This is a genomic window from uncultured Paenalcaligenes sp. (genome assembly GCF_947630565.1).
In the GTDB taxonomy this organism is placed as follows: domain Bacteria; phylum Pseudomonadota; class Gammaproteobacteria; order Burkholderiales; family Burkholderiaceae_B; genus Paenalcaligenes; species Paenalcaligenes faecalis.
The window spans coordinates 1-57,671 of sequence record NZ_CANRIC010000009.1; the positions used below are offsets into that span (position 1 = coordinate 1).

Consider the following 57,671-nt stretch of genomic DNA (forward strand, 5'->3'; position numbering starts at 1 on the left):
CTGTGCACGTGCCAACCCGTCTGAATTCGGGTCAATACCAACCATTGCACCCATTTCAACGTGCTTGCCATTGCGCAACACTTTGATCATCAAGTCCGTACCAATGTTACCGGACCCAATGATCGCAACCTTTAGTTTCTTATTGCTGCTCATGTTAATTTCCTAGTCTTGCTGGTTAAACTGCTAAAATTATTCCTGTAATAGTGCTATTTACAATTACTGTTTTTATTTGAATGAGTGACTATGCTTAATTCGTCTACACCCTACAAACGCTCTCAAAGCCTTGCTCGGGGCTTAGCGATTTTGCAGGTTTTGAGTACCACCCCTAGTGGTTCTGCGCAAATCAGCGAGTTAAGTCAGCGTACCGGTATTCATCGCACAACAGTAAAACGTCTTTTACATACACTCATAGCAGAAGGCTATGTGAAGCAAAGCCGATCTGACACCAGCTACCGATTGAGCCATTTGGTACGACAGCTCAGTGATGGGGTGAAAGACGATGACTGGGTTACTGAAATCGCAACACCAGCAATTGGTGATTTACTTCAACATACTTTGTGGCCATCGGATCTATGTACCTTAGACGGGGCCGCTGTCGTCATTCGCGAAACTACGCATCGGTTTAGCTCGTTGTCTTTTCACCGAGGTATGGTCCGCCGTCGATTACCCTTATTGACGACGGCTGCAGGGAGAGCTTACTTTTGTTTTTGTCCTAAACAGGAGCAACAGCAACTACTGGCTATTATTCAAGCAGAGAATTCGCCGCAGTCACCACTGGCTCATGATGCTTTGTTTATACGTCAGCTCATTGAAAAAACGCAGCAACAAGGCTACGCGTCCAATGAGGGGGATTGGGGTAAGGAAAATCGAGTAGCCGCAATTGCGGTTCCTATTTTTTATCAAAACCGTGTGCTCGCTACCATCAACTTAGTGTTTTTAAAGCATATCTTAACGCCAGAGGCAGCTGCTACTCGGTATCTGACTCACCTAAATGATGTGGTGAGAGAGATAGAGAAGCAGCTGAATCGGTGTGATATTGATTTAGGTCGTGATCGGATTTAGGGTGTGAAACTGTCCATCCATGTAGACTAAGGCGCCATATTCCTCGTTGCTACGTGTAGCAAGCACTTCGCATAACAGGGCATAGTGGGTACTTTCATCAAAGACCTTAACTACCCTACAGTCAAAATTAGCTTTGGCTTCTGCTAAAACAGGCGCACCAGTGATGAGGGTGTCCCAGTTACCGTGTTGAAAGCGATCTGGGCCAGTAATATCTTTGCGCATGCCTGCAAAAATACAAGCCAGCTCCGATTGATGCCCAGCTAAGGTGTTAATACAAAGTAAACCACTTTGTAGGATTTGATCGGCGGCGTAGGTGTTTTTATTTACAAAGGCAACGACGCGCGGTGGTTCAGCGGTAACGGAGCAAACAGCAGTCGCGGTTAGGCCAGAGGTCTGGCCGTTATTCAACGTGGTGAGAAGGCTAGTAGCTGCCGCCACATGCCTCATACCGGTGCGATGATCTGCCTCTGCTACGACGGGTAAATCCGCCAGTGCATCGTTAGGTATCCAACTCAATAACTGATTGGTTGCAATAGAGCCTAATTCAACGGTCATTTGTCTCTCTCTTATTCGTTGGATTTAGCACCGAATGGATTGGGGACGGGTAGCGGGGCCCCGAGCAGTTGTCCGCCGAAAAGATCACCAATGTTATCTTCGTTTTGGGTGATGTGATTCGAGGCTACCAAAATATCACGCATTTGACGTTGCATTGGGCTACTGAGCCAGACGCCGCGAGTTGAGGTCTTCTTGAACAGCATATGGGCCGCCTCAAAACACTCACCACCCGTAAATTGATTGGTGGCAAAGTGTTTGATTCGCATATCTAAGGGCACAAGTTGACCCGTAGAGGCGTAGCTCCAGGCCTCTTCGGTGTTATGAAGAATACGAGATGCAGCCCCCATAATTTTTGCAGAGGCCGCACCAAGGCGTTGTTTAATGAAGGGGTCATTGACTGCGGCACCCACAGCTTGGTTGAGGTTTTGTCTTGGGGTCATATGCTCGATGTACATGTCTTCCATACCACGCGCCATACCGACAATCACAGAAGATACGGCAGCATAGAACATGTAAAAGAAGGGCATCTTATAGAGGTTATCAACGTGACCATGTGTGGCTTCGCAATAGTCGCCAATCACGTGGCTACGGTAGCTGGGGACAAATACTTTATCAACGATGAGCTTCTTGCTTCCTGTGCCAGCTAAGCCTACCACATGCCAGTCATCCACGATTTTCAGGTAATGGGCCGGAACCCAGAAAGAGCGAAATACCATACCACCATTTTCTTGGACGCGACCTCCTAAAAAGGCGCCGCCAGAGGCATGGTCACAACCACTGGAGGTCAGCCACTCGCCATTTAACTCATAGCCACCGTCGACTGCCGTGACCTTACCAAAAGGGGCGTAGGATGAGGAAATCAGCGCTGTCGGGTCTTCGCCCCACACTTCATCACCAACCTTAGGGTCTAATAAACCAATTTCAAAAGGATGGACGCCTAAAACCATGACATTCCATGCGCTGGATGGACAGCCTCGGCCTAGCTCCATGAGGACTTTATTGAGTACATTTGGGTGCATTTCATAGCCCCCCCAGCGTTTTGGCTGCAAAATTTTAAAGAAACCGGCGTCTTGAAAGTCTTGAATGGTTTCTGTGGGAACCATGCGGTTTTTTTCTGTGTCAGCGGCGCGTTCTCGTAATGTGGGGATAAGAGCGGTAGCGCGTGCGATGATTTCTTCTTCTGTGACGATTGTTGTGGTTTGCATACCTGTGTCCTTGATTGATGGTGTTAACTTGTTTTGCATTTTAGAGATGACAATGTATGCACCTCAAAAAATTAACCCAATGGTGCACATAGTGCACCTAGGACAACAAAAGCAATGATGGAGGTTGTTAGGCTCCTTTTACACAAACCACCTGTTTTAGCGTATGCAGTACCTCTACAAGATCGGTTTGGTTGGCCATAACCTCATCAATGTCTTTGTAGGCTGCAGGCAGCTCATCTAAGACGGCACTGTCTTTGCGGCACTCTACTCCTTCAGTTTGAGCGCGTAGGTCATCAACAGAAAACTGTTTTCTGGCTGCGGTTCGGCTAAATTTTCGGCCTGCACCATGCGCACAAGAGCAGTAGGAATCCAGATTGCCTTTACCACGCACAATGTAGCTGCGTTGGCCCATACTGCCCGGTATAACGCCTAAGTCCCCATCACGAGCGCGGATGGCGCCTTTACGTGTCACCCACAGCTGACGACCAAAATGCGTTTCTTGTTCTACGTAGTTATGATGGCAGTTAATCGCTTCTTGGGTAATCTCAACGGGTTTTTTTATATGGCGGCGTAGCGCCGCTATGGTTTTTTTCATCATCACGCGACGGTTTTCAAAGGCGTAGTCTTGTGCCCATTGGACGGCTTCCACATAGTCTTTAAAGTCATCACTGTCATCAGGTAAATAGGCTAGATCATTGTCGGGTAACTGAATCCCAAACGACTCCATGCGTTTTTTTGCTTTTTCAATGAAATAGCGTCCAATTAAATTACCAATACCGCGAGATCCTGAGTGCAACATCACCCAAACCGCATCATTTTGATCGAGACAGATCTCAATAAAATGGTTGCCTGACCCTAAGGTCCCTATCTGACTTTGCGCATTGTTTTTTTCTAGGCCTGGGTGTTTGGCCATAATGAGCTGTAGGCGCTTGGCTAAGTCAGGGTCAAAGGCGGGGCGGTTTTTATGTTTATGGGAACCTGCAGGCCCCATGCCTAATGGCACATCGCGCTCAATCTGATGTCGGATAGGTGCTAAATTATCGGGTAAGTCTGAGGCGTGAAGAGATAGACGCACGGCATTAATCCCACAACCGATATCGACACCCACAGCGGCAGGAATAACGGCATGATCGGTGGCAATAACACTACCGACCGTCGCCCCAATACCGACGTGTACGTCCGGCATCGCCACTACACCATGTGCGTGAACAAAAGGAAGCGTTGAGACATTTTTAAGTTGTGCTAAAGCAGTTGGGTCAATATCGTCTGTCCAGATTCGGATAGGGCGAGAGTTTGGGGTTTCAATAAGTTGTTTCATGTGTCTTTTCAGTGGGTTATGGCTAAGCGTCAACAGATAGTTCATTCTAGCAAAGACAAAGACGCTAAAACGACTCGATTGTTGGGCTTGAAATTAATGGGGCTAGCCCCATCTGTAATCACATTGATTAACGATTAACTCTTTTGGTGTGTATAAATCATGAGCCAAGTAGAACAACACAACGCTGAAACCCTGGGTTTTCAAACGGAAGTTAAACAGTTATTGCATTTGATGATTCACTCTTTGTATTCCAACAAAGAAATTTTCCTGCGTGAATTGATTTCTAACGCTTCTGACGCCTGCGATAAGCTTCGCTTTGAGTCCATTGATAATCCTGAGCTCCTTGAGGGCGAGGGCGAGATGCGTATTCGAGTCGAATTTGACAAAGAAAACCGCACTGTCACGATCTCTGATAACGGTATAGGGATGACGCGTGATGAGGCCGTACAAAATTTAGGGACGATTGCTCGTTCTGGGACAAAAGAGTTTTTTGGACAACTGACTGGTGACAAACAAAAAGACGCCCAATTGATTGGTCAGTTTGGGGTTGGGTTTTACTCATCCTTTATTGTGGCTGAAAAGGTATCTGTACTAAGCCGTCGTGCCGGTACGGCTGAAACAGAAGGTGTTTTATGGGAATCCGAAGGTCAGGGCGAGTTTAATGTCGCTCCTGCCGAGAAAGCAGATCGAGGTACCTCTATTACCTTGTACTTGCGCGAGGACGAAGCCGAATTTGCGGATGGCTGGCGTTTACGTTCCGTATTACGTCGCTACTCAGATCATATTTCGTTGCCTGTTCAAATGCGCAAAGAAGAGTGGGACGAAGAAAAACAAGAACAGGTCAAGTCCAATGAGTGGGAAACCGTAAACCAGGCTAATGCACTATGGACGCGTTCTCGCAGTGAAATTGAGGATGAGCAATACATTGAGTTCTACAAGCATATTGCCCATGATTTTGAAGATCCTTTAGCGTGGTCTCATAACCGAGTCGAAGGGCGTACGGAATACACGCAGTTACTTTATGTGCCTAAACGCGCCCCCTTTGATATGTGGGACCGTGATGCCAAACGTGGTGTGCAGCTTTATGTAAAACGCGTCTTCATCATGGATGACGCAGAGCAGTTGTTACCGAACTACCTACGCTTTGTGCGCGGTGTGATTGATTCCGCCGATTTACCGTTAAACGTCTCACGTGAAATTTTGCAAGAAAGCCGTGATGTACGTGCGATTCGAGATGGCTCTGCTCGCCGCATCTTATCTCTATTAGAGGACTTAGCCGAAAACCAAGCTGAAAAATATGCTGAGTTCTGGCAAACCTTCGGTCAGGTGCTGAAAGAGGGTGTCGGAGAAGACGCCACGAATAAAGAGCGTATTGCAGGCTTAATGCGTTTTGCCTCTACGCATGCCGACAGTGCAGCGCAGGAGGTGTCCTTTGCTGACTATATCGCGCGCATGAAAGAAGGGCAGGATAAAATCTATTACGTGACGGCAGACTCGTATTCCGCCGCTAAACATAGCCCACATCTAGAGGTTTTCGCTAAAAAAGGCATTGAGGTTTTACTGCTTAGCGAGCGTGTTGATGAGTGGATGCTGTCGTTCCTAACCGAATTTGATGGTAAGCCGTTGGTTTCGGTTGCTAAAGGTGGGCTAGACCTTGCTGAACTCGAAAACGAGGAAGAAAAGCAAAAGCATGAAAAGGTTGCCGAGGAATTCAAACCGCTAGTCGAACGCTTGCAAACCACATTGGGCGAAAAGGTCAAAGAGGTTCGTGTTACAAGCCGATTGGTGGACTCGCCTGCATGTGTAGTGGTCGATGAAAATGAAATGAGCCCTCATTTGCTCCGTATGCTACAGGCTGCAGGCCAACCAGCTCCCGATGTGAAGCCGATTTTGGAAATTAATCCAGAGCACTCTTTGGTTTCACGTATCAGTCAGGCAGGTGACGCTGACTTTGGCGACTGGGCTGCGTTGTTGTTAGATCAGGCGATGTTAGCCGAAGGGGCGGCTCTTGATGAACCCGCTGCTTTTGTTCAGCGCATGAATCGATTGCTATTGCAAAAATAAAAGCAAGTTAATTACGTAGAGTCTAAGGCGATGCATCATGCATCGCCTTTTTTGTTGCGTGGCGGCTACAGGATGGATCTAAATCGAATTGGATTTGCGTTTGCTAATGATAATGATTATCATTTGACAATCTTTTACATCTAACAATTTGTCTTATTTAATCCTCTAGGAGAAGCCCGATGTCTAGTAACCGCCTGCCGGTCAAGTCATTTAGCCAAAAAATGTTGTATTCGGCCATTTGTAGCGCCTTAACCGTGCCAGCCTTTGCGCAAACAGCGGATACCAGCGTGGTGCCTCAGCTGCAAACTATTTCAGTAGAGGGCTCTGCCATAGACGGCTATCAAGCTCATGAGGTGAACTCACCTAAAATGACGGCCCCCTTATTGGATACGCCCCGCACAATTAATGTTATCCCAGAGGAAGTGATTAAAGACCGTGGCGCAACCTCTCTACAGGATGTATTGCGTACGACTCCAGGTATTACGTTGGGTTCGGGTGAGGGGGGAACCCCCACGGGTGATCGTCCTTTTATTCGGGGTTATGAAGCCAGTACAGATATATTTATTGATGGCTTACGTGACTATGCGCGTGGGTCACATGAGACCTTTAACCTTGAGTCTGTAGAGGTGATTAAAGGGCCTAGCTCCGCCTATACAGGACGTGGTGGTACCGGTGGTAGTATCAACCTTGTCACTAAAAGTCCTAGTCTAACGAACTTTGCTGAAGGTTCTGCAGGGATTGGAAATGGGGGGCAGCATCGTTTAACCGTAGATGGTAATTATGTGTTTTCAGAAACAGGTGCAGTTCGTTTAAATATGATGCGCATGGGCGGTGATATGCCTGGGCGTGATTATGTGAAAATGAATCGCTGGGGGGTTGCTCCTTCGGTAGCGTTTGGTCTAGGTACTCCTACACGCGTGATCTTGAGCTATTCGCATATTGAGAACAATGACACCCCAGATATGGGTATTCCTTTTGTGAATGCCTCTAATCCTGATCGAGTTAGCCCTATTAAAGTAGATAGAGAAAACTATTATGGGCGCACCGATGTGGATTTCCGTGAAAACAAATTTGATACGGCAACTGCCCAGCTAGAGCATGACATTACGAGTCAATTGACATTACGTAATACAACGCGGTACAGCACTAGCTTAAATCACTATTTATTTACCCGCCCTTCCTTTGATAATTGTAAGGCGGGAGCAGGTGGCTCTTGCGCGGCAGAGGATGCCGGATTGCAGTTTACTCGTGCTGATCGTATGCGTTGGCGTAAGAGTGAATCGTTGATTAACCAAACAGATCTATTTGGCACATTTACGACGGGCTCGTTAACGCATAGTTTTGCTACAGGCTTGGAGTTCAGCAAAGAGGAGATTTCCTCTAAGGCTATGACAGGAGGTCCAGGCCCGGATACTGATTCTTTCTGGTCACCGAATGCAAATCGAACGTATAACAGTGTGATTGCTTACGGCCCAAAAATTAAGGACGGGGATATCAAAACACAGTCTGCTTATTTCTTTGACACCATGGAAATTAACGAGCAGTGGTCAGTCAATGCGGGCGTGCGCTACGATAAGTTTAAAGTCGCTGATGCTAAATCAGGTGATGCTCGCAGTGATGGATTATGGAACTATCAGGCAGGCGTGGTATTTAAACCGGCTCCGAATGGCTCTGTGTATGTTTCCTATGGCACCTCGTCTAACCCTGCAGGCGAAAACTTTGGTCAAGCCGGTGGTGCTGATGGCCCAGCGGGCGGTGCTAAAATTCATGACCTAAAACCCGAGAAAAGTCGCTCATGGGAATTGGGCACTAAATGGGATCTGATGGAAGATAAGCTGTCCTTAGCTGCTGCTGTGTTCCAAACAGATAAAACAGATGCACGTTCTACTGATCCCTTAACCGGAGATGTGTCGTTGGCAGGTAGTAACCGTGTACGTGGCTTAGAACTAAGCGCAACTGGGGCTATTACACCTAAATGGGATGTGTGGGCCGGTTATACGTACTTAGATCCTAAGGTAAAAAACTATCGTAATGGTTCGAATGTTTTTGATGGCAATCAAATTAAATTTATTGCTAAAAACAGTGCCTCTTTATGGACCACCTATAAAGTACATCCTCAGTGGACGGTAGGCGGTGGCGTGACGTATGTAGGTCAGCGCTATGTGGATGATGCGAATAAGTTAAAACTGCCTTCCCATACCGTTTATGATGCGATGGTACGCTTTGACGTAAACAAACAGTTTGATTTACAGTTAAACGTCAATAACATTGGTAATACGCGTGTTTATGATGCCTCTCACGTTGGTGTTTTTGCTAACGTAGGTCCAGGTCGTTCTTATATGTTAAATGCGACCTACCGCTTTGAGTAAATCTTGAGCTGATGCAGCCGAGTCGCCGCCCCTTCGGGGGCGGTTTGCATTTATGATGGTCTTAAATAGAAAAGTGATTGATTTTAGGAGTCCCCATGCTGATCATCATTCCACAAGTACTCAATGCCGAGCAGGTGCAAGAGTGCCGCGAGGCATTATTTAATGCGCAATGGGAAAATGGAAAAAAAACGGCGGGTTATTTGGCGCAGCATGTAAAAGCCAATTTGCAGTTACCCGTGGATTGCATTGAAGCCAGACAAATAGGTGATTTTTTATTGCACATTTTGCAAAACAACCCCACTTTTGTCGCCGCGGCATTACCAGCTAAAATACTGCCACCTCGATTTAACTGTTACCAAGGGGGAGGCTCCTATGGTAATCATATTGATAACGCTATTTTCCCGATTATAGGTACAGAGCATCGGTTGCGTACAGATGTGTCATCCACGCTTTTTTTTAGTGATCCTGCTGAGTATGAAGGAGGGGAGCTAGTGATTGAGGATACGTATGGATCACAGAGTATTAAGTTAAATGCGGGTGATATGGTGGTGTATCCTGGCACAAGCCTACATCGGGTAAATCCTGTGACTAAAGGCACACGTCTAGCCTCGTTTTTCTGGTCACAGAGTATGGTACGCCAAGCCCATAAACGAAGTATGCTGTGGGAATTAGATCAAAGTATCCAAGCGATTGCGGCTCAAGACAGTACCGACCCTCAATTAGCACGCTTAAGCGGTGTTTACCATAATTTATTACGTGAATGGGCTGAAATCTAATGAGAGAACCATTACCTCCGTTGTCTCAGATACCGGCAGATATTGTCGCTGTTAATGATTATTTACCTTATGCCCAAGCTCGTATGTCAGAGCAGGCATGGGCTTATTTTACAGGTGGCGCTGCCGATGAGCGTTTGCTTGCCCAAAATGAACAAGCCCCTCATTTCTATCAAATTTGGCCCCGAGTTTTACGTGATTTTTCTGGTGCTCATACACAGCTAACGCTGTTTGGGCAGGACTATGCTTTTCCCATTTTTTTAGCGCCTGTGGCCTATCAGAGACTGGCACATCCCGCCGGAGAGCAGGCAACGGCGTTAGCAGCTGCTGCAATGCAAACGCCTTTTGTGGTTAGCATGCAGTCTTCGGTTGACTTAACAACCTTGGCGGCGCAGGCGGCAGGGCCGCGCTGGTTGCAGTGGTATTGGCAAACAGATAAGGCTGCCAGTCAGCGTTTGCTAGATCTTGCGGTGCAGGTAGGGATAGAAGCCATTGTTTTAACGGTAGATGCACCTGTGAGCGGAATCCGTAATCGCGAACAACGTGCTCAGTTTAGATTGCCAGCAGGGGTGGATGCAGTTTTATTACGAGATGTTAATCGACCTGCTGAGCCTGTGGCTCAGGCGGGACAGAGCCCTTTATTTGGTAGTGGCTTTTTGAGCAAAGCACCGACGTGGCCCCAGATTCAGCAGTTTATTCATGATTGCCCTTTACCCGTCATAATTAAAGGTATTTTGCACCCTGAGGATGCAGAAAAAGCCATTGCCTATGGTGCGGCAGGTATTGTGGTATCAAATCACGGAGCGCGGGTCTTAGATGTGGCACCAACCCCTTTTCAGGTGTTGTCCGTCATTGCTAAAACCGTGAATAAACGGATTCCTATTTTATTAGATGGGGGGATTCGACGAGGCAGCGATGTGTTCATCGCTTTAGCCTTGGGAGCCAGTGCGGTATTGATAGGGCGGCCTTATATCTATGGCTTAGCCGCGGCAGGCCCAGCAGGGGTGGCCCATGTATTGCATATGCTACGCACTGAATTTGAGGTGACAATGGCCTTGGCTGGTTGTGCTCGGCTAGATCAAATACAGCCAGACTGTTTGTGGTCATCGAGTCGTTAAGCTAATGGGAATAAACGTAATGGTAGTCTAGTTTGTGTGGCGTAATGCTGCCAATCAAAAGCCGGTCCTGGGTCGGTTTTCCGTACCGGGGCGATGTGCTCATGACCTTGTACAGCACGAATAGGATGACGCTGGCTTAAGCGATCCGTGAGCTGACTGAGGCGTTGGTATTGTGTTTCGGTATAGGGGATGACATCTGCACCCTCAAGCTCAATACCAATCGAAAAATCGTTGCAGTTATCTCGGCCATTAAAGGTGGAAATCCCTGCATGCCAGGCGCGGTCGTACGTAGAGACAAACTGCACAATGACACCATCTCTACGAATAAAGAAATGGGCTGATACTTTTAGGTCTCTAATTTGATTAAACCAAGGATGACTATCAAAATCCAATTGGTTTTGAAAGAACTGCACCACCGCATCGCCCTCAAATTGATTGGGGGGCAAGCTAATATTATGAATGACCAGCAAATAGGGCTGAGTACCGTGCGGGCGGGTATTGTGGTTGGGTGACGGGGCTAGCTGCACCATTGAATTGGGGTGCAGCCAACCATGCCTGTCTAAAAATAACATCAGTGACGAGGACCTAATTTGGCATGATCTAAGCTGCACCAAGTATGGTCGTTACTCATGAGGGCCTCAGAGCGAGGCAAGTAAATACCACAGTGAGCGCAGCGCACCATTTGTTCTGCACCTTTAGGAGCTGCTGCCTTGGGGGCTCTGGGGCGAACAGATTGAGCTTTTTTATGGGTAAGCATGCGTGTAACAAGGAGGGCGGCGATAATCACAACCACCCATAACAACAATTTAGCCAAAGGGACCTCGCTGTAAAATAACATCTAAAACAAAACGACTGCCAGTATATGCCAGCAATAATAAGCAAAAACCCGCTAAGGTCCATTTTAATGCTGTACGCCCACGCCAACCACGTAGACGGCGTCCAATTAATAAAGCACCGAAAGTAAGCCAAGATAACAAGGTAAACAGGGTTTTATGATCAAGAGGAACTAACTGATTATCGACTCGTAATGATACAGCTATGCCAGTTAACACCGTTAGTGTTAGTACAATAAAAGCAAAACGAATGAGTCTAAATAGTAGGGTTTCTTGCACCATTAACGGGGGCATGCTGTCTAAGGCTCTGTACCATGAGTTCTGTTGTCCTATGGCTTGGACAGGGCGGTGTAACTGGCGATCTAGTACTGTGATTAAAATAGCATGCATGGCGGCGACACCAGATAAGCCATAAGCCGCAAGTGCAATGAGCAAATGCACGCGCAGCCAGTCGTTATTAGCATGGTGTACGATGATCCCCTCGGGGAAAAGGGCTGTAATCAGGCTGACTAGAGCGGCGGTAGGTAGTAATATAAGCAATAAACTATCTAACCGTAGATATAGGCTCTCGAACCAAAAGACCACCATACCGAGCCAAAGTCCGGCAGATAGGGCCAAAGCCCAACCAATATGCAAGCCTTGTGGCAATATAATGGCCAATAACAAACCAGTACCATGAATGATTAGAGCAGCTAGTAGCCCAACTCTAAAGGTACGGTCTAAGTGTGGAGAGCGTTGGTATTTTTGTATGGGCAACCACAACGAAAGGGCCAAGATGCCATAGGCAATGGCCGCCAATCCATGAAATACTATACTTGCAGACATATTTATCGACAGGGTAGGTAAGGGTTTTCAGGCACGATGCCATAGTAAACCATATTTAATCTGTCTCCTCTATTCTATAGTTTAAGCGAAACCAGCCTTATGTTTGAAAATCTTACCCAGCGTATGTCGCGTGTTGTAAAAACAATGCGTGGCCAAGCTAGACTGACTGAGTCCAACACCCAAGAGATGTTGCGCGAAGTGCGCATGGCATTGCTTGAGGCCGACGTGGCCTTGCCCGTAGTGCGTGAGTTTATCGCAAAGGTCAAAGAGCAAGCATTAGGTCATGATGTTGCTGACTCTTTAAATCCAGGGCAAGCCCTTGTGGGTATTGTTCACCAAGAGCTTACCCAGCTAATGGGGGCTGATTTAGGCGAACAGGCCTCAGAGCTCTCATTAGCCATGCAACCACCGGCTGTGATTTTAATGGCTGGTTTACAAGGCGCGGGTAAAACAACAACGACCGGTAAGCTCGCTAAATGGCTTGCCGAAGGGGGTCATACCCATAATGACCGTAAAACAGGGAAAAAGAAAGTCTTAGTCGTCAGTGCGGACGTGTACCGTCCTGCTGCGATTGACCAATTAGAGACAGTTGCGGCTCAGGTTGGCGTGGACTTTTTACCATCTAGCCCCACAGAAAAACCCCAAGATATCGCGACCCGAGCCGTCGATCATGCGCGTCGCCATCATTATGATGTATTGATTCTGGATACGGCCGGTCGCCTTGGTATTGACGAAGCCATGATGAAAGAGATTCGTCTGCTCTACGATACCATTACCCCTGTAGAGACCTTGTTTGTTGTGGATGCGATGCAGGGTCAAGACGCAGTCAATGTGGCGAAGGCTTTTGCGGATGCCTTACCGTTAACGGGTGTGGTACTGACAAAGTTAGACGGGGATGCACGTGGGGGTGCGGCCTTATCAGTACGCCATATTACAGGGCGTCCACTTAAATTTGTAGGGGTGTCCGAAAAACTGGATGGCCTAGAGCCTTTCCACCCAGAGCGTATGGCTCAGCGTATTTTAGGCATGGGTGATATTGTTAGTTTGGTTGAGCAGGCTCAACGTAATATTGATATTGCTGAAGCCGAGAAAATGGCTGAGAAAATCAAATCGGGCGATCGTTTTGATTTGAATGATTTTAAAGATCAGCTACAGCAAGTTAAAAAAATGGGCGATATGGGCTCATTGCTGAAAAAACTACCTGCTCAGTTTGCTTCTGCTGCCGAGCAGCTGCAGGGGGGCGAGGCAGATAAGCAGCTGCGTCGCACCGAGGGTATTATCAATGCCATGACACCAGCAGAACGCGCTAAGCCCGAGTTAATAAAGGCGTCTCGTAAACGTCGTATTGCTATTGGCTCTGGTGTGCCCATCCAAGAAGTCAATCAGTTGCTCAAGCAGTTTGATCAAATGCAAGGCGTGATGAAAAAAATGAAAGGTGGTGGCATGGCGAAAATGATGCGTGCGATGGGTGGCATGGGCGGCCTAGGGGGGCTTGCTGGTGGAATGGGTGGCGGAGGAGGCCTGGGTGGCATGATGGGCGGCTTAGGCGGCTTGCTAGGTGGTGGTGGCGCGCGCGGTGGCAAAGGTAAAGGTAAGGGCAAGCGCCGTCGTTAATATATAGATGGCTGTGCATCAAAAAAGCCAGTTGAATCAACTGGCTTTTTTTAAGATTGGTTTTAACCAAGTTCAGGAATACGTAATACCTGACCGGGGTAAATTTTATCTGGATGACTCAACATGGGGGTGTTGGCTTCAAAAATGACGTTGTATTTAGCACCATTGCTTTTGCCGTACATTTCTTCAGCGATTTTCCAGAGCGTATCACCTGATTTAACGGTATACATACGTGCCTCAGTGGCGGGCTGAGCAACATCAAGTTTATTTTCTACGGCGGATACACCCATGGTGTTACCTAAAGCTAAAATGATTTTTTCAGCTTGTTCTGTAGAGGCTGCTGGGCCAGTAACGGTGACCTTATCGCCCTCTACACTGACTTCGATGCCCTCTGCATCCAGATTGTGTTTGGCTAATTCTTTCTTTAGCTCGTCAGAGGTGGCAGCGGTAGTGTCGCTGCTACCCATAATTTTGGCACCAACATTTTTTAAGAAACTAAAAACGCTCATAAGGGACTCCCTTTTATGAATAGAACTCTTAAGTAAAGCAAGAGAAGACTAATAACTACATTATGCAGAGCTAGGCTTACTTTGTAGTAGATATATTGTTAGTTATTGTTAGGAATAGCGGTTAGCCACCACCCACGGCAACGACAATTTCAAGTTGGTCGTCTTGATTTAGTGGTGTGGATTCATGTTGGCTCTTAGGAACAATCTCCCCATTGAGCTCTACAGCAATACGTTTTCCCACATAGCCTAGCTCGGTGATGAGGTCAAAGACGGTTTGTGCTTGGCAATCACGTTGCTCACCATTTAGAACGATTTTCACTTATCTCTCCAATAATAGTTTTTCTGGATTGGGTTGGTCATTACGACTAAAGAGTAAATCCCACACGCCATGACCTAAGTTTAAACCACGTGTCTCGAATTTAGTTTGGGGACGATAGTCTGGGCGTGGAGCAAATTGGTCGTATTGATTACGTAGTAGATCGCAGCCAGATAAAACCTCTAGCATTTGTTCTGCGTAGTTTTCCCAGTCTGTTGCACAGTGTATATAAGCGCCTGGCGCTAAACGAGAGGCCAGAAGCTGAATAAAAGGCGGTTGAATTAAGCGACGCTTATGATGACGTTTTTTAGGCCACGGGTCTGGGAAGTAAATATGCACACCCGCTAAAGTAGCAGGCAAAATCATGTCTCGGACGACTTCTACGGCATCATGTTGAATGATATGGATATTTTCTACCTTGTTGTCTTCGATGCGTTTTAAGAGCGCACCTACCCCAGACGGGAAAACCTCTACCCCTAGAAAATTATCATCAGGTCGTGCTTGTGCAATTTTTAAGGTGGTCTCACCCATGCCAAAGCCGATTTCTAAAATCGTAGGCGCAGAGCGTTGGTAAGTCGCCTGTAAATCTAAGATTTGTGGTTTGTACTGAATGCCCCAAACAGGCATCAGGCGGTCAAACGCATCTTTTTGGCTAGGGGTCATGTGGGCACGATGCGACACAAAACTTTTAATGTGACCGAAGTCTTTTGGATTATTTTCAGAATTCATGATGCAATCAAAGGGCTTTGCGCTATAATAGTTAGCTTAGAGAGTAATAATTGCCTATTTTAACAGGCATCTGTCTAAATGCGGGTGTAGTTCAATGGTAGAACGGCAGCTTCCCAAGCTGCATACGAGGGTTCGATTCCCTTCACCCGCTCCATTTAGGCTGCTACGCCACTTTTTCCTCTCTATACATCTGCACAGGATCAAAGTGCGTCATCATATCTAATACAGGCAGTGCATCCATGACCCGCTTACGGGCCGATTCAGCAATGTCGTGTCCTTCGTGGATAGTCAGCATGCCATCCATCTCTAAGTCCACCTCTACCCAAATCATATCGCCTAATTTACGTGTTTTTAGGTCGTGTAAACCGTGCACGCCTGGGGTTTCTAAAATTAGCTTTTTGATTTTGGCTTCGGTTTCGTCATCGACGGCTTGATCCATCAGGTCATTAAATGCACCGATGGCAAAGCGCCAGCCAGTTCTAAACACCATAGAGCCCACTATCAGCGCTGCCAGCGGATCAGCGATAGGCAGACCCATCACGTTGGCCACAATGGCAACCGCGACCACCAAGGATGAGGCGGCGTCAGAGCGAGCATGCCACGCATTGGCGGCGAGCATGGTGGAGCGTACACGCTTGGCCACTCCGAGCAAATAACGGAAAAGCAGTTCTTTGGAAATCAGCGCCAACACCGCTACGGGTAAGGCGATCAGATGTACCGTTTCTATGAGGTCTGGATTTTGCAGCTTTCTGAAACTGCTCCATAACATACCCGTACCCACTAAGAGCAAAATCACTCCTACGGCCAAGGTGGCGGCCGTTTCAAAACGTCGATGCCCATAGGGGTGGTCGGCATCGGGCTCTTTGGCACTGTGTTTGTTTGCCAACAAGACTATGCCATCAGAGATTAAGTCGGAAAGTGAGTGAATGGCGTCAGCGACTAAGGCCTGTGATTTTGCAAAAATACCAATAAATAATTGCAGCAATGACAACACGAGGTTGACGACGACGCTGACCATGGTGGAGCGAGAAGCAGCGATAGTACGCTCAGTATCTTGGATACGAATTTTTTCCATGGGGCTATCTGAACAATTAAAAATAAAAAAGAGGTAAAACCACAGTTAAAAGAAAAGGCACTAATCGTAATTAGTGCCTTGAATGAGAATCGGTATTAGCTGATTCTCATGCCTGGGGTGGCACCGCTGTGCGGCTCTAAAATGTAGAGACCAGGGTTGTCTTTTTCATTAGCGTGACTGGCCGCTAAGACCATACCTTCTGAGACACCAAAACGCATTTTACGCGGCGCCAAGTTGGCAACTAAGACGGTGAGCTTACCGACTAGGTCTTCAGGTTTGTAGACAGATTTGATGCCAGAAAAGACTTGGCGCAAGCGACCTTCGTCTACATCGAGCATCAGACGCAATAGTTTATCGGAGCCTTCGACCTCGGTACATTCGACAATTTTAGCTATACGCAGGTCGATTTTAGCAAAGTCTTTGACGTCTATCGTATCAGCTATGGCTTCGCCACCGGGAGTGGGGGTTTCTATTTCCTCGACGGGAGGCTCAAGCAGCTCGTCCATTTGTTTGCTGTCTACACGCTGTAGTAGGTGTTTGAAGCGAGCAATGGTGGTGGGGAGCTCTGCCGCGTCAGCCCACACAAAGCTACGGTCTAAGCCAAAGAGCTCTGTGGCCACACGATGGGTGAGGGTTGGGACGATGGGGTTAAGCAAGACGGACAAAGCCTTAAAGCCGGCCAGAGCACGCGAACAGATGTCTTGTAGTTGTGCTTTGGTCTCATCAGAGGCCTCTGCAATGCCTTTGGCTAGAATCCAAGGTTGGGCGCTATCGAAGGCTTGGTTGATTTTGTCAGCCTGGGCCATGATTTGACGCACGGCACGACCGTACTCGCCGGTTTCAAGTAGTAGGCTGGTATTTTTAGCTAACTCTGCAAACTCAGTCTGCATGGCGGTGGTATCACCTACATAGGCTAACTGGCCATCAAAGAATTTACCAATAAAGTTGGCGGCACGGCTAGCGATGTTGACGTATTTACCCACAAGGTCGCTATTCACACGTGCTACGAAGTCGTCTGGGTTAAAGTCCACGTCCTCTACATGCGAGTTCAGTTTTGCCGCAATGTAGTAGCGCATCCATTCGGCGTCCATGCCCAGTTCTAAGTAGCGTAAGGGGGAAATTCCGGTACCACGGCTCTTGGACATTTTTTCACCGCTGAGGGTGATAAAACCGTGCACACGCAATGAGTCCGGTGTTTTACGACCGGAGAATTTCAGCATGGCGGGCCAGAACAGGGCGTGGAAGTAGACAATGTCTTTGCCAATGAAGTGAACCTGCTCGGTATCGCCTTCGGGGTCTACGATGGCGTCAAAATCCAAACCTTCTTTTTTACAGTAGGACTTGAGCGAGGCCAAGTAACCCACCGGTGCATCCAGCCAGACGTAAAAGTATTTGCCTGGTGCATCAGGGATAGGAATACCAAAATACGGTTCGTCACGGGAAATATCCCAATCCGATAGCGCGGCTTCGCCTTCGTCGTTACTGAGCCATTCGCGTGTTTTACCGAGTACTTCGGACTGCAGACGTGGGCGACCATTAGGATCGGTGCCTGTGGTCCAGTCTTGGAGGAACTCTACGCAACGTGGGTCAGAGAGCTTAAAGAAGAAGTGTTCCGAACTGCGTAGCTCTGGACGAGCGTTACTGAGCGTAGAGTAAGGGTTGATCAGATCAGTAGGCGAGTAGACAGAGCTACAGGCCTCACAGCTATCACCATATTGCTCTTTAGCGCCACAAGAAGGACATTCGCCTTTAATGTAGCGATCGGGTAAGAACATCCCTTTAATCGGATCATAGAATTGCTCAATGACGCGAGACTCAATAAAGCCGGCGGCTTTGAGTTTTTTGTAAATGGATTGTGAGAGCTCTACGTTTTCTGGTGAGTTAGTACGATGCCAGTGATCAAAGGCAATGTGAAAGCCATTTAAATATTGAGGACGTTCGGCCGCAACGCGAGCGACCAACTCATCGGGAGTAATGCCCTCGTTTTGCGCTTTTAGCATGATGGGCGCACCGTGCACATCATCCGCCCCAACAAAATGAACGGTGTGACCGGACATTCGCATCGAGCGCACCCAGATATCGGCTTGTATGTATTCCATAATGTGTCCGATGTGGAAGGAGCCGTTGGCATAAGGGAGTGCGGTAGTAACGAATATCGTGCGCGACATAAATCTAAAACCTATAAAGGGCAATAGCCCGCACTAGGCGAGCCAATAAACAAAATGGTAAATAAATGTGACTGTTATGCAGCGGCTATACGTAAAGCGTAGCCTTAATTAGCAAGGCAAGCATAGCAGATGCAGCGTGAAATCGTTAGTGTTTTACGGGATCTCGCGCATTTCGATATCGGTCACATTTTGTGTATTACGGTGTGTAGCGGTTGTAGTCGTTGTGTCCTTGGGTGTGAAATGAGGACGGTTACGACTGCGTTTGCGCTGATCCCAGTAGGATTTGATCGCAAATGGGCGACCACTGATACGTGCAACGATGTATAAAATAGCAACAGCGATGGCGGTAGACACCATAAACACCACTGCCATCAACATCCCTACAAGAGTCAGTACAAAGAATAGGATCGAGCGTAAAATCTGGTTAAATGTATTCATATGAGTGTATGACACTTTTTGAAGAAATTAATTCCTCTAATCCGCTATGCTTGATAGCGTGTTAGTCATTTTTTAGGGCTTTTTTACCAATGAGTGTAAATAACGAGCAGGTTTTAGCTGCTTTAGCGAATGTAATTGATCCAAATACCCATAAAAAACTTGAGGTATCTGCTGAGACATGCACATTACAGCTGCAAGGCACAGAGCTTACATTAAGCTTAACACTGTCTTATCCCCTTTATGATCCAGATGGGGTCTTAAAGCAACGAATTCAAGAGCAAATGGATGCCTTAGGGGTTCAGCTTAACAAACTCGTGGTGTACGCACGTGTTCAGACCCATGCTGTCCAAGAAAGTTTGCGCCCAATTCCAAACGTACGCAATATTATTGCAGTGGCTTCAGGTAAAGGGGGAGTAGGTAAAAGTACAACTTCTGTGAACTTGGCTTTAGCCTTGGCACAACAAGGTGCTAAGGTTGGCCTATTAGACGCAGATATTTACGGCCCGAGTGCGCCTATTATGTTGGGTACACAAGAGCGTCCACGCTCTATTGATGGTAAGTCCATGAAACCCCTAGAGGCTCATGGAATTCAAACAAATTCATTGGGCTTTTTAATGCAGGATGATGCGCCAGCTATTTGGCGTGGCCCGATGGCAACACAAGCCTTAACGCAGCTGGTAACGCAAACGGCTTGGAACGATTTAGATTATTTGATCATAGATATGCCACCGGGAACAGGTGATATTGCGTTAACGATGGCGCAAAAAATTCCGCTAGTAGGTGCTGTTATTGTCACCACACCTCAAGACATGGCATTAGCTGATGCTCGTAAAGGGCTAAAAATGTTCCAACAGGTTAACGTGCCTGTTCTAGGCGTGGTTGAAAACATGTCGATGCATATTTGTACGAATTGTGGTCATGCAGAGGCTATTTTTGGTCAGCATGGCGGCCGCGAGATGGCTGAACAATATAGTGTGCCTTGGTTAGGGGCCTTGCCTTTAGCGATGTCTATTCGTGAACAAACGGACTCAGGCCGTCCTACCGTTGTTTCTGCGCCAGATAGTCCCGAGGCACATCTCTACCACGAGATTGCAACTAAGGTTGCTGCTCGTGTAGCTGGTTTGCCTGTTGATGCCTCTTGGCAGCGTCCACAGGTCGTGCCACGTCCTTTGTAATTAATAGAAATAGGTGTTTTGCATGCGTGTGCGCGCTCTCATTGCTGCTATAACGTTTTTGCCCTTAGCTGTTTGGGCTGAGCATGCCCCTTCTGATATTTCTGCACCCGAAGTCGTGATTGATCCGGGTGGTGTTGGGCCTGAGTCGTTAAAAGCGATTTATGGGGCGGTGAATGCGATTACGCGCTTAGCCGAAGATCAGGATTTAGATGAGATATCTCGGTTAAGGCGCAGAGCACACGAAGCCACCGTTTCCGCCTTACAAACCCAAGGGTACTATGACCCTGTTGTCACCCTAGAGGTCGGTGAGGACTTTGAGGGGGAGACGTGGGATATTTTGATTGAACCCGGAGAGCGCACGCGTGTAAAACGGGTCAATATTGATTTCACAGGTCAAATCACAGATCCCCAGTTTACGGTTCGCGTTGAGGGCATACGTAAAAACTGGACGCTCAACGAGGGGGATCTGTTTTTAAATCATGACTGGTCAAATGCTAAGGCCGATTTATTGCAAAGTGTGAAATCCAAGGATTTTTACTATGCAAGGTATACCCATACTAAAGCCACTGTAGTGGCGGATTTGAATACAGCTGATTTAGACCTTGCTGTGCGCAGTGGCCCTAGAGTTCAAATGGGCGACTTACATACGGCTGGCTTAAAGCGTGTTCCTGAAAAGCTTGTGCGTCGCTATGTTAAATATGAGCCGGGTGATTCTTACGATCAGGAAAAGCTAGACGAGTGGCAGCAAGCATTGCAGTCCACGACGTTTTTTCGTGGTGCTTTTGTGACGCTAGAGGATACCTCCACAGAGCGATCTAATGAGGATGGCGAGGTCGTATTGCCTGTGTTAGTTCGTGTGACAGAGGCGCCAGCCCGTCGCTTTACCGGATCACTAGGGGTAGACAGTGATCATGGGCCTCGATTAGAGGCGTTCTATAGGCAAAATATCGTTTTCGGTCAACCAGTATGGACGGAGACGGGATTAGGTGTGGATAAAAATCGACAACGTTTTTTCTCAGATGTGCACTTTCCTCCTACCTACAAAGGATTTAAAAATAGCGTAGGTGTGCTTTATGAGCATGAGGATATCGAAGGCCTAAAACAAACTCGTGCCGCAGCAGGTATAAAAAGCCAATATGAATTTAATACCAACACCAGAGCGGATTACGAGACAACGTGGAGTTTAATGGGGGTCTGGGATGAAAGCCGTGTGAGTGGCGAGCCAAAAGCCCAGAGAGGGACTTCCCTAGAGGCGACATGGCAGGTGTTGCGCCGTAACGTCGATGACAAGTATGACCCACGCGAAGGTAATTTATTTGACGTAGATGTAGGGGTGAACTATCCACTCGGCGGTGGTAAAAAAACCTTATATCGTACTGGTATGCGAGCCCAGCAATGGATACCTATTGGTAAAAACGATGTTTTTATGTTGCGAGGCGAGGTGGGTAAAGTTTGGCCCAGTACGGATCGAATCCCGATGGGGTTTGGTTATCGGACAGGGGGCGCACGCTCAGTGCGTGGTTATAAATATTACAGCCTGGGCCGAGAGCGCGGATCTGCCACTGTGGGTGCGCCCGTTATGGCAGTATTAAGTGCTGAATACCAGTATTTCTTTAATCCCACCTACGGGATGAGTGTTTTTGTTGATGTGGGGGATGCAGGAGAATCCTTTAAAGACTTAAGCCCTCATTGGGGATACGGTGTGGGTGCTGCCGTGCGCACACCAGCAGGGCCATTTTATGTTGATGTGGCATATGGTCAAAAAACGCGGGATGTGCGTCTGCACTTCTCTTTAGGGATTGCTTTTTAATGCGTCTACGTCGAGTTTTCCGCCAGCTTTTATTTTGGGGTATTCCAATTATTGCCACCGTGTTATTGGTGATTACTGGATTTATTTATTGGCTTATTGCGACCCCCACAGGCACTCGGTGGGCAATGAACACCGCAGCGGTGCAGTTTGAGGGGCAGAGCCGAGGGGTAACAGGCAGTCTTTGGCATGGTCTGAGCTTTGACGAGTTACAGCTACAGTTACCTGATGACTTACGAGTAGAGATCGAGGGTGCGCACCTAGAGGTGGATTGGCCTGAACTCTGGCATAGCCGAGAACTTAACATCAAAGACCTATCGGCTCAACGGGTTGCCGTTTGGATGGATGGGGGGCCCAAACCAGAAGACCCCGATGCAGCGCCTTTCTCTATGCCCCAATTGCCCGTCTCTGTGAAAGTTGACCGCTTGGCTTTAAATCAGTTTGCTTTCTCTCAGCACGGAGAGTCATTGCCTGTGGATTTGAGCCAATTAGGGCTTGAGGCAGAGGGGGTATTGACGAATGATGGCGCCCGTATTGAGTTAACTACGGTACGAGTCGGTTACGAGGACATTTGGCTAGAGGCAGATGGGGCCGCCACCCTCACTGAGCTGGCCGAACCTTGGACCAGTTCTGTGCAGCTACAGGCCCGTGCGTTTAGTGATCAGGCCAGTAGTCAGATTTGTTTAGATCACTATTTGCCCGATCACCTTAGACCATCTGCAGGGGTTGAGCTACGCGACCCTGAGGCTCCCTTATGTGCGATTAATGCAAATGCCAAGTGGCAAGGCTCCTTAGAGCAAGCGGTCGTTACTTTAACAGCGGCCGGACAGGGTTTAGACGTAGATGCAAGGTCTAGCTTGCAGTTGACTCAATCCTTTCCTGTGCGAGATACCGTCGTTAAGGTGGCTTTGCCTGATGGCTCGGGAGTGGATGCTAAGTTAGATTGGCAACGCGATGCAGATGACCCCTCTTTAGATCGGCTAGCTGGGTCGATTCAGGCCCATGAGTTTGATGTGGGAGCGTGGCTAGAGGGTGTAGAGCTACCTGCCAAAATAACACTGTCTGGCGATTATTCTGCTCGTCTTAGTCAGTCCGCCTCTCAGCTAGATCAGGCCGATGTGAATATCCATATTGCTGATACGAGTCGATGGAATGGGCAGCCCCTCCAAGGTCAGTTAATTGCAGAGATAGCGAGGCTAGATGCGTTTACTGGAACAGAGCTATGGCAGGCTTATACCGTTAAAAATAGTGATATTGACTTGCGAGTAGGCGGTAATCATGTACAGGCAAAGGGGGCCTTTGGTCTGACGAATGATCTACTAAAGGTAATGGTTAATGCGCCAGCCATTAAGCAACTTTGGTCAGGCCTAGATGAGATTGGTGCGACTAAACTCGATGCAGAGTTAAAAGGCAGTATTTTTGAGCATCAGTTAACAGCAAAGATAGATCATGTTTTAAAAGGGGCTGACCCGTCGGTTAAAGTCGGTAATGGGCCGCTAACGGCACAGTTAGGCGTACAAGGTGTGTTGGATCTTGCTAGCCCAAGCCCTAGCTGGAGAGGCCAGATCCAAAAAATGCATGCGGAGCATGCTGGTTTAGGCGCTGATATTGCTCAGGCTTTTAAGGTGGATGTTCTGATGCCTTCTGCTGAGCAAACATTTGCTTTGGATGTGGGCGCTTTTTCTATTCAAGCGCTCATAGATAACGTGCCTTGGTTGAAATTACACCATACAAAAACGCATGTGGATGAGGCTGGCTTTAGTACACAAGGACAAACGGATACCCTCAATATATCAGCAAAACGGGTAGATGATTTGATGAAGCGCTTAGGCTTGAATAATGATCAAGAAAAGCGTGGTGGAGTGGTGGATAAGCGTGAGCGGTTAACCGCACTGGATGATTTGGCGCTTAAACTCGATTGGGACGTAGCGTTAAAAGACGCATTAGCGGGCAGGATTCGTCTACAACGATTAGCCGGCGACATCATGGTTCCCGCCGAGCCCGCTTTCCCCTTAGGCTTAAATCAGGCAGAAGTCCTAGTTAATATTGTACCGGGGGCGGGGGGGCGTAGTGTGATTCAAGCGGACGCCCTTATTCAAACAGAGAAAATGGGGTATGTGAAAGCTAAAGGCTCCAGCCCCATTTATTACAGCAAAGAGTCAGGTATTCGCTTACGTGACGCGGACGTAAAAGAAATCGTGCTGGATGCGCACATGGATAATCTGGCTTGGACTAGCTTGATTCTGAAAGACCAGTTAGAGCTAGGGGGAGAGTTAATTGCCAACGTAAAGGTGCAAAGCACTCCTCGTGGGGGCTTTACCACTCAGGGCGAGATTACAGGTCATCATTTGAAAATCACACGTCTAGATGATGGGGTTCGCCTCTTAGATGGTGAGCTCAAAGCAAATGTAAATAATAATCGTTTTACCGTAGAGCGATTGTATTTCCCTGCTCAGTTACGGGTCGAGCCCAAAGAGTGGCGTACTGCTACATGGATTCGAGAAGACGATGACGCAAAAAACGGTAGTCTTTTATTGGATGGCTATTGGGACCTAGAAGACAGCACAGGCGATTTCGCAGTGAAATTACACCGTTATCCTATTTTGCAGCGTGCGGATCGCTATGCCATGGTGACGGGTGATCTACAAATGAAAGCATTGCTCCCTCAGATAGCCCTAACTGGAAAAATTACGGCAGACGCCGGTTGGTTCAATCTGGATATGCTGGGTGGTATTCCTACCGTTGATGGTGATGTGGTTATTATTCGTTCTACAGACCCAGTTAAAGAGCCCTCTGCAGAGGACGCTGACCCGATCAATATGACCTTGGATATTGATGTGGATTTAGGGCCACGTTTCTACTTAACTGGCTATGGGGTTAACTCAGGGCTGATTGGGCAGATGCATATTCATATGGGTGATGGGCAACTGACGGCGTTAGGTGCGTTAAATACACGCGGTGGCGCTATTGAAATGTATGGTCAGCGTTTACAATTACGCAGAGGTACTATTACATTCCAAGGTGATATCACCAGTCCAATTTTAGATATTCAGGCATTGCGCACTGGGTTGAGCGTGCAGGCGGGTGTCAAAGTTGGTGGCACAGCACGTAGACCTAAAATTGATCTGGTCTCTATTCCAGAGGTTTCCGAGCTAGAAAAATTATCGTGGCTTTTATTTGGTCATGGCCCTGACGAAGGGGGGGGCGATTTAGCCTTACTTGTCTCTGTAGGCTCCTCTTTCCTAGGTGATGGAGAACCTTTCTATCGTAAGTTTGGCATTGATGAACTATCTATGCGTTCTGGCGAGCTAGGGGGGGCAGGTAGTATTTTACCCGCCACCAGTACAGCCAGCAGCCTAGAGAGCGAGATCAGTGACGTAGAGCGTCGTTTTGTGGAGGCCAGTAAACGATTGACCTCTGATATTACCCTCAGTGTTCGACAGGCGTTGTCGGATACGGGAACAGTAGGTCGGGCCAGCTATAGGTTGACGCGTCGTTTGACTGCGGATTTAAGCCTTGGCACCGTTAGTGGACTAGCCCTAGTTTACCGCTGGTTCTCGCAGGATTAACCCATTTAATTAGGCTCAAAAGAGGAAAAAATGAGTATTAAAAGTGATCGTTGGATTCGTCGCCAAGCCGAAGAACACGGCATGATCGAGCCCTTTGAGCCCGATCAAGTGCGCAGCATCAATGGACAGAAAATAGTTAGCTATGGCACCAGCAGCTATGGCTATGATGTACGCTGTGCGAATGAATTTAAAATTTTTACAAATATTAATTCCACTATCGTTGATCCCAAAAATTTTGATGAAAAATCTTTTGTGGATTTTGTGGGTGATGTGTGTATTATTCCACCTAACTCGTTTGCGCTTGCGCGCACAGTAGAGTATTTTCGGATTCCGCGCGAGGTCTTAACTGTCTGCTTAGGCAAAAGTACCTATGCACGCTGCGGTATCATTGTAAATGTGACACCCTTAGAACCCGAATGGGAAGGGCATGTTACTTTAGAGTTCTCAAATACCACTCCACTACCTGCAAAAATCTACGCTGGCGAAGGCTGCGCGCAGATGTTGTTCTTTGGTGGTGATGAGGTTTGTGATGTGTCTTATCGCGATCGCGGTGGTAAATATCAAGGCCAGTTAGGCGTCACCTTGCCACGCACTTAGGAGCTAGTCGGCATGAAATTTCGTTTTCCTATCGTCATTATTGACGAGGACTTTCGTTCAGAAAATGCATCAGGTTTGGGTATTAGAGCCTTAGCTGATGCACTTGAGGCCGAGGGCGTTGAAGTCCTTGGTGTGACCAGTTATGGTGATCTTAGCTCGTTTGCGCAGCAGCAAAGCCGCGCTAGCGCCTTTATTTTGTCCATTGATGATGAGGAGTTCGACGAGGACTCCCCAGAGGACGCAGCTGCTGCGATTAAAAACTTGCGCACCTTTATTGGTGAGCTACGCTTTCGTAACGAAGACATTCCTATCTACCTATACGGTGAAACTCGGACTTCGCAACATATTCCGAATGATATCTTGCGTGAATTGCATGGCTTCATTCACATGTTTGAAGATACGCCAGAGTTTGTAGCCCGTCACATCATGAGAGAAGCCCGTTCGTATTTGGACGGTTTGGCTCCTCCCTTTTTTCGTGAGCTGGTTAAATACGCCTCAGATGGCTCGTATTCTTGGCATTGTCCGGGGCATTCGGGTGGAGTTGCCTTTTTAAAGAGCCCAGTAGGTCAAATGTTTCATCAGTTTTTTGGTGAAAACATGTTGCGTGCTGATGTATGTAATGCGGTAGATGAATTAGGTCAATTACTGGATCATACCGGCCCTGTCGCCGAGGCAGAAACCAATGCAGCGCGTATTTTCCACGCAGATCACTGTTTCTTTGTGACCAATGGAACCTCTACCTCAAATAAAATTGTTTGGCATGCGAATGTGGCAAATAATGATATTGTGGTTGTGGATCGAAACTGCCATAAATCGATTTTGCATGCGATTACGATGACGGGTGCTATCCCTGTGTTTTTACGTCCTACGCGTAACCACTTGGGTATTATTGGTCCTATTCCCCTAGAGGAATTCTCGCCTGAAAGCATTCAGCGCAAAATAGAAGCTAATCCGTTTGCGCGTGATGTGAAAAATAAAAACCCACGTATTTTGACCCTAACTCAAAGTACCTATGATGGTGTCATTTATAACGTAGAGGACATCAAGGCCACCTTAGGCGAGACCATTGATACGTTGCATTTTGACGAAGCGTGGCTGCCACATGCCGCTTTCCATGAGTTCTACGAGGATATGCATGCCATAGGCCCGAATCGTCCGCGTTGTAAAGATACAATGGTGTATGCGACGCATTCCACGCATAAACTCTTAGCGGGATTGTCTCAGGCATCACAAATTACCGTGCAAGACGCAGAAAATCGTGCTTTAGATCGCAATATCTTTAACGAAGCGTATTTGATGCACACATCAACCTCTCCGCAGTACGCCATTATTGCTTCATGTGATGTGGCAGCGGCGATGATGGAGCCTCCAGGAGGAACCGCGCTGGTAGAGGAAAGTATCAAAGAGGCGGTGGACTTCCGTCGTGCTATGCGTAAGGTTTCCTCCGAGTACGGTAAAGACGATTGGTGGTTTCAAGTATGGGGGCCAGATAAGCTAGTTAATGATGGCATTGGCAGCCGTGAGGATTGGATTTTAAAGTCCAATGATCGCTGGCATGGCTTTGGCGAGTTAGCCGAAGGCTTCAACATGCTTGATCCGATCAAAGCCACGGTTGTTACACCGGGCTTAGATATTTCGGGTACGTTTGCCGAAACAGGGATTCCTGCTGCTTTAGTTTCTAAGTACTTGGCTGAGCATGGTGTAGTGGTTGAAAAAACGGGCTTGTATTCCTTTTTCATTCTGTTCACGATTGGGATTACCAAAGGTCGCTGGAACACATTGCTAACGGCCTTGCAACAGTTTAAAGATGACTACGATCGTAATCAGCCACTTTGGCGCATTTTGCCAGATTTCTGCAAAGCACACCCTACTTACGATCGTTTAGGTTTACGTGATTTATGTCAGCAGATTCACGAAGTCTACAAAAAGTATGATTTAGCTCGTTTAACGACAGAGGTTTATCTTAGTGACATGATTCCAGCGATGAAACCTTCTGATGCTTATGCAAAAATGGCACACCGAGAGGTAGAGCGTGTCAATATTGATGAGCTAGAGGGGCGTGTGACAGGGGTATTGCTCACTCCTTATCCTCCTGGTATTCCTTTGTTGATCCCGGGCGAGCGCTTTAATCGTATGATTGTGGATTATTTGCAATTTGCTCGTGAATTTAATGCGCAATTCCCTGGTTTTGAGACCTATGTACATGGGTTAGCTCAGGATATAGGCCCGGATGGAAATCCTCGTTATTACGTAGACTGTATTCGCGAAGATTAACTCATGGCTGTTGATTTTGATGTGGCTGTCATAGGTGCTGGCGCTGCTGGCATGATGGCAGCCAGCGTGGCTGGGCAACGTGGCTTACGCGTGGTCTTAATAGACCACGCAAAAAAACTAGGCGAAAAAATCCGTATATCAGGTGGAGGGCGGTGTAACTTCACCAATACGGGTACGTCTGTACAACATTTCATTTCACAAAATCCCAATTTTTGTCGTTCGGCACTGTCGGCATATAAACCGGCTGACTTTTTACAGTTAGTAGAAAGTTATGGCATTGCTTGGCACGAAAAACACAAAGGCCAATTGTTTTGTGATGACTCCAGTGAGTCCATCATTCAATTGTTGCGTCAGGAGTGCGTAAAGGGCAATGTGTCATGGCGTATGCCTTGCTCAGTACAGTCTGTGCAACAAACCCCTGCCGGTTATCTAATTGAAACGGATGCCGATCCAATCGCATGTAAGCAGTTGGTGATAGCCACCGGTGGTATGGCTCTACCGCAGGTTGGAGCAACAGACTTTGCTTTGCATTTGGCCAGACAGTTTGGTCTTAAAGTGATTGAGCCTCGTCCAGCCTTAGTGCCTTTAACCTTTGATAGCCATTTTTGGCAAGACTTCGTGCCGTTAAGTGGGGTGAGTACAGAGGTTGAATTATCTAATCAGGCTAAAGCAAAAAGCAAAATGACGTTTCTAGAGGATTTGCTTTTTACCCACCGAGGTCTTTCTGGGCCTGGTATTTTGCAGATTTCTAGCTATTGGCAACCGGGCGAGGCAATTACGATTAACTTAGCCCCAGGCATGGACTTAAGTCAGACGCTGATTACGCAAAAGCAGGGTAATCGACAGCAGTTGGGCAATTTTTTAGCTACGCTTTGGCCTAAGCGTTTAGTGGAGCAATGGATTAGTGCCGCTCAGGCTATTCCCGATGGGGTCGCAGAGCAGCGGATGGCTGATATTTCTGACAAGGTTCTACGTCAACTTGGGCAGGCTCTACATCATTGGGCTCTAGTACCCACGGGGACAGCAGGCTACAAAAAAGCCGAGGTGATGCGAGGCGGGGTGGATACGCGAGATTTAAATCAAAAAACCATGGCTGCGCGAGCACACCCTAATTTGTATTTTATTGGCGAGTCAGTGGATGTGACTGGCTGGCTTGGTGGTTATAATTTTCAATGGGCATGGGCCTCAGGCGTAGCGTGTGGTCGTGCCTTGCAAGGAGAATAATATGCAATTACCGATAGATAGACGCTATGCGTCTACACATGAATGGGCATTGGTTCAGGGTGATGAAGTCTTGGTAGGCATTACCGATTTTGCTCAAGACCAGCTAGGTGATTTGGTGTTCGTGGGGGATTTCACCACTGGGGTGCATTTAAAAGCAGGTGATCTAGCAGGGGTCGTAGAATCAGTTAAGGCGGCTTCAGATATTTATGCACCAGTCGCAGGCACGGTGATTGCTTTTAATGAGCTATTGGCAGATGCGCCTGAAACGTTAAATGATCAACCCTACGAGGCGTGGATCTTTAAAATGAAAGTAGATAATATTGCCGATTTAGAGCAGCTGTTATCAGCAACCCAATATCAGTCCGAAAACGAATAGGTTTTACGATAGATAGAAAAAGCACGCTTTGGCGTGCTTTTTTATTTGATCTTTAGTGACAGTTTATAAGCCTTAAGTAAAGACAAAAAATTAAACGGTTTTGCACTGAAGCAATTTATCAATTGCCGCATTTAATGTTTCTGTTTTCTTTGCAAAGCAAAAGCGAATTAAACGCTGATCAGAAGGAGCCTGCTGGTAAAAAGCACTATAAGGAATGGCAGTGACACCATAGGTCTTGGCGAGCTCATGGCAAAAATCAAAATCATTTAAATCACTGATGGCCGAGTAGTCAGCGGTGACAAAGTAGCTGCCTTGGCTAGGTAAGAATTTCCATGCAGAGTTAGCCAGTCCGTGTAGAAAGTAAGCGCGTTTTTCTGCATACATAGGCGCTGCATTTTCAATATGAGCCGGGTTTTTCATAAAATCGGCTAATGCAAATTGAGAGGGGGTATGCACCGAAAAAATAGTCAGGTTATGGATTTTGCGTAGTTCGTTTGTTAGCTGGGCAGGGGCTGCACAAAAACCGGTTTTCCAGCCCGTAATGTGAAAACTCTTGCCAAAAGAGCCGATCACCACACTACGCTCACGTAGGCCATCAATGGCGGCGGCGCCTATGTGATGATGGGGTGCATATACCATATCGGCATAGACTTCATCGCTGATGACCACAATATTGGTGCCAGCTAAAAGCTCAGCCAATTGCTCTAGGTCGTCACGGCTCAAGATAGTCCCTGTAGGATTATGAGGGGTATTGATGATTAGAGCTGTGGTTTTAGCGTTGATTTGTTGTTTAAGCTCATCCCAGTTAATTTTAAATTCGGGGGCTTGCAGCTGTACTCGTCTAACAATACCACCCACTAATTCAATCGTGGGCTCGTAGGTGTCGTAGGCAGGCTCAAGGATGATGGCCTCATCACCGGCACCTACAAAGGCTGATATGCAGCAAAATAAGGCTTCAGTTGCTCCAGCCATAATTGTGATTTCAGAGTCTGAATCATAGCTGTATTGATCTCTACGCTGTAAATAAGCACTGATTTGCTCTCTGAGAGCAGGTAGACCTGTTCCAGAGGCGTATTGATTCATGCCTTGCTGCGTGTAGTGACTAAGTAAATTTAATAACTCAGGGTCGCTGCCAAAGTCAGGGAAACCTTGAGCTAAGTTGACGGCTTGGTATTGCGCTGCGACTGCGGCCATATGGGAGAAAATATTGGGACGTAGGTGAGGAAGTTTAGAGTGGATCAGCATGACAATAAGTAGATAACCATAAAAGTAAAAAGAAGCGCCTTACACATTGTACGAGAAATAAGACTAAATCTTTGGCTAAGGTTTGGTCTTTTTTTGAGTTTGAAATAGATCCAAATAGCTAAAAAGTCGTTATAAAAAACATTCTTATTAGGTTTAACCCTAATCTTTTCGCTTTCTTTGATTTAAAGGCTACACCTTAAAAAATATAATGTGTACCATTGTATCCAATTGGATTCATAATAATTAATTGGCTTAAAATGAACTAAAGGAGAAGTTATGCATAAGATAGTTAAGGCGCTAGTGTTAGCGAGTGCATGTTGGATTGCAGCAGCACCTGCACAAGCTAAAGAACCACGTCGCCCAGAGTGTATTGCCCCATCAACACCAGGAGGCGGTTTTGACACTACGTGTAAGTTTGCACAGATAGGATTGAAAGAAACGAAGCTGCTTAAGGCACCGATGCGCACCACTTTTATGCCTGGAGGAATTGGTGCGGTAGCGTTTAACTCTGTAGTGGCAAATCGTCCCGGTGAGCCTGGCACTTTAGTCGCTTTTTCTAGCGGTTCTTTGTTAAATATGGCTCAGGGTAAATACGGCAGTAAGTTTGATGAAAACGATGTGCGTTGGTTGGCGAGTGTAGGTACGGATTACGGGATGGTTGTCGTACGTACAGACTCTCCTTTTAGTTCATTAAAGCAACTGATCGATACTTTAGCGAAGGATCCACAAAGTGTAGTGTTGGGGGCTGGGGGCACAGTAGGTAGTCAAAGCTGGGTGCAAGCGGCCTTGCTAGCCAAAGCGGCTGGTATTGATCCTAAAGACTTGCGCTATGTCGGTTTTCAAGGGGGCGGTGAACCCTATACGGCTTTAGAAGGAAAGCATATAGATGTAGTTCCTGGGCGTATTAGTGATGTGTTACAGCAGCTAGAGGCTGGTCAGTTTAGAGTACTTGCGATTTTAAGTAATGATCGATTGGAGGGCAGTTTATCTGATTTGCCTACCGCAAAAGAACAAGGTTTTGATATTAGTTGGCCTGTAATTCGTGGTTTTTATATGGGGCCTAAAGTCAGTGATAGTGATTTTGAATGGTGGGAAAATCGCTTTAAAGAGCTTTTGGCCACAGAGCAGGCCGATCAGCTTTATAAGCAGCTAGGGTTGTACCCTTTGCCTTTAGTAGGACAGGAGCTTACCGAATTTGTAAATGAGCAATTGGCCAGCTACAGAGAGTTGGCAGCCGATTTAGGCTTAAATGTTCAAGAGTAAAACACGATTTTTATATTTAAAGAGGAATATTAGAATGCGCCAGCGAGTATTTGCCTTAGGGCTGATTGCAATAAGTGGATGGCTTGCATTTTTAGCTAGTGGCTATGTGGCTAGCTTTAGTTACGAGCCTGTAGGCCCACGCGCTTTCCCCTGGTTATTACTGGGAGGTTTAGCATTAGCTGGCGTCTATCTTCTTATTACCGGGAAAAAACAGGATGAGGACGAAGAGGTTTTTTTTACAGATAAAAAAATTGCCATAAAAGTAGTTTTTTGTATAGTCAATTTTTTAGTGTATGCCGCCCTCTTCGAAAAAGTAGGCTTTGTTTTTTCTAGTTTATTATTTGCTTTTGTGATGGCACGACTCTACGGAGCCAGTTGGATGCAAACAGCATTAGGAATGGTATTTTTAGTGTGCTGTTTATATGGCTTATTTGATTATGTCTTTGATGTGCCGCTGCCTTTAGGCCTATTGGACACGGAATAAAGGGAATTTGAAATTATGGAAAGCTTATCTCATTTGGGTTATGGCTTTAGCGTGGCGTTAACGCCCTTCAATTTATTAATGGCTTTATGTGGCACCCTTTTGGGGACTATTGTGGGCTTATTGCCTGGTCTAGGCCCTATTAATGGCGTGGCCTTATTGATTCCTATTGCGTTTGCGATGGGGTTACCACCAGAAAGTGCATTAATTCTATTAGCCGCTGTTTACTTAGGATGTGAGTATGGGGGCCGAATCTCATCTATTTTATTAAATATTCCAGGTGAAGCCTCCGCTGTGATGACCACCTTAGATGGTTATCCTTTAGCGCAAAAAGGTTTGCCTGGAGTGGCGTTGTCTATTTCGGCTTGGAGCTCATTTGTAGGTGGTTCTATTGCTATTATTGGAGTCATTATTTCAGCTCCATTATTGGCTAAATGGGCGATCGCTTTTGGTCCAGCTGAGTATTTTGTCTTGATGGTGTTTGCGATTACTTGTTTGGCTGGAATGGCAGGTAATAAACCCGTTAAAACGGCCATTGCAGCCATGATAGGTCTTTGGCTCTCTACTGTGGGTATTGACTCTAATAGTGGTGTTTATCGTTATAATTTTGGCTTATTGGGTTTAGCCGATGGTATCCAATTTGTGGTGTTAGTTTTAGGCTTGTTTTCTGTTAGCGAGATCCTAGTTTTATTAGAACGTACACACAAAGGGCAAACAGCAATTAAAGCCAGTGGTCGCATGCTGTTTAATATGAAAGAGTTGAGCTTCACTTTGGGTAGTACCTTACGAAGCGGTCTAGTCGGGTTTGGTTTGGGGGTTTTACCCGGAGCCGGGGCCACCTTAGCGAGTGCGGTAGCCTATGTGAATGAAAAAAGAATAGCTGTGAAGGACAACCAGTTTGGCAAAGGTGATTTACGTGGTTTAGCTGCCCCCGAGGCGGCTAATAGTGCTTCTGCCTGTGGCTCTATGGTGCCAATGTTAACCTTAGGGGTACCAGGCTCTGGTACCACAGCGGTCATGCTAGGAGCTTTAACGCTGTATAACATTACCCCGGGACCACTTCTTTTCGAGCGCCAGCCAGAAATTGTTTGGGGTTTAATTGCCTCTCTAGTCATTGCTAACGTGATGTTGTTAGTGATGAATATCCCGATGATTCGTCTTTTCACCAAGGTATTAAGCGTTCCCAACTGGACTTTGGTTCCAGCTATAGCCATCATTAGTTCTATTGGTGTGTATGCCGTACATGCGACTACTTTTGATTTGTTTCTTATGGTCGTCATTGGTATTGCAGGGTATTTTTTAAGAAAAATGGATATTCCGCTATCCCCTTTATTATTAGGATTTATTTTAGGGGGCTTAATGGAGCAAAACTTACGTCGGGCTTTATCTATTTCTAATGGTGACCTAGGCATCTTGTTTTCTAGCCCCATTACTTTAGTCGGCTGGGCCTTAGTTGCTCTAATGGTTGTAATGCCCATATGGCGCATTATTCGTATTAAACGTTCGGGGCACCGATCTCCTACTTAAGAGACTAGTATGTGGGTATTGAGCATAGGGCTGAGTTTAGGTGGTGCATGGTTAGCTGATTTGATTGGTTGGCCACTGCCTTGGTTGATTGGTCCTATGCTTGGCATGATTTTTATGCGTTGTGTAGCAGGAGTTTTATTGCCCGATGTTCCAGGGGGTAGGCGGTTTGGTCAGTGGATTATTGCCACCGCAATTGGTTTGCACTTTACCCCTGCCGTCGTCTATGAGGTCATTGCGAATTGGTTTGTGATATTTTTGGCTGCTGCGCTAACTTTGTCTGCCGCTGCGGTGGGCATGGTGTGTTTATTACGTAGTGGCTGTGATTCGGCAACCGCCTTTTTTGCCAGTCTACCCGGTGGCGCCAGCGAGATGGTCAATATGGCCATTCAACACCAGGCTAGGGTGGATCAGGTGGCTGCGGCCCATAGTTTACGGATCGTCAGCGTAGTATTGCTTGTACCTCCCGTTTTTACTTGGGTGTTACCTACTACGATGCCAGTCACCGTCTTACCTGTGCTGTGGCCCCAGTTATTTTTTGTTTTAGCTCTAGGGGCTGTGACAGCGTTGGTTTGGCGGAATTTCAAGCAGCCTAATCCGTGGATGCTGGGACCGTTGTTTAGTGCCGCGTTTTATGTTGCTCTTACTGGTACGGAAATGAGCATGCCCAGCGAACTTAGCAAAATCGCACAACTTTTTATCGGTTTGTCTTTAGGCTCATATTTTGACCGCCGTTTTGTAAAGTCTGCAGTGCGCTTTCTGTCATGGGTTAGTTTATTTATTGTGTTGTCTATGCTGTGTTGTGCGGCATTGGCGTGGATACTGGCTTGGTGCAGTCAGCTTTCTACCGGAGCCTTAATATTAGGAATGACGCCAGGCGGTATTACCGAGCTTAGTATTACAGCGGAAGCCCTTCATATACCAGTGGCTTTGGTTGCTGCTATTCAGGTATTGCGCTTGGTATTTGTCATGTTTTTAGCAAGCCCTGTTTTTAACTATTGGATTAAGGATAGCTAAGCACCACAAGCTATGATTGTGTTATAGCTTGCATTTATGGGCCAAATTGTGTAGTTTTTTATTGTATACATTTGCATCCAATTGGATTCTATTGATGAGAGAGTTATGAGTCAACAGCAGTTTTTTACAGGAGAGCCGCTTCATCCAGAGATCCTGGTTATAGGAGGTGGGAATGCGGCCTTAACAGCCGCTATAAGTGCCGCTGAAAAAGGGAAGCAGGTTTTATTAATTGAACATGCACCTCAATTACTACGAGGTGGAAATAGTCAGCACACACGCAACTTTAGGTGTATGCATGAAGGACCTAAAGGCATATTAGCGGGCACGTACTCCGAGGAGGAGTATTACGAGGATTTATTACGAGTAACAGAAGGAAAAACCACGCCTGAGCTAGCTCGTATGGTCATTCGTAGTACACCTAAAGCCTATGATTGGATGGAAAGAAATGGGGTTCGTTTTCAACCGTCTTTAGGCGGAACCTTGAGTTTATCTCGTACCAATGCTTTTTTTCTTGGTGGTGGCAGAGCCTTAGTAAATGCTTATTACGATAGAGCCATAGCGTTAGGCGTTCAGGTGGCGTATGACACAGAGGCCATAGAACTGGAAATTAAAGACGGACATTTTCAATATGCGGTGGTTCTGTATAAAGGCATCCGCTACGAAGTTCACGCAAAGCAACTTATCTTAGCCTCAGGAGGCTTTGAGTCAAATCTAGAGTGGCTAGAAGAGGCGTGGGGTCCAGTAGCACGTAATTTTCTCATTAGAGGCACGCAATTCAACAAAGGGCGCATGCTCAAAGAAATGATGCGTAATCAGGCGGAAATTATTGGCGAGCCGGATCAGTGTCATGCCGTTGCTATTGATGGTAGATCTCCAAAATACGATGGAGGGATCGTTACGCGCTTAGACTGTGTGTCTTTTGGCGTGGTTGTCAATGAAAATGCAGAGCGTTTTTATGATGAGGGCGAAGATTTTTGGCCTAAACGGTATGCAATTTGGGGGCGTTTGGTTGCGCAACAACCGAATCAAATCGCTCATGTCATTATTGACTCCAAAGCAATTCATGATTTTATGCCCTCTGTTTTTCCTCCTATTAAAGCGGATTCAATTAAAGAGCTAGCAATGAAACTAAAGCTGAATCCTGATGCTTTACAAAAAACTATTGATGAGTTTAATGCAGCGGTAGGACCAGGTCCGTTTGATAGCTCCATATTGGATGGTTATGCAACGACGGGATTAAAGGTAAATAAAACGAATTGGTCGCGTCCTATTGAGCAAGGCCCTTTTTACGGCTATACCTTGGCTCCGGGTATAACTTTTACGTATATGGGTGTGAAGGTAGATGAAAAGGCTAGGGTCATCTTTAAAGGTGGCAAGCCCTCAAGCAATATTTATGCTGCAGGTGAAATTATGGCTGGAAATATTTTAGGTCAGGGTTATACGGCTGGAATTGGTATGGCCATCGGTACAGTATTCGGTATTATCGCAGGACAGGAGGCAGCCAATGCAATCCACTAGCCCCGTAACGCGCTCTCGTGTCATTAGTATTATGGATATTACCCAAGAGGCGCGTCGTAATGCCGAGGTGTGTAACTCATGTCGTTACTGTGAAGGTTTTTGTGCCGTATTTCCTGCCATAGAACGACAGCGTGAGTTTGATGATAACTATATCGATTATCTTTCTAATCTGTGTCATAACTGTACCTCTTGTTATCACGCTTGTCAGTTTACAGCACCGCATGTGTATGACATAAATGTACCGCGCATTATGACTCAGGTCAGAGCCAAGACCTATCAGAAATTTGTCTGGCCCAGTTTTATGTCTGATGTGTTTCAGCGTAATGGTACCTTTGTTGCCTTAATCAGTGCTTTGATTTTTAGTTTGGTTTTGATCATAGGCATCCTTTTTACAGATCCTAGTGCTCTATTTGCTAAACAAGTGGGTGAGGGGGCTTTTTACCGAGTTATTTCACACGAAGCAATGGTCTTAGTGGCTGGTAGCGTTGTGTTGTTTGATGTGCTGGCTATTTTATTGGGCTTTAGAGCTTATTGGCGTTGGATAGGTGGTAAGACAGCGTATTTTTTTAATCTAAAGGCCTTGCATCATGCACTCAAAGATGCGTTGACGCTAAAGCATTTAGGTGGCGGCGAGGATATGAAAGGGTGTAATCATGAAAATACCTCCTTTTCTAACCAGCGACGTTGGTATCATCATTTAATGATGTATGGTTTTTTACTTTGTTTTGGCGCGACAGTTACAGGAACCATTTATGATTACGGTTTTGGCTGGGTAGCTCCCTATGACTACATTAGTTTGCCCGTGTTTTTGGGAACCGTGGGTGGAGTGATGACATTAGTAGGTACTACAGGCTTGGTTTGGCTTAAATTAAAAATGCACGATGGTCCAGCATGGAAAGCTATTTTTGGCATGGATTATGCCTTTTTAGTTTTATTGTTTTGGGTCAACCTAACCGGTCTGGCTTTATTGGCCTTCAGGGAAACCACCGCGATGGGCATGCTGCTTATTATTCACTTAGGTTTTGTAGCGGCGTTTTTTGCCATATTACCCTATAGTAAATTTGTGCATGTACTATTTCGTTTAGGTTCACTAATCAAATACCATAATGAAGCCCGCTGATTAATATTTTTATATTGGTATGGGCAGGTTTGGGATAAAGCCTCTCACTAGGCAGTGCTCGCTCGCTGCCTAGTGAGTGCGTAGTTGGAGGCCCTGCGGTGTAGCAGAAAAACGCTGACTAATGTCTAGCAACACAGACTTAAATCTCTTGATCTATTTCCTCACCCATCAAAGCAATACGTGCTTTTTGGGCCTCTCGGATGTGGTGTGCAGCCGCCTCAGCAGCTTTTTCAGGGTTACGCTCTATGATGGCGTTAATGATGTCTCGGTGTTCTTGAACGACTTGCTCGGCTCTATTGGGTAGCTCGAAGGTGGTTTTACCCAATAAAATCATCGAGTCACGCATGGAATTCAGCGATTTTAATAAATAGCGGTTATGCGCGGCATAAGCCAAGGCATTATGAAACACACGATTATGACGCGCCTGTTCTACAGCAGTAGTTGCCGCCTCGTAGCGTTTCATGATTTCATTTAAAGAGTAAATCTCTGCATCGCTAGCGTGTTTAGCTGCCAGCTTAGATGCCGTACTTTCCAGCACCACGCGCATATCGTAAAGTTCCATCACCTCTTGGTAGCCTAGACGCGCAATCTGCATACCACTATAGGGCGCAGTGGAGATTAAACCTGCTATTTCCAAACGACGTAAAGCCTCGCGTACGGGGGTACGGCTCATTTTAAGTGAGGCGGCTATATCTAGCTCGGTAATGCGGTGGCCAGGTTTAAGTCTGCCTTCTCGTATATCATCTAATATCTGTTGATAAGCTTGTTCGGCACGAGACATTTTGTCGTCGTTGGGCAAGTCTGTATTTGTCATAATCGAATGAGTGCTAATTGGGCTGACGCTCGTAGATTACAAAGTCGTATTGATAGCCATTTTCCTCGGGCTGAGGCTCACGTTGTGTTTCCACCCAGTCTGCTGTTAAAGGGGGGAAAAATGTATCGCCTTCAACCTGAGCATGGACTTCAGTGGCGATAATTTCATCGGCGATGAGTAGACCCTGGCCGAAAATTTGTTCCCCACCAATAATACAAGCCATGTCAAAGTCAGTACAGGCAGCTATAGCAGACTCTAAGCTAGGGTAAGTCGTGGCACCTGTAGCCACATAGTCAGCATTACGGCTGATGACTAGATTAGGACGGCCAGGTAAGGGGCGGCCCAAGGACTCCCAGGTTTTACGCCCCATAATAATAGGAAGGCCCATCGTAGCGGCTTTGAAATGGGCTAGATCATTGGGTAGACGCCAAGGCAGATCGTTGTCTTTGCCTATGCAACGGTTAGTGGAGTAGGCCACTACCATACGTAATTTTGGTTTATGCATCATTAAATCGCCACAGGAGCTTTAATATGAGGGTGAGGGTCGTAGTCTACGATTTCAAAGTCTTCGTATTCATAATCAAAAATACTGGCGGGTTTACGTTTGATGCGTAGCTGCGGGTAGGCGCGGGGTTCGCGGCTAAGTTGTAGTTCGACTTGCTCTAGGTGGTTGCTGTATAAATGGCAGTCTCCGCCTGTCCAGATAAAGTCACCTACCTTTAGGTCGCATTGTTGAGCAACAAGATGAGTTAATAACGCATAGCTAGCGATATTAAAGGGTACGCCCAGAAAAATATCGGCACTGCGCTGATAGAGCTGACAGGATAGCTTGCCATCGGCCACATAAAATTGAAATAGGGCATGACAAGGAGGCAAGGCCATGTTTTTGATTTCGGCTACATTCCATGCCGATACGATTAAACGGCGTGAATCAGGATTTTGTTTAATTTGCTGAATCAGATCTGAAATTTGATCAATATGCCCACCAGTAGGGGTAGGCCAAGAGCGCCACTGCACCCCATAAATTGGGCCTAAGTCACCATTGGCATCTGCCCATTCATCCCAGATGCTGACTTGATGGTCGTGCAGCCATTTCACGTTGTTATCGCCACGTAAAAACCACAGTAATTCTATAAAAATACTGCGGGTATGGAGTTTTTTAGTAGTGACCATAGGGAAGCCTTGGCTAAGGTCAAAACGCATTTGATGGCCAAAGACGGACCGAGTACCTGTGCCAGTACGGTCTGTTTTTTCTACGCCATGTTCGTAGACATGACGCATGAGTTGTTCATATTGATTAGTTTTCATGGGATTCCTGCGTATTACGAATCTCTACGGTATAGGAAACCGCTGCCGTTTTAGCAAGCATAGCGCTGGCTGAACAGTATTTATCATGGGAAAGTTGTACGGCACGTTCTACCGCTTGGGCTGATAGATTAATTCCAGACACAATGAACTCAAACACGATTTTGGTGAAAACTTTGGGGTCCGTGTCTGCGCGCTCAGAGACCAGTTTAACTTGGCAGTCTGTGACTTGGTGACGACCACGTTTTAGGATCAACACCACATCGTAGGCTGCACAGCCACCTGCGCCGGCTAACATCATTTCCATAGGACGCGGGGCGCTGTCGCGCCCACCACCTTCTACTGCCCCATCCATCACTGTGACATGACCGCTGCCTGTGCTGGCTACGAAAAGCATGCCATTATTGTGGTTCCAATTAACTGTACATTCCATGGTGAGTCGTCCTTAGTAGAGTGATTTAGGGCAAAGTGATAGTGTGACTTTGACCTACAATAGTTCTATTGTAGCGTTTAAGCGCGTAAATGGATTCATTACATCGATAAAGGAAAAGGCTATGACTACCGACATTCAATCAGAAACCCGTGTCACGCCATTAATAAATTATGCGCCCAAACTAGAGCGTCGACGTTCTTTGTTTGATTCCGCTTTAACTGAGCTAGGGCATGCTTTGCATGTGATTAGTCGTTCAGCCCAAGCTTCGCGTCCTAATCCTGCGGGCAGGATGGTGTCGCAACCAGAGGAACACCTTAGCAATACCGAGGCACGCCATGCCGCGGGGTTGATGCGAGTGAACCATGTAGGCGAGGTCTGCGCACAGGCTCTTTACCGAGGCCAAGCTTTAATGGTTAAGGATGAAGCCATTAAAAAATTGTTATATCAGGCGTCTTCCGAAGAGGTCGATCATTTGGTGTGGTGTGATGATCGCCTCAAAGAATTGGGTAGCCGCCCAAGTATTTTTAATCCTATTTGGTATGCGGCCTCATTGGGCTTAGGGGTGGTTGCGAGTCGTGCTGGTACGCCTTATAACTTAGGCTTTATGGCCGAGACAGAGCGACAAGTAGAAAAACACCTAGAGGAGCACCTTGTGTCTTTGCCAGAGAAAGACGAGCGTTCCCGTAAAATCGTTGACCAAATGCGTATAGATGAGATTTCACATCGCACTACTGCCGAAGATAACGGGGCTAAAAATTTACCTGCCCCTATTAAAATGGCAATGCGTTTGATGTCGAAGGTGATGACTACCAGTGCTTATCGTGTTTAGGACTAGGGTTTATGCCTAAAGACTTTTTGTGAATTTTTGTGGGGGCTTTGTGATAAAACCACAAATAGGGTACGGAAAGTGTCTTATATCTTGCATTGCACCAAAATAAATACTACACTTCAGTTATTGGATGTTGAAAGGCAGCGCAACGGGAATAACCCTAATGTATTGCCTAGGCTCGGGAAAACCCCTTGTAGCCCAACATGCCCCGGTTGTCTCCTCCACCCTCCTCCTTTGGTGGATTTGCCCGAGATCTTTTGATCTCGGGTTTTTTTTGTGCTTTAGAAACGTAATTTGTTGATAAAAATCAATTTTACTGCTGTCGTCACGCGTTACTTATGTAACGTAGATGGCCGTATTACATCTCTTATGCCTTTTCATCTCGAATGGAATGATGGGCTAGTTGTTCTATGACTTTAATCACAGCGGAATGATCCCAGTTTCCACCGCCTTGGGCGACACAGCTACTAAGTAATTGTTGAAAGACAGCCGCGCCGGGTAGAGCTACACCGATTTCCCGCGCTGTATTAAGTGCGCTCGTAATATCTTTCTGATGCAGATCGATCTTAAAGCCCGGTTGAAAGGAGCCAGAGGTCATGCGTTTGCCATGAACTTCTAAAATACGAGAGTTAGCAAATCCTCCCATTAAGGCTTGACGGACTTTCTCTGGGTCAGCCCCGGCTTTAGAAGCTAAAACCAGTGCTTCGGCTACGGCCTGAATACTTTGTGCCACAATGATTTGATTGGCCATTTTGGTGATTTGACCGGTACCGACCTCGCCGATATGTGTGATGTTTTGCCCCATCAGTGTAAAAATAGGTAACACACGCGTAAAGGCGGCTTCCGACCCTCCGACCATAATACTGAGTGATCCGGCTTGGGCTCCTACATCACCCCCCGATACGGGAGCATCTATATAATCCCCACCCGCTGCGATGATTTTTGCCGCAAACTCTTTGGTTGCAACAGGAGAAATCGTGCTCATATCCACAATAATTTTCCCTGTTAGATCTGCTTCACTGACGCCATTTTCACCAAATAAGACATGCTCTACATTGGGGGTGTCATTGACGATCATAATAATGATGTCGGCTTGCTCTGCGGCAGCACGGGGGCTATCGCAGATCGTGGCACCTGCCTCGGGAATCGATGGATGCGTCTGACTACGTGTATAGCTAAAGACAGGATAGCCACCTTTCATGATGTTTAAGCACATAGGCACACCCATAATGCCCAAACCAATAAATGCAATTTTTTCCATGCTGTTCTCCTGAGGTTATTTGTTACGGTAGGCGCGCAGCCAACTTAGCCCTTCGGCTGTGGTGGTGGCTGGAATATATTCGCAACCAATCCACCCATCATATTGCAGCTGGTCGAGCATGTGAAAGATAAAACCGTAATTAAGTTCACCTAAATGAGGTTCGTGGCGACCTGGATTATTCGCAATTTGGATATGTGCGATATAGGGCAATAGGCGTTCAATGCTTTGGCTTAAATGTCCTTCCATACGCTGGGCATGGTACATATCGTATTGCAGGCGTACATGGGGGTGTCCTAGCTCGCTGATAATTTCAATCGCATCCTCGCTGTAATTTAATAAGTAGCCGGGCATGTCATAACTGTTAATCGGCTCAATGCAAATAATGCGATTATGCTGTGCTGCAACATTTGCTGCGTATTCGATATTCTCTATATAACAGTCGAGGGCGTCAGCAAACAACATGCCTTCAGGTTTGATGCCAGCCATGCAGTGCAGCAGATGGTTTCCTAAGACCTCGGCATATTCCATGGCCTGATGTACGCCTTCACGAAACTCATCTTGGCGATTAGGTAAACAAGCTAGGCCTCTCTCTCCTGAGCCCCAGTGACCGGCAGGCAAATTAAATAGCACTTGCTCTAGTTCCTGATCATCAAGCCATTGCTTGATTTGGTAGGGATCGTAGTCATAGGGAAACAGAAACTCGACGCCAGTAAAACCAGCAGCGGCAGCGTGAACAAAACGTTTTGGAAAATCATACTCAGTGAATAATAAGCTGAGGTTAGCGGCAAATTTAGGCATGGCGTCTCCTTCAAAGGGGGGGCTATGATGGTAGTGTAATGAAATCGCACTTATTGCGCAGAACCTCTGATTGCTATTTATGGTCTTATGAGTCGGTATACTGAAATTCGTAGTTTTGCTCTTATCGCGGAAAAGGGCAGCTTTGCCGCCGCGGCACAGGTCGAAGGCGTCACCCCAATTATTTTAGGGCGACGCTTAGATGCCCTAGAAAAACGGTTGGGAGTACGCTTGATGCACCGCTCTACTCGTGGGCTTACATTAACGGATCTAGGTGAGCAGTTCTTAGAGCAGTGCAAACAACTGCTACATGATTTTGAAATGGCTGAAGCCAGCATCAGCGATCAACATAATGCAATGCGTGGGCATTTAGTGGTGTCGGCCCCGGCGTCCTTTGGTCGTCAGCATGTGGCGCCTCATGTTTTAGAGTTTAAAAAACGTTATCCAGATTTACGCCTTTCGTTTAACTTTACCGACAGCGTGATTGATTTAGTTCGGGAAGGCTATGACATGGGGATTCGAGTCGGTGCTGTTTATGATCCCAATTATGTGGCGGTGCGTTTATTTCCAAATCAACGAGTGGTGTGTGGGACTCCCGATTATTTTGCTCGCTATGGCGTGCCCTTGCAGCCCGAAGAGTTAGTACAACACAACTGTTTGGCATTTAATCAACAGGGGGGACAGCAGCACGGCTGGACTTTTTTACGTGATGGGCAGATGTTTTCAGTGCGCGTGCAGGGTGATTTGGATTGTAATGATGGCGAGTTATTGTATGACTGGGTCAAACAGGGTTGGGGAATAGGTTGGCGATCTACGTGGGAAATACAGGCTGAAATTAAGCGCGGTGAGTTAGTGACCGTGCTGGATGATTATGCGATTTCAGACTATGACATTCAGGCAGTTTATCAACAACAACGTTATTTACCTGCGAAAATTCGAGTGTTTACGGACTATTTACGTCAAATATATAATCAGCCTGGTTATTGGGAACAAGGCTGAAAAAAAGCGCAGAGAGATTATTTTTTATCTGCCCACAAGGTACCCCCGGTGGACCAGTCTTCTTGTTTTACATTATTGAATCGGATATGAACTGAGTCCGCGGAGCAGCCTAAGATGCGGCTAGTTTCAGCTGTTAAGGTTTCTACGAGCTCACGTTTGGTTTCGAGGCTTCGACCTTCGAATAAATCAATAGTAATAAATGGCATACGGATTCCTTAGGTATAGTAGGTACGGGTTTTATGCATGAAATTGTAAACATACTCTACAAAGCAGCGTAAACTCCTAAGCTCAAGCATAATGCATATCTGCGGCCTTTAATATCAGGTCTAGCAAGCATTGATTTTGCTGAATAGCTGTTTTTTTGTAGCATCTGTATCGCTTATCGACTTCGCGTTGTTACAAATACGGCTCATAATAAAGTGGTTGTTTTAAGTGAGGCGTCGTGGTGAGTTCAGCTCCGGCTTGGGATTTTTTAACGTGGCTATCCATATCTGTTGTTGCCTTTTTGGTCGGCGGCATCATTGTGTTCTCTGAACGCTGGCACGGTCGTTTGACTGGTGACACTGATATGTCAAAGCCACAAGCTACACATTTACGTCCAGCCCCTCGTGTTGGGGGCTTAGCTATTTTGGCGGGCAGTTTGGCAGGGCTTTTGGTTTTAGGCCCAAGCAATATGACATTAACGTGGTTGTGGCCTGTGTTGTTCGTAGCAGCTTTGCCTGTATTTGTAGCCGGTTTAGTCGAAGACATCACCAAAGATGTGGGCTCTTTGAAACGGTTGTTGGCAGCCTTTGCCTCGGCGGCTATTGCTTGGTGGCTATTAGGCGGGGTATCTAGAGTCGGGGTAGGTTGGGCTGATTGGATTTTAGCTTTTTGGCCTATTTCTTTATTTTTCACGATGATTGCGGTGGGTGGCTGTACTCACGCCTTAAATATTATTGATGGTATTAATGGTCTGGCTGGGATGGTGGCTGTATTGATGGCCACCTCCATCGCATTAGTAGCTTGGCAGGTACAGGATTACCCCATCTTTTTAATTGCCTCTTCGTTGGCCTCTGCTACCTTTGGGTTTTTGGCTTGGAACTTTCCTTTTGGTCGTGTCTTTTTAGGTGATGGCGGGGCGTATTTCTTGGGTTTTATGTTGGCTGAACTCGCCGTCCAGCTAGTGGTTCGTAATCCCAGTGTGTCGCCATTTTATGCATTGGCGGTGCTGTTTTACCCTGTTTTTGAAACGTTGTTTTCGATTTGGCGGCGTAAGTTTAAACGAGGTGTGCCGGTAGACCAGCCGGACTCCTTACACTTGCATCAGCTTATCTTTCGTCGATTAGTCCGTGTTAGCGTGGTTAAAGAGGGGCGTCGTTATGTGCCTCCTACCTCGAATGCAATGGCCTCACCTTATTTATGGGGGCTGGTACTAATTGGTTTGGTTCCTGCCACGATTTGGTGGAATAATCCGTGGATGCTTGGTGCTAGTTTGGTGGTGTTCGCTTGTAGTTATATCTGGCTATATGCGCGCTTGGTACATTGGCGTCGTCCGGCATGGTTGTTATTACCATCAGTACGACGGGCAAAACGTGAACGGTCTGAATAAGCCTGCGTTTTTTATTTTTGGAGAATAACGTTGGATTTGCAAAACATTAAACTTGCCGTGATTGGTTTGGGCTATGTAGGTTTGCCCTTGGCAGTAGAATTTGGCAAAAAACGCGATGTGTTGGGCTTTGATATTAATCCACGCCGTATTGCCGAGTTAAGCAGCGGAGTTGATAACACCCTTGAGGTCGAGCCCGAAGAGCTAAAAACGGCAGCCCAGCTACGTTATACCAGTGATGCGTCTGAGCTTGCGCAGGCTAATGTATACATTGTGACTGTTCCCACGCCGATTGATGAGTATAAACGTCCGGATTTGACTCCCTTGATTCGCGCTAGCGAGACCATTGGTAAGGTCTTAAAACGTGGTGACATCGTCATTTATGAATCCACCGTTTATCCAGGGGCAACCGAAGAAGACTGTGTGCCAGTGCTTGAACGTGTTTCTGGATTACGCTTTAACGAAGACTTTTTTGCAGGCTACAGTCCAGAGCGCATTAACCCAGGTGATAAAGTCCATCGCCTCCCGTCTATACGCAAGGTAACGTCTGGCTCCACCCCAGAGATCGCTGACGTGGTTGATGCACTGTACTCAGAAATTATTACGGCGGGTACTCATAAAGCAGCCTCCATACGTGTGGCTGAAGCCGCGAAGGTCATTGAAAATACCCAGCGTGATGTGAATATCGCCTTAATCAATGAGCTCACCTTAATTTTTAATAAGCTTGGTATTGATACCTTGGACGTCCTAGAGGCAGCAGGCACTAAATGGAACTTCCTGCCTTTCCGCCCCGGTTTAGTGGGTGGGCACTGTATCGGTGTTGATCCTTACTACCTAACACATAAAGCCCAGTCTATTGGTTATCATCCTGAGATTATTTTGGCGGGGCGTCGCTTAAACGATGGCATGGGGGCCTATGTGGCATCTCAGCTTGTCAAAAGCATGACAAAAAAATGCATTCAGGTGCAGGGTTCTCGGGTCTTGATTATGGGGTTGGCTTTTAAAGAAAACTGTCCAGATTTACGGAATACTCGTATTGTTGATATTGTGCATGAGCTCGCTGAGTATGATGTCAATGTCGATGTGTTTGATCCTTGGGTCGATGCCGAAGAAGCGCATAAAGAATACGGGATTAAACCAATTACTCAACCTGAAATGGGGCAGTATGACGGTATTGTGTTGGCCGTGGCTCATGACGAGTTTAAAAACATGGGCGCTGAAAAAATCCGAGCTTTAGGTAAGGCTCCTCATGTGCTTTATGATCTGAAATATATCTTGGATCGTAATGATTCGGATTTACGTTTGTAAAAAGTAAAAGGCAGGGTATGCAACCATCTACAGCTATTGATCGTGCTTGGCTCACATTACAGACCGACCCTAAAAAATGGTTGGTAACAGGATGTGCTGGCTTTATTGGCTCTAATCTACTCGAAGCGTTGTTAAAGCAAAATCAGATCGTCGTTGGTCTGGATAACTTTTCTACCGGCTTTCAACATAACTTAGACGAGGTGCAGCAGGCCGTTAGTCAAGAGCAATGGGCTAATTTCCATTTTATCGAAGGCGATATCCGTCATCTGGATACCTGCCATCAAGCGTGTGTGGGGGTGGATTATGTACTGCATCAGGCTGCCTTAGGCTCGGTGCCGCGCTCATTAAATGATCCTATTACGACCAGCGAGGTCAATATTGGTGGTCAACTAAATATGTTGGTTGCTGCTCGTGATGCCGGAGTGAGCTCATTTGTGTATGCGGCCTCTAGTTCGACTTACGGTGATCACCCTACTTTGCCCAAGGTAGAGCATACGATTGGTAATCCGTTGTCACCCTATGCGGTCACCAAATACGTCAATGAGCTGTATGCTACTGTATTTGCACGATCTTACGGTTTTGAAGCCATCGGTCTACGCTACTTTAATGTGTTTGGTAAAAGGCAAACCCCTGATGGTGCGTATGCAGCAGTAATCCCTAAGTGGATAGGCGCAATGATGCGAGATCAGGATGTGGTTATCAATGGCGATGGTAAAACCAGTCGTGATTTTTGCTATATAGAAAACGTCATACAGATGAATGTATTGGCCGCTTTAGCCCAAGGCGAGGCACGTAATCAGGTTTATAACGTAGCCGTAAATGCGCGCACTGATTTAAACGAGCTATTTGCTATGCTCAAGACCAGTTTGGCAGCCAATGGGGTACCTTATTTAAAAGAGGTTCAACATGGGGATTTTCGTGCTGGTGATGTACGACACTCTCAAGCCGATATTAGCAAAGCTCAGCAGCTATTAGGCTATGTTCCTCAATTCTCTATTGACCAAGGTCTAGAGCAAGCCATGCCGTGGTATGTGCAGTTTTTATCTGACAATCCCTCGTAATGACCTCTTCTTGGCTTAAACGCTTACACAGCGATCATCAACGCATCGCAAGGGCGGCTTTTAGAGTCGCCTTTTTCTTGTTATTAGGCAAGGCTGCGGGTGCATTCAAAGAGATGGCTGTGGCTTATCGCTATGGAATTAGCGATGTGGTGGACGCCTATCAATTCACGATGGTGATGGCGAATTGGATTCCTGTCACGATGGTGGGGGTCTTTTCCGTTGTGTTAATTCCCGTATTAGTTCACGCAAAAGACGACAGCAAAACAAAGCGTCAACAATTTGTAGGTGAGCTATTAGGGCTGATGTTATTGCTAGGGTTGGGCGTTTCTGCGGCGTTGTGGGTGATCTGGCCGTGGGTGTTGTCTTTTGCTGGAAAAGGCTTAGGCACAGAGGCCCAAGCCATGAGTGCTGAACTCATTTGGGCTTTTGCTCCTGCCGCCGTATTAACCTTGTTAACAGGGTTGCAGGCGGCTAGGCTACGGGCGCACGAGCGTCATATCAATACGTTGCTTGATAGTGTGCCTGCCTTTAGTATTTTACTTTTTGTTTTAGCTGCTGGACCAGAACAAGGGGTATGGCCCTTATTATGGGGAACCTTAATTGGCTATATAGTGCAGTCAGGTAGTTTGTATTATTTGGCGCAACGTGCTGACGGCTTTTGGGGACGACCTCGATTTGGTTTTCACGCAGAGCAGTGGCCAGCCTTAGCCCACGCTGCGGGTATTATGTTAATCGGTCAAATAGCCATGAGTTTTGTAGGGCCTATTGATCAATATACGGCAGCTTCTTTGGGCGATAATGCGAATGCTACTTTAGGCTATGCTACTCGTTTTATTTCATTGATGCTTGGCGTGGGTGCAGCCTCTGTGGGTCGGGCTGCCTTACCTGTGTTGGCTGATGTGACTCGACGAGGCGAGGCCGTCCGAGCCAGATCCATAGCCTTAAAGTGGTCGTTGATGATGGTGGCCATTGGCTTAGCGATAGCCGCCGTTGCGGCTATGTTGGCGCCGTGGGGGGTAAGCCTACTCTATGAGCGGGGTGCTTTTAGTGCTGCTGACACAGAGCGTGTTAGCTCTGTATTGCGCTGGGGACTGTTACAATTACCCTTCTATTTTGGGGTTCTGGTGTTAGTGCAGTTACTTGCAAGCCAAAACCGTTATGGCTTGATGGCAGCGATAGCGATAGTAAACTTTGCTGTTAAAGCCATAATGAATACTTATCTAGCCTCTAAAATGGGGGTGCATGGCATTATGTTGGCGACCAGCTGCATGTATGCGAGCTCCTTCATTTGTTATTTTTTAGTGGCCTTGAAACCGGCAGTCTTACAGGCGAAAACGTCTGATCCTGAATAAAAATTATGCATATTATGATTGTGATCCACTCGCTTCGAGGCGGTGGTGCTGAACGTGTTGCGGTGGATTTGAGTGCGTATTGGCAACGGCTAGGTTATAGAGTGAGTTTAGTGACTCAAATGCCTAAAAAAACAGACGTCTACACGGTTCCCGAGGGTGTACATCGGTATGTCATGGGGACAGCTCATGATAGCGGAGGGGGCTGGCGTGGTGCTATTGCTAACTGGCGACGTGTACGTCGCTTACGTAAATTAATTAAAAAGCATAAGCCTGATTGTGTATTGGGTATGATGACCACCGCGTCTATTTTATCTGTCATGGCTGCAAATGGTTTGCCTTGCCGGGTTATTGTGTCAGAGCATACGCATCCTCCTATGCAAAAACTTCCTGATGCCTGGTTACGCTTACGACGTTGGGCTTATCCCCGAGCACATGCGGTGGTAGCTCTAACCAGTGGCACAGGCCGCTGGATACAAGATCATATTCCGGGGTCACGCGTGGTTATCATTCCTAATGCGGTACGCTGGCCTTTACAAAAGCAAGAACCTATTATTCCGGTACCAGATAAGGCGGATCGTTTTCGCTTACTCGCTGTAGGGCGTTTGCACCCCGTAAAAGGCTTTGATCTATTGATTCAAGCTTTTACTTTACTCGCTAGCTACTTTCCTGATTGGGATTTGGTGATTTTAGGCGAGGGCGATGAACGAGCGGCGTTACAAAAACAAATTGATGAGGCCAACTTAACCTCTAGGATTAGTTTGTTAGGGCGCGTGGGGAATATGGATGACTGGTATAAACAGGCCGATATGTATGTTTTGAGCTCCCGAGCCGAGGGGCTGTCGAATACTCTCTTAGAGGCAATGGCCTCAGGCTTACCGGTCGTAGCGATGGACTGTGATACGGGGCCTAGAGAAATTATTCGCGATAATATTGATGGCATTTTGGTCAATCCACCAGAAAACCCAGATGCCTTGGCGGCCCACTTGTCAGACTTAATGGCTAGACCTTTAAAGCGTACCGCCTTGTCTCGTCGAGCCGTGGATGTTAGAGATCGCTTTTCTGTGCCTATTGTCATGGCTCAATGGGAGCGCCTACTCCCTAAAATCAAAAAAGCAGAGGATAATAAGGCAACGGAAACACAGACCACAGCGACGGATAATAATTAGGTGCCGCCATGAAAATTTTGTTTTTTGTGAGCTCTATGAATGCCGGTGGCGCAGAGCGAGTGGCTGCCAGTTTAGCCAATGCTTGGGTGCAACAAGGTGATGAGGTCTGTCTTGTTCCTACCCATCTAGGAACAGAGAGTAGTTTTTATCACTTAGATGAGCGTGTGCAATTTCAACCGCTTAAAGACAGTTTGTCGTGGTTCCCTCCCTTTTTGACCCCTGTGCGAAAACTACGGTCTATTCGGCAATTACATGATCGTTTTGAGCCCGATGTTGTCGTCTCGTTCCTAACGAATGTGAACGTTAATGTGTTGATGGCATTACGTGGTGTGAGTACCCCTGTGATTGTTTGCGAGCGTACAAATCCGGTTGTTAGTCGCAGTGCAGATAAACGATTGCAGTCGCTACGAACTAAACTCTATCCTAAGGCAACTCGGGTGGTGGTTCAGACTCAGGATGCTGCTCACGCTTTTGCCGCTGCAGAACCAAATTTAGGGGATTTAGCGGTTATTCCTAATCCTATCCCCCCTGTATTAGCCAGCTTGCCCTTAGCCGCAGAGGTTGAGAAAAAAACAAACTGTAAGCTAGTGGCGATGGGGCGATTAGTTCCTGCCAAGCAGTTTGATCAGCTCATACAGGTGTTTGGCTTATTAGCAGAAGAATTCCCAGAGTGGACGTTACATATCCATGGTGAAGGCCCAGAGCGTGAAAATTTACAACGCCGAGCAGAATTAGTAGGTTGCAAAGATAAGGTCTTTTTTCCGGGGCGCACCGAAGAGCCGTGGCGGGTCTTGGCAGAGGCCCAGCTATTTGTTCTGACCTCTGCTTACGAGGGATTTCCCAATGTGCTTTTAGAGGCCATGACCTTAGGCTTGCCCTGTGTTACGGTAGATTGTCCAAGTGGGCCTAAAGAAATTTCAAATAATGGGCGTGATGCGTCCTTGGTCCTGCCGGATAACGAGCAGGCGCTGCGCCGCGCGTTAAGTGAGTTAATGATTGATCCACGGTTACGAGGTGCACTAGGGCAGCGTGCAGCGGCTTCAGTGCGTGAGCGTTATGGCATGGCTGCTATTTTGGATCACTGGGATTTAGTCTTTAGACAAGCAGGCCTAGTTAACATCAAACAGGAAAAAACATGACACAGCGAGAGCTGAACGAGGATTCTCCTACCACTGTAGTCCATATTATTTCAGGCTTAGGTCAGGGCGGCGCAGAAACGGTGCTTTATCGACTCGTGACAGCCTCTGACTCCCACATACGCCATATTGTTATTTCGATGGGTGGCATGGATGTATTTGGCCCACGTCTTATTGAGGCTGGGATAGAGGTTCATGCACTACAGATGAAAGGCGTCTTAGGTGCTACACGGGGTGCGTGGCGATTACGTCAGTTACTTAAGCAATTACGACCCGATGTGGTGCAAACCTGGATGTATCATGCGGATTTGATTGGCGGCATGGTGGCTCGCAGCGTAGGCATTCGCTCTGTGGCATGGGGTATTCGTAACTCGGGTGAAAACTTGCATCACAGCAGTGTGAAAGCGAGAGTCGTCGCATGGCTATGTGCACGGCTGTCTGGTGTGGTTCCTGCTGTTATTGTTGCATGCGCCGATAATGCGGCTCGTCGTCATAAACAATGGGGCTACGAGGCCGATAAAATTCAAGTAATACCTAATGGCTATGACCTATCGCGTTGGCAGCCTAATGCGCAGGCTGCAAAGCAGTTGCGTGATGAATTAGGCATTAGCCAAGAAACGCCATTGTTGGCCGCGGTGGCTCGTTGGAATCCATTAAAAGATCATCCTAACTTGTTGGCGGCCTTAGCGCAGGTAAAACGCACTGTGCCGCAGATGCGCTGCTTGTTAGTTGGCGAAGGTTTGGATTCAAACAACGCGGAGTTAATGCGACTTATTACGCATTTTGATTTAACTGAGCAATTGATTTTGCTTGGGCGCCGTGATGATATTCCTACTATTATGGCAGCGACTGATATACATGTGCTGTCGAGTAAGGCTGAAGGATTTCCCAATGTGGTGTGTGAGGCGATGGTGTCTCGCGCTTTATGCGTTGTTACTGATGTGGGTGATGCGGCCAAAATTGTAGGAGAGGAAGGGGTTGTTGTTCCCCCTCGAAATGCTAAAGCCTTAGCAGCGGGCATTGAAAAAGCCATTGGATTATTAAGCAGCCCAGAGCTTTCGACCCGTTTAGATGAGGGCGCGAAACGAATTGCGCAGTTATATAGCCTGCCGACGATGGTGAGTCATTATCAAGAGCTTTGGCATGATTTATGTGTGAATCAACGTCAAACCCCTCTTGAGACAGGCAAGGACACTTCTGCTCCTGTATTGCTTTATGTGGTGAATAACCCGACTTTTTTCTTATCGCATCGCTTGCCTTTGGCATTAGGCGCACAGGCTGCGGGCTTTAATGTTCATGTAGCAACGATGAATGGGCCTGCGGTGGCTCGTATCCGTAGTCATGGTTTTACGCATCACGTTTTACCGTTGAATCGCAGTGGTAAAAATCCCTTCAAAGAGCTGTACAGCATTTGGGCTATGTATCGCTTGTTTAAAAAGGTACGTCCTAAAGTCGTACATGCGGTGACAATTAAGCCCGTTATTTATGGTGGGATTGCGGCCAGAATGGCACAGGTGCCGGGATTTTTAGCAGCCGTTTCTGGCTTAGGCTATTTGTTTACCGATGAGCGTGGTGGGATAGTAAAAACTATTGCGCTAAAGCTATATAAAATGGCGCTAAACCACCCCCACAGTCGGGTGGTATTTCAAAATAGCAGTGATCGAGATGTATTACTGCAATCAGGAGTAGTACGCACAGAGCAAGCGGTACTGATTCGAGGCTCAGGGGTTGATTTAACGCAGTTTACGGATAGTCCAGAGGCTGCTGGGCCTCCCGTAGCTCTGATGGTGTCACGCTTATTAGCGGATAAAGGCGTAAATGAATTTATCACTGCAGCTCAAATCAGTCAGCAACGCAATGACGGGATTATTTGGCAAATAGCGGGAAGCCCTGATGCGGGTAATCCAGCCAGCCTAACGCGAGAGCAGATCATGGACTGGCATCAGGCCGGAGTCATCCAATGGTTAGGAGAACAAACGGATATTGCAGGTCTATATCAACGGGCGCATATTGCCGTATTGCCTTCATACCGCGAGGGTCTACCTAAGTCGTTAATCGAAGCCGCGGCATGTGGTCGGGCGGTAGTGACGACGGATGTGCCTGGCTGTAGAGATGCGATTGAGGCTAATGTAACGGGATTGTTAGTGCCGGCTAAAGACGCACAGGCGTTGGCTGATGCGGTGACAGACCTAGGGCATAACGAGGCAAAGCGCCGTCGATTTGGTCAGGCTGGTCGTGATTTAGCAGAGCGTGCTTTTGATATCAATACCGTTATTGAGTCTCATTTGCGCTTGTATGGGTACTTAGCTAAAACAAAATAACAATGTAAAAGTCTCCCCTTCTGTTCTGCCTTTTCTGAGTGCAGAACAGAGGGGTTTTTTTTAGGAATTAAAACGGTAGGGTTAAATCGGGTCTTAGGGCCAAGATCGCGGATTTGAACTCGGCTTGAATACGAGCTAAGGCTGCTTCAGTTTGGGCTTCAAATCGCAGTACCACCACCGGTGTGGTATTAGAGGCACGAGCTAAGCCAAAACCGTCTTCGTACTCTGCACGAATACCATCAATAGTAATACGTTGTTTAGCACTCGCAAATTGCCCCTCATTTTGTAGACGTTCTACAAATAAGTGGGGCTCACCTTCGGCCATTTCTAATTTTAACTCGGGGGTGGAGATGTCTTTGGGTAAGGACTCTAAGACGGCACTCGGGTTATCGTATTGGGACAGAATCTCGAGTAATCGTGCGGCGGTGTACAAACCATCATCAAAGCCATACCAACGCTCTTTAAAAAAGGTGTGACCGCTCATTTCACCAGCTAAAGGGGCGTTTGTCTCGGCCAGTTTTGCTTTGATTAACGAGTGACCGGTTTGCCACATTAACGGCACACCACCTGCAGCCTCTACTGCTAAAGCAACATGACGGCTGCATTTCACATCAAAAATAATGGTTTCACCTGGATTTCGCTTTAGGATGTCTTGGGCGTAAAGCACTAATTGGCGATCAGGCCAAATAATTTCACCACTGCGAGTGACTACCCCTAGTCGATCTGCATCGCCATCAAATGCGAGACCTAATTCAAAGTCGTGTTCTTGTACGTGTTTAATGAGGTCTACTAGGTTAGCAGGGTCTGCGGGATCAGGGTGGTGATTAGGAAAATCGCCGTCCACTTCTTCGAATAAAATATCAGCAGTACAACCTAGGGCATCAAACAGTTGTCTAGCTACAGCCCCACCAGCACCATTCCCACAGTCTACGGCGACGCGCATAGGACGAGCGAGCTGAACCGTGGATTGAATTTCGTCTAAATAAGTCGGTTGGATAGCGTGTTCTATACGTTGCCCCGATTCAGGAGACGCAGGTGCTGGATTCAGCATCATTTGATAAAGCTGCTGTATGTCGGAACCATACAAAGTTTTACCCGCCATCATCATTTTAAAGCCATTGTACTCAGGTGGGTTATGACTGCCCGTAATCGCAACGGCAGATAACGTGTGTAGTTTGTATGCTGCGTAATAAACAAGAGGGGTGGGAGCTAACCCGATATGAATGGTGTTGACGCCTGCTCGTTCTATGCCTTGCATTAATGCTTCGGCAAGTTCAGGGCTACTATGGCGGCCATCGTAGCCCACCACAATAGCGGGGACGTGTGCAATAGCAGCCTGACAGCCCAAGGCATAGCCTAATTGAAAAGCAAAGTCGGCATTTAATTGGGCGGGTACAATACCTCTAATATCGTAAGCCTTAAATACTGAGGCTGGCAAAGCAGTGGTCATGCGATGAACTCCAATCATTAAACGAAATGTGATTCTCTATTATCGCTGATTACAAAGGCCTTTTCAGGCTTTTGTTGTGTGCAACATTATCACTATCACAAGGGAAAATTATGACTGAGCTAAATGGACTGAGAGAAATTGTCGGTATTAATCAGATATTGACAGGATCAGCCACAGACTCTTACCTAACCGATTGGCGTGGTCGCTATACGGGTGAAGCCTTAGCTGTGGTTCGACCTGCAAATACGGAGCAGGTTGCAGCGGTAGTGCGTTGGTGTGCTAAGCACCGTATTGGAATCGTGCCACAAGGTGGAAACACCAGTCTTTGTGGGGGGGCGACCCCTAGCGTACAACCCGTGATTATTTTGTCTTTATTGCGTTTGAATACGATTCGCAGTATTGATACAGAAAACGATACGATGGTGGTTGAGGCGGGTTGTATTTTGCAACAGATTCAAGAGGCCGCCGCAGAGAAAAACCGACTGTTTCCACTTAGCCTAGCGGCAGAGGGAAGCTGTACTATTGGAGGAAACCTAGCAACGAATGCAGGTGGTACTCAGGTGCTACGTTATGGCAATACCCGAGATTTGACTTTGGGCCTAGAAATCGTAACAGCCGATGGGCAGATAGTGAATGGATTGCGCGCTTTACGTAAAGATAACACGGGCTATGATTTACGTAACTTACTGATAGGTAGCGAAGGGACTTTAGGCATTATTACTGCCGCCACACTCAAGCTTTATCCCCGGCCTGTAGCTCAATATACCGCTTTATTAGCGTTGGACTCCTTAGAGGCTGCAGTCTCGGTATTGGGTATCGCTCGTCAAGGGTTTGATGCGGGTTTGACTGGATTCGAGATTTTTGCTCGTAATTGCTTGGAAGGGGTGGTGCGTTGCTTTCCTCAACAACGGATTCCTTTTGAGGGTGACTCAGCACAGGTGCCGTGGTTTGCGTTAATTGAACTGTCAGATAGTGAAAGTGAGATACATGCTCGACAACGTTTAGAACACGTATTAGGGCAGGCACTAGAGGACGGTGTGGTGGTAGATGCCATCGTGGCAGAGAGCTCTACCCAAAGTCATGATCTCTGGCATTTGCGCGAGAGCATCCCCTTAGCAGAAAAAGCCATAGGAAAAAGCATTAAGCATGACATTGGTTTGCCAGTGTCTCATATTGCCCAGTTTGTGGCAGAGACCAATGCGTTAATTCAGGAGGCTTACCCAGGGGTTGAGCATATTGTGTTTGGGCACCTAGGTGATGGAAATCTACATTACAACGTAGCAAAAGGTGTGTATAGCGAGGCTGTTTTGCTTAGTTTTGAGTCAGCTATTTATAAAATTGTGTTCGATCAGTTACAAAAACTAGAAGGCACAATTAGTGCAGAGCATGGCATAGGGCAGCTTAAGCGCGATTGGCTTGCTAACTATGCAGACCCCGTAGAGCTTGCGATGATGCATCAAATAAAGCGGGCTTTAGACCCTTTAACTATTATGAACCCAGGCAAGCTATTAGCTGATTCTTCTTTTAAGTAGTGGTTGTTTTTGTATGTGTTTTTTTAATTCAGCGCTAGGGCGTTATTACAGTTTACATACTGTTTTGGTATTTATGTTAAGTGCTTTGCTTGCGGGTTGGTGGCAGCAGCAAAGTGCGGACTTGGCCTTTTCTGCTTTGTTTTTTGATGAGACGGCGCAG

At 46.9% G+C, this 57,671-nt stretch carries 51 protein-coding genes, 1 tRNA gene and 1 pseudogene (1 of these 53 running past the window's edge); 31 read left to right on the plus strand and 22 right to left on the minus strand.

Annotated elements, in window-relative coordinates; all coding sequences use genetic code 11:
• Positions 1-153: pseudogene (locus Q0Z62_RS03255) on the minus strand (acetaldehyde dehydrogenase); the annotation flags it as partial.
• A gap of 90 nt (positions 154-243) precedes the next feature.
• Here Q0Z62_RS03255 and Q0Z62_RS03260 point away from each other — a divergent pair.
• On the plus strand, positions 244-1,062 hold the full coding sequence (locus Q0Z62_RS03260) for a DNA-binding transcriptional regulator (protein ID WP_298050759.1): 819 nt from the start codon (positions 244-246) through the stop codon (positions 1,060-1,062).
• On the opposite strand, the gene Q0Z62_RS03265 is transcribed toward Q0Z62_RS03260, so the two are convergent.
• From Q0Z62_RS03265 to Q0Z62_RS03275, 3 genes are all read right to left on the minus strand, one after another.
• Positions 1,042-1,617, minus strand: a complete 576-nt coding sequence (locus tag Q0Z62_RS03265; protein WP_298050762.1) for a flavin reductase family protein — start codon at positions 1,615-1,617, stop codon at positions 1,042-1,044. The two genes, Q0Z62_RS03260 and Q0Z62_RS03265, sit on opposite strands and share 21 nt — an antisense overlap.
• A gap of 11 nt (positions 1,618-1,628) precedes the next feature.
• Positions 1,629-2,822 (minus strand): acyl-CoA dehydrogenase family protein, encoded by a 1,194-nt coding sequence (locus tag Q0Z62_RS03270; protein ID WP_298050765.1) that lies wholly within the window; start codon positions 2,820-2,822, stop codon positions 1,629-1,631.
• A 127-nt stretch (positions 2,823-2,949) separates the two neighbouring features.
• Positions 2,950-4,140, minus strand: a complete 1,191-nt coding sequence (locus Q0Z62_RS03275; RefSeq protein WP_298050767.1) for an RtcB family protein — start codon at positions 4,138-4,140, stop codon at positions 2,950-2,952.
• 159 nt (positions 4,141-4,299) lie between these two features.
• Between Q0Z62_RS03275 and htpG the strand changes: the two genes are divergently transcribed.
• The 4 genes from htpG to Q0Z62_RS03295 all read left to right on the plus strand — a co-directional run bounded on the left by htpG (position 4,300) and on the right by Q0Z62_RS03295 (position 10,464).
• Positions 4,300-6,204 carry a molecular chaperone HtpG gene (gene htpG, locus Q0Z62_RS03280; RefSeq protein ID WP_298050769.1) on the plus strand — a complete coding sequence of 635 codons (1,905 nt, stop codon included), beginning with the start codon at positions 4,300-4,302 and terminating at the stop codon, positions 6,202-6,204.
• Between the two features lie 179 nt (positions 6,205-6,383).
• A complete protein-coding gene (locus Q0Z62_RS03285; protein WP_298050771.1) occupies positions 6,384-8,573 on the plus strand; it encodes a TonB-dependent siderophore receptor in 2,190 nt (729 codons plus the stop codon).
• 95 nt (positions 8,574-8,668) lie between these two features.
• Positions 8,669-9,349, plus strand: a complete 681-nt coding sequence (locus Q0Z62_RS03290) for a Fe2+-dependent dioxygenase (RefSeq protein WP_269900511.1) — start codon at positions 8,669-8,671, stop codon at positions 9,347-9,349.
• Positions 9,349-10,464: an alpha-hydroxy acid oxidase gene (locus Q0Z62_RS03295; protein WP_298050775.1), complete on the plus strand. Its 1,116-nt coding sequence runs from the start codon at positions 9,349-9,351 to the stop codon at positions 10,462-10,464. The genes Q0Z62_RS03290 and Q0Z62_RS03295 overlap by 1 nt, the downstream gene beginning before the upstream one ends.
• Here the strand turns inward: Q0Z62_RS03295 and ampD are convergent.
• Genes ampD through Q0Z62_RS03310 form a run of 3 tightly spaced genes read right to left on the minus strand, consistent with a single transcriptional unit; the run spans position 10,461 to position 12,122 of the window.
• Positions 10,461-11,036, minus strand: coding sequence for a 1,6-anhydro-N-acetylmuramyl-L-alanine amidase AmpD (ampD, locus tag Q0Z62_RS03300; RefSeq protein WP_298050777.1), 576 nt, complete (start codon positions 11,034-11,036; stop codon positions 10,461-10,463). The two genes, Q0Z62_RS03295 and ampD, sit on opposite strands and share 4 nt — an antisense overlap.
• Complete coding sequence (locus Q0Z62_RS03305) at positions 11,036-11,278, minus strand: PP0621 family protein (RefSeq protein ID WP_298050779.1); 243 nt, start codon at positions 11,276-11,278, stop codon at positions 11,036-11,038. Before Q0Z62_RS03305 ends, ampD begins: the two co-directional genes overlap by 1 nt.
• A complete protein-coding gene (locus Q0Z62_RS03310; RefSeq protein WP_298050781.1) occupies positions 11,271-12,122 on the minus strand; it encodes an inner membrane protein YpjD in 852 nt (283 codons plus the stop codon). Before Q0Z62_RS03310 ends, Q0Z62_RS03305 begins: the two co-directional genes overlap by 8 nt.
• A 99-nt stretch (positions 12,123-12,221) precedes the next feature.
• On the opposite strand from Q0Z62_RS03310, the gene ffh reads away from it, so the two are divergent.
• A complete protein-coding gene (ffh, locus tag Q0Z62_RS03315; protein ID WP_298050785.1) occupies positions 12,222-13,736 on the plus strand; it encodes a signal recognition particle protein in 1,515 nt (504 codons plus the stop codon).
• A gap of 62 nt (positions 13,737-13,798) precedes the next feature.
• Here ffh and lysM read toward each other — a convergent pair whose 3' ends face one another.
• The 3 genes from lysM to trmB all read right to left on the minus strand — a co-directional run bounded on the left by lysM (position 13,799) and on the right by trmB (position 15,290).
• A complete protein-coding gene (gene lysM, locus Q0Z62_RS03320; RefSeq protein WP_298050788.1) occupies positions 13,799-14,245 on the minus strand; it encodes a peptidoglycan-binding protein LysM in 447 nt (148 codons plus the stop codon).
• Positions 14,246-14,366: 121 nt separating this feature from the next.
• Complete coding sequence (gene thiS / locus Q0Z62_RS03325; RefSeq protein WP_269900504.1) at positions 14,367-14,564, minus strand: sulfur carrier protein ThiS; 198 nt, start codon at positions 14,562-14,564, stop codon at positions 14,367-14,369.
• Complete coding sequence (gene trmB, locus Q0Z62_RS03330; protein WP_298050791.1) at positions 14,565-15,290, minus strand: tRNA (guanosine(46)-N7)-methyltransferase TrmB; 726 nt, start codon at positions 15,288-15,290, stop codon at positions 14,565-14,567.
• An 80-nt stretch (positions 15,291-15,370) separates the two neighbouring features.
• Here trmB and Q0Z62_RS03335 point away from each other — a divergent pair.
• Positions 15,371-15,444 (plus strand) — tRNA-Gly (locus tag Q0Z62_RS03335).
• A gap of 9 nt (positions 15,445-15,453) precedes the next feature.
• Here the strand turns inward: Q0Z62_RS03335 and Q0Z62_RS03340 are convergent.
• From Q0Z62_RS03340 to Q0Z62_RS03350, 3 genes are all read right to left on the minus strand, one after another.
• On the minus strand, positions 15,454-16,365 hold the full coding sequence (locus Q0Z62_RS03340; RefSeq protein WP_298050793.1) for a cation diffusion facilitator family transporter: 912 nt from the start codon (positions 16,363-16,365) through the stop codon (positions 15,454-15,456).
• 95 nt (positions 16,366-16,460) lie between these two features.
• Positions 16,461-18,533, minus strand: a complete 2,073-nt coding sequence (gene metG / locus Q0Z62_RS03345) for a methionine--tRNA ligase (RefSeq protein WP_298050795.1) — start codon at positions 18,531-18,533, stop codon at positions 16,461-16,463.
• Between the two features lie 153 nt (positions 18,534-18,686).
• Positions 18,687-18,971, minus strand: a complete 285-nt coding sequence (locus Q0Z62_RS03350; protein WP_298050797.1) for a hypothetical protein — start codon at positions 18,969-18,971, stop codon at positions 18,687-18,689.
• A gap of 89 nt (positions 18,972-19,060) precedes the next feature.
• On the opposite strand from Q0Z62_RS03350, the gene apbC reads away from it, so the two are divergent.
• Genes apbC through gcvH form a run of 7 tightly spaced genes read left to right on the plus strand, consistent with a single transcriptional unit; the run spans position 19,061 to position 29,993 of the window.
• On the plus strand, positions 19,061-20,146 hold the full coding sequence (gene apbC, locus Q0Z62_RS03355) for an iron-sulfur cluster carrier protein ApbC (protein WP_298050800.1): 1,086 nt from the start codon (positions 19,061-19,063) through the stop codon (positions 20,144-20,146).
• Between the two features lie 22 nt (positions 20,147-20,168).
• Positions 20,169-21,956: an autotransporter assembly complex family protein gene (locus tag Q0Z62_RS03360; protein WP_298050803.1), complete on the plus strand. Its 1,788-nt coding sequence runs from the start codon at positions 20,169-20,171 to the stop codon at positions 21,954-21,956.
• Entirely contained in the window at positions 21,956-25,522 is a 3,567-nt protein-coding gene (locus tag Q0Z62_RS03365) for a translocation/assembly module TamB domain-containing protein (protein WP_298050806.1), read from the plus strand. Before Q0Z62_RS03360 ends, Q0Z62_RS03365 begins: the two co-directional genes overlap by 1 nt.
• A 30-nt stretch (positions 25,523-25,552) precedes the next feature.
• Entirely contained in the window at positions 25,553-26,119 is a 567-nt protein-coding gene (dcd, locus tag Q0Z62_RS03370; protein WP_269900496.1) for a dCTP deaminase, read from the plus strand.
• Positions 26,120-26,131: 12 nt separating this feature from the next.
• Positions 26,132-28,393: an arginine/lysine/ornithine decarboxylase gene (locus Q0Z62_RS03375; protein ID WP_298050809.1), complete on the plus strand. Its 2,262-nt coding sequence runs from the start codon at positions 26,132-26,134 to the stop codon at positions 28,391-28,393.
• A 3-nt stretch (positions 28,394-28,396) separates the two neighbouring features.
• Complete coding sequence (locus tag Q0Z62_RS03380; protein WP_269900494.1) at positions 28,397-29,617, plus strand: NAD(P)/FAD-dependent oxidoreductase; 1,221 nt, start codon at positions 28,397-28,399, stop codon at positions 29,615-29,617.
• A 1-nt stretch (position 29,618) separates the two neighbouring features.
• Positions 29,619-29,993, plus strand: coding sequence for a glycine cleavage system protein GcvH (gene gcvH / locus Q0Z62_RS03385; protein WP_269900493.1), 375 nt, complete (start codon positions 29,619-29,621; stop codon positions 29,991-29,993).
• Positions 29,994-30,083: 90 nt separating this feature from the next.
• Here gcvH and Q0Z62_RS03390 read toward each other — a convergent pair whose 3' ends face one another.
• Positions 30,084-31,238, minus strand: coding sequence for a methionine aminotransferase (locus Q0Z62_RS03390; RefSeq protein ID WP_269900492.1), 1,155 nt, complete (start codon positions 31,236-31,238; stop codon positions 30,084-30,086).
• A gap of 276 nt (positions 31,239-31,514) precedes the next feature.
• On the opposite strand from Q0Z62_RS03390, the gene Q0Z62_RS03395 reads away from it, so the two are divergent.
• The 6 genes from Q0Z62_RS03395 to tcuB all read left to right on the plus strand — a co-directional run bounded on the left by Q0Z62_RS03395 (position 31,515) and on the right by tcuB (position 38,161).
• Positions 31,515-32,501 (plus strand): tripartite tricarboxylate transporter substrate binding protein, encoded by a 987-nt coding sequence (locus tag Q0Z62_RS03395; protein WP_269900491.1) that lies wholly within the window; start codon positions 31,515-31,517, stop codon positions 32,499-32,501.
• A gap of 34 nt (positions 32,502-32,535) precedes the next feature.
• Positions 32,536-32,985: a tripartite tricarboxylate transporter TctB family protein gene (locus tag Q0Z62_RS03400; RefSeq protein ID WP_269900490.1), complete on the plus strand. Its 450-nt coding sequence runs from the start codon at positions 32,536-32,538 to the stop codon at positions 32,983-32,985.
• A 12-nt stretch (positions 32,986-32,997) separates the two neighbouring features.
• Positions 32,998-34,509: a tripartite tricarboxylate transporter permease gene (locus tag Q0Z62_RS03405; RefSeq protein WP_298050879.1), complete on the plus strand. Its 1,512-nt coding sequence runs from the start codon at positions 32,998-33,000 to the stop codon at positions 34,507-34,509.
• A 9-nt stretch (positions 34,510-34,518) separates the two neighbouring features.
• On the plus strand, positions 34,519-35,523 hold the full coding sequence (locus Q0Z62_RS03410) for an AbrB family transcriptional regulator (protein WP_298050818.1): 1,005 nt from the start codon (positions 34,519-34,521) through the stop codon (positions 35,521-35,523).
• A 105-nt stretch (positions 35,524-35,628) separates the two neighbouring features.
• The gene (gene tcuA, locus Q0Z62_RS03415) at positions 35,629-37,041 is read left to right on the plus strand and encodes an FAD-dependent tricarballylate dehydrogenase TcuA (protein ID WP_269900488.1); all 1,413 of its coding nucleotides are present in this window, start codon (positions 35,629-35,631) and stop codon (positions 37,039-37,041) included.
• Complete coding sequence (gene tcuB, locus Q0Z62_RS03420) at positions 37,028-38,161, plus strand: tricarballylate utilization 4Fe-4S protein TcuB (RefSeq protein WP_269900487.1); 1,134 nt, start codon at positions 37,028-37,030, stop codon at positions 38,159-38,161. Before tcuA ends, tcuB begins: the two co-directional genes overlap by 14 nt.
• 139 nt (positions 38,162-38,300) lie before the next feature.
• Here tcuB and Q0Z62_RS03425 read toward each other — a convergent pair whose 3' ends face one another.
• From Q0Z62_RS03425 to Q0Z62_RS03440, 4 genes are read right to left on the minus strand one after another with little or no spacing between them, the layout of a single operon-like run.
• Positions 38,301-38,975 (minus strand): GntR family transcriptional regulator, encoded by a 675-nt coding sequence (locus tag Q0Z62_RS03425; RefSeq protein WP_298050825.1) that lies wholly within the window; start codon positions 38,973-38,975, stop codon positions 38,301-38,303.
• Positions 38,976-38,988: 13 nt separating this feature from the next.
• Positions 38,989-39,483 (minus strand): dihydrofolate reductase, encoded by a 495-nt coding sequence (locus Q0Z62_RS03430; RefSeq protein ID WP_269900485.1) that lies wholly within the window; start codon positions 39,481-39,483, stop codon positions 38,989-38,991.
• Complete coding sequence (locus Q0Z62_RS03435; RefSeq protein WP_269900484.1) at positions 39,483-40,283, minus strand: thymidylate synthase; 801 nt, start codon at positions 40,281-40,283, stop codon at positions 39,483-39,485. Before Q0Z62_RS03435 ends, Q0Z62_RS03430 begins: the two co-directional genes overlap by 1 nt.
• Positions 40,273-40,713, minus strand: a complete 441-nt coding sequence (locus Q0Z62_RS03440; RefSeq protein ID WP_298050829.1) for an OsmC family protein — start codon at positions 40,711-40,713, stop codon at positions 40,273-40,275. Before Q0Z62_RS03440 ends, Q0Z62_RS03435 begins: the two co-directional genes overlap by 11 nt.
• A gap of 121 nt (positions 40,714-40,834) precedes the next feature.
• Here Q0Z62_RS03440 and coq7 point away from each other — a divergent pair, with 121 nt between their 5' ends.
• Entirely contained in the window at positions 40,835-41,542 is a 708-nt protein-coding gene (gene coq7, locus Q0Z62_RS03445) for a 2-polyprenyl-3-methyl-6-methoxy-1,4-benzoquinone monooxygenase (RefSeq protein ID WP_269900482.1), read from the plus strand.
• A gap of 367 nt (positions 41,543-41,909) precedes the next feature.
• Here coq7 and Q0Z62_RS03450 read toward each other — a convergent pair whose 3' ends face one another.
• Both Q0Z62_RS03450 and otnI read right to left on the minus strand, forming a co-directional pair.
• Positions 41,910-42,803: a 2-hydroxy-3-oxopropionate reductase gene (locus Q0Z62_RS03450; protein ID WP_269900481.1), complete on the minus strand. Its 894-nt coding sequence runs from the start codon at positions 42,801-42,803 to the stop codon at positions 41,910-41,912.
• Between the two features lie 15 nt (positions 42,804-42,818).
• Positions 42,819-43,601 (minus strand): 2-oxo-tetronate isomerase, encoded by a 783-nt coding sequence (gene otnI / locus Q0Z62_RS03455; RefSeq protein WP_298050834.1) that lies wholly within the window; start codon positions 43,599-43,601, stop codon positions 42,819-42,821.
• Between the two features lie 87 nt (positions 43,602-43,688).
• Here otnI and Q0Z62_RS03460 point away from each other — a divergent pair, with 87 nt between their 5' ends.
• Positions 43,689-44,597, plus strand: coding sequence for a LysR family transcriptional regulator (locus Q0Z62_RS03460; RefSeq protein WP_269900479.1), 909 nt, complete (start codon positions 43,689-43,691; stop codon positions 44,595-44,597).
• 17 nt (positions 44,598-44,614) lie between these two features.
• On the opposite strand, the gene Q0Z62_RS03465 is transcribed toward Q0Z62_RS03460, so the two are convergent.
• Positions 44,615-44,803, minus strand: a complete 189-nt coding sequence (locus Q0Z62_RS03465) for a 4-oxalocrotonate tautomerase (protein WP_269900478.1) — start codon at positions 44,801-44,803, stop codon at positions 44,615-44,617.
• 239 nt (positions 44,804-45,042) lie between these two features.
• On the opposite strand from Q0Z62_RS03465, the gene Q0Z62_RS03470 reads away from it, so the two are divergent.
• Genes Q0Z62_RS03470 through Q0Z62_RS03500 form a run of 7 tightly spaced genes read left to right on the plus strand, consistent with a single transcriptional unit; the run spans position 45,043 to position 54,529 of the window.
• Positions 45,043-46,188: a glycosyltransferase gene (locus Q0Z62_RS03470; protein WP_298050840.1), complete on the plus strand. Its 1,146-nt coding sequence runs from the start codon at positions 45,043-45,045 to the stop codon at positions 46,186-46,188.
• Positions 46,189-46,218: 30 nt separating this feature from the next.
• Entirely contained in the window at positions 46,219-47,493 is a 1,275-nt protein-coding gene (gene tviB, locus Q0Z62_RS03475; protein ID WP_298050843.1) for a Vi polysaccharide biosynthesis UDP-N-acetylglucosamine C-6 dehydrogenase TviB, read from the plus strand.
• 17 nt (positions 47,494-47,510) lie between these two features.
• Positions 47,511-48,554 carry an SDR family oxidoreductase gene (locus Q0Z62_RS03480; RefSeq protein ID WP_298050847.1) on the plus strand — a complete coding sequence of 348 codons (1,044 nt, stop codon included), beginning with the start codon at positions 47,511-47,513 and terminating at the stop codon, positions 48,552-48,554.
• Positions 48,554-49,906 (plus strand): murein biosynthesis integral membrane protein MurJ, encoded by a 1,353-nt coding sequence (gene murJ / locus Q0Z62_RS03485; RefSeq protein WP_298050850.1) that lies wholly within the window; start codon positions 48,554-48,556, stop codon positions 49,904-49,906. The genes Q0Z62_RS03480 and murJ overlap by 1 nt, the downstream gene beginning before the upstream one ends.
• 14 nt (positions 49,907-49,920) lie before the next feature.
• Positions 49,921-51,072, plus strand: coding sequence for a glycosyltransferase family 4 protein (locus tag Q0Z62_RS03490; protein ID WP_269902208.1), 1,152 nt, complete (start codon positions 49,921-49,923; stop codon positions 51,070-51,072).
• An 8-nt stretch (positions 51,073-51,080) separates the two neighbouring features.
• On the plus strand, positions 51,081-52,211 hold the full coding sequence (locus tag Q0Z62_RS03495; RefSeq protein WP_298050853.1) for a glycosyltransferase family 4 protein: 1,131 nt from the start codon (positions 51,081-51,083) through the stop codon (positions 52,209-52,211).
• Positions 52,208-54,529, plus strand: a complete 2,322-nt coding sequence (locus Q0Z62_RS03500; RefSeq protein ID WP_298050856.1) for a glycosyltransferase — start codon at positions 52,208-52,210, stop codon at positions 54,527-54,529. Before Q0Z62_RS03495 ends, Q0Z62_RS03500 begins: the two co-directional genes overlap by 4 nt.
• 67 nt (positions 54,530-54,596) lie before the next feature.
• On the opposite strand, the gene Q0Z62_RS03505 is transcribed toward Q0Z62_RS03500, so the two are convergent.
• On the minus strand, positions 54,597-55,979 hold the full coding sequence (locus tag Q0Z62_RS03505; RefSeq protein ID WP_298050860.1) for a phosphomannomutase/phosphoglucomutase: 1,383 nt from the start codon (positions 55,977-55,979) through the stop codon (positions 54,597-54,599).
• Positions 55,980-56,089: 110 nt separating this feature from the next.
• On the opposite strand from Q0Z62_RS03505, the gene Q0Z62_RS03510 reads away from it, so the two are divergent.
• Together Q0Z62_RS03510 and Q0Z62_RS03515 are read left to right on the plus strand one after the other, a co-directional pair.
• The gene (locus tag Q0Z62_RS03510) at positions 56,090-57,511 is read left to right on the plus strand and encodes an FAD-binding oxidoreductase (RefSeq protein ID WP_298050864.1); all 1,422 of its coding nucleotides are present in this window, start codon (positions 56,090-56,092) and stop codon (positions 57,509-57,511) included.
• Between the two features lie 13 nt (positions 57,512-57,524).
• On the plus strand, positions 57,525-57,671 hold the 5' end (the start) of the coding sequence (locus Q0Z62_RS03515; protein ID WP_298050868.1) for a phosphatase PAP2 family protein. It continues 564 nt past the right edge of the window; 147 of the gene's 711 nt are visible here — the first part of the coding sequence; it begins with the start codon at positions 57,525-57,527; its stop codon lies beyond the right edge, outside the window.

Bases quoted from the DNA above. Each gene is read 5' to 3' on its own strand.
- ampD (WP_298050777.1), bottom strand. From the start codon at position 11,036: ATGTTATTTTTAGACAGGCATGGTTGGCTGCACCCCAATTCAATGGTG.
- Q0Z62_RS03430 (WP_269900485.1), bottom strand. From the start codon at position 39,483: ATGATGCATAAACCAAAATTACGTATGGTAGTGGCCTACTCCACTAAC.
- trmB (WP_298050791.1), bottom strand. From the start codon at position 15,290: ATGAATTCTGAAAATAATCCAAAAGACTTCGGTCACATTAAAAGTTTT.
- gcvH (WP_269900493.1), top strand. From the start codon at position 29,619: ATGCAATTACCGATAGATAGACGCTATGCGTCTACACATGAATGGGCA.
- Q0Z62_RS03380 (WP_269900494.1), top strand. From the start codon at position 28,397: ATGGCTGTTGATTTTGATGTGGCTGTCATAGGTGCTGGCGCTGCTGGC.
- Q0Z62_RS03410 (WP_298050818.1), top strand. From the start codon at position 34,519: ATGTGGGTATTGAGCATAGGGCTGAGTTTAGGTGGTGCATGGTTAGCT.
- Q0Z62_RS03270 (WP_298050765.1), bottom strand. From the start codon at position 2,822: ATGCAAACCACAACAATCGTCACAGAAGAAGAAATCATCGCACGCGCT.
- Q0Z62_RS03375 (WP_298050809.1), top strand. From the start codon at position 26,132: ATGAAATTTCGTTTTCCTATCGTCATTATTGACGAGGACTTTCGTTCA.
- Q0Z62_RS03265 (WP_298050762.1), bottom strand. From the start codon at position 1,617: ATGACCGTTGAATTAGGCTCTATTGCAACCAATCAGTTATTGAGTTGG.
- Q0Z62_RS03295 (WP_298050775.1), top strand. From the start codon at position 9,349: ATGAGAGAACCATTACCTCCGTTGTCTCAGATACCGGCAGATATTGTC.
- lysM (WP_298050788.1), bottom strand. From the start codon at position 14,245: ATGAGCGTTTTTAGTTTCTTAAAAAATGTTGGTGCCAAAATTATGGGT.
- dcd (WP_269900496.1), top strand. From the start codon at position 25,553: ATGAGTATTAAAAGTGATCGTTGGATTCGTCGCCAAGCCGAAGAACAC.
- murJ (WP_298050850.1), top strand. From the start codon at position 48,554: ATGACCTCTTCTTGGCTTAAACGCTTACACAGCGATCATCAACGCATC.
- tcuA (WP_269900488.1), top strand. From the start codon at position 35,629: ATGAGTCAACAGCAGTTTTTTACAGGAGAGCCGCTTCATCCAGAGATC.
- Q0Z62_RS03510 (WP_298050864.1), top strand. From the start codon at position 56,090: ATGACTGAGCTAAATGGACTGAGAGAAATTGTCGGTATTAATCAGATA.
- Q0Z62_RS03495 (WP_298050853.1), top strand. From the start codon at position 51,081: ATGAAAATTTTGTTTTTTGTGAGCTCTATGAATGCCGGTGGCGCAGAG.
- coq7 (WP_269900482.1), top strand. From the start codon at position 40,835: ATGACTACCGACATTCAATCAGAAACCCGTGTCACGCCATTAATAAAT.
- Q0Z62_RS03480 (WP_298050847.1), top strand. From the start codon at position 47,511: ATGCAACCATCTACAGCTATTGATCGTGCTTGGCTCACATTACAGACC.
- Q0Z62_RS03490 (WP_269902208.1), top strand. From the start codon at position 49,921: ATGATTGTGATCCACTCGCTTCGAGGCGGTGGTGCTGAACGTGTTGCG.
- Q0Z62_RS03275 (WP_298050767.1), bottom strand. From the start codon at position 4,140: ATGAAACAACTTATTGAAACCCCAAACTCTCGCCCTATCCGAATCTGG.
- Q0Z62_RS03400 (WP_269900490.1), top strand. From the start codon at position 32,536: ATGCGCCAGCGAGTATTTGCCTTAGGGCTGATTGCAATAAGTGGATGG.
- Q0Z62_RS03440 (WP_298050829.1), bottom strand. From the start codon at position 40,713: ATGGAATGTACAGTTAATTGGAACCACAATAATGGCATGCTTTTCGTA.
- htpG (WP_298050769.1), top strand. From the start codon at position 4,300: ATGAGCCAAGTAGAACAACACAACGCTGAAACCCTGGGTTTTCAAACG.
- Q0Z62_RS03500 (WP_298050856.1), top strand. From the start codon at position 52,208: ATGACACAGCGAGAGCTGAACGAGGATTCTCCTACCACTGTAGTCCAT.
- Q0Z62_RS03360 (WP_298050803.1), top strand. From the start codon at position 20,169: ATGCGTGTGCGCGCTCTCATTGCTGCTATAACGTTTTTGCCCTTAGCT.
- Q0Z62_RS03340 (WP_298050793.1), bottom strand. From the start codon at position 16,365: ATGGAAAAAATTCGTATCCAAGATACTGAGCGTACTATCGCTGCTTCT.
- Q0Z62_RS03465 (WP_269900478.1), bottom strand. From the start codon at position 44,803: ATGCCATTTATTACTATTGATTTATTCGAAGGTCGAAGCCTCGAAACC.
- tcuB (WP_269900487.1), top strand. From the start codon at position 37,028: ATGCAATCCACTAGCCCCGTAACGCGCTCTCGTGTCATTAGTATTATG.
- Q0Z62_RS03390 (WP_269900492.1), bottom strand. From the start codon at position 31,238: ATGCTGATCCACTCTAAACTTCCTCACCTACGTCCCAATATTTTCTCC.
- Q0Z62_RS03310 (WP_298050781.1), bottom strand. From the start codon at position 12,122: ATGTCTGCAAGTATAGTATTTCATGGATTGGCGGCCATTGCCTATGGC.
- Q0Z62_RS03460 (WP_269900479.1), top strand. From the start codon at position 43,689: ATGAGTCGGTATACTGAAATTCGTAGTTTTGCTCTTATCGCGGAAAAG.
- Q0Z62_RS03260 (WP_298050759.1), top strand. From the start codon at position 244: ATGCTTAATTCGTCTACACCCTACAAACGCTCTCAAAGCCTTGCTCGG.
- Q0Z62_RS03450 (WP_269900481.1), bottom strand. From the start codon at position 42,803: ATGGAAAAAATTGCATTTATTGGTTTGGGCATTATGGGTGTGCCTATG.
- ffh (WP_298050785.1), top strand. From the start codon at position 12,222: ATGTTTGAAAATCTTACCCAGCGTATGTCGCGTGTTGTAAAAACAATG.
- Q0Z62_RS03425 (WP_298050825.1), bottom strand. From the start codon at position 38,975: ATGACAAATACAGACTTGCCCAACGACGACAAAATGTCTCGTGCCGAA.
- Q0Z62_RS03290 (WP_269900511.1), top strand. From the start codon at position 8,669: ATGCTGATCATCATTCCACAAGTACTCAATGCCGAGCAGGTGCAAGAG.
- Q0Z62_RS03505 (WP_298050860.1), bottom strand. From the start codon at position 55,979: ATGACCACTGCTTTGCCAGCCTCAGTATTTAAGGCTTACGATATTAGA.
- Q0Z62_RS03365 (WP_298050806.1), top strand. From the start codon at position 21,956: ATGCGTCTACGTCGAGTTTTCCGCCAGCTTTTATTTTGGGGTATTCCA.
- Q0Z62_RS03285 (WP_298050771.1), top strand. From the start codon at position 6,384: ATGTCTAGTAACCGCCTGCCGGTCAAGTCATTTAGCCAAAAAATGTTG.
- otnI (WP_298050834.1), bottom strand. From the start codon at position 43,601: ATGCCTAAATTTGCCGCTAACCTCAGCTTATTATTCACTGAGTATGAT.
- metG (WP_298050795.1), bottom strand. From the start codon at position 18,533: ATGTCGCGCACGATATTCGTTACTACCGCACTCCCTTATGCCAACGGC.
- Q0Z62_RS03350 (WP_298050797.1), bottom strand. From the start codon at position 18,971: ATGAATACATTTAACCAGATTTTACGCTCGATCCTATTCTTTGTACTG.
- Q0Z62_RS03435 (WP_269900484.1), bottom strand. From the start codon at position 40,283: ATGAAAACTAATCAATATGAACAACTCATGCGTCATGTCTACGAACAT.
- apbC (WP_298050800.1), top strand. From the start codon at position 19,061: ATGAGTGTAAATAACGAGCAGGTTTTAGCTGCTTTAGCGAATGTAATT.
- Q0Z62_RS03395 (WP_269900491.1), top strand. From the start codon at position 31,515: ATGCATAAGATAGTTAAGGCGCTAGTGTTAGCGAGTGCATGTTGGATT.